41 protein-coding genes and 1 pseudogene (1 of these 42 cut by a window edge) are annotated in these 57671 nt (G+C 71.6%); 20 read left to right on the plus strand and 22 right to left on the minus strand.

What is annotated here, in order from left to right; translation table 11 throughout:
* The first annotated feature begins 410 nt into the window (after positions 1–410).
* A complete protein-coding gene (locus FRCN3DRAFT_RS0223610; protein ID WP_007513189.1) occupies positions 411–1406 on the plus strand; it encodes an aromatic ring-hydroxylating oxygenase subunit alpha in 996 nt (331 codons plus the stop codon).
* Here the strand turns inward: FRCN3DRAFT_RS0223610 and FRCN3DRAFT_RS0223615 are convergent.
* Positions 1382–2173 carry an SDR family oxidoreductase gene (locus FRCN3DRAFT_RS0223615; RefSeq protein WP_007513191.1) on the minus strand — a complete coding sequence of 264 codons (792 nt, stop codon included), beginning with the start codon at positions 2171–2173 and terminating at the stop codon, positions 1382–1384. The genes FRCN3DRAFT_RS0223610 and FRCN3DRAFT_RS0223615 overlap by 25 nt on opposite strands.
* 376 nt (positions 2174–2549) lie before the next feature.
* On the opposite strand from FRCN3DRAFT_RS0223615, the gene FRCN3DRAFT_RS0223620 reads away from it, so the two are divergent.
* Positions 2550–3788, plus strand: coding sequence for an amidohydrolase family protein (locus FRCN3DRAFT_RS0223620; protein ID WP_007513193.1), 1239 nt, complete (start codon positions 2550–2552; stop codon positions 3786–3788).
* A gap of 14 nt (positions 3789–3802) precedes the next feature.
* Here FRCN3DRAFT_RS0223620 and FRCN3DRAFT_RS0223625 read toward each other — a convergent pair whose 3' ends face one another.
* Both FRCN3DRAFT_RS0223625 and FRCN3DRAFT_RS0223630 read right to left on the minus strand, forming a co-directional pair.
* Positions 3803–5479 (minus strand): class I adenylate-forming enzyme family protein, encoded by a 1677-nt coding sequence (locus tag FRCN3DRAFT_RS0223625; RefSeq protein WP_007513195.1) that lies wholly within the window; start codon positions 5477–5479, stop codon positions 3803–3805.
* A gap of 147 nt (positions 5480–5626) precedes the next feature.
* The gene (locus FRCN3DRAFT_RS0223630; protein WP_157845248.1) at positions 5627–7024 is read right to left on the minus strand and encodes a hypothetical protein; all 1398 of its coding nucleotides are present in this window, start codon (positions 7022–7024) and stop codon (positions 5627–5629) included.
* Between the two features lie 267 nt (positions 7025–7291).
* Here FRCN3DRAFT_RS0223630 and FRCN3DRAFT_RS0223635 point away from each other — a divergent pair, with 267 nt between their 5' ends.
* The 3 genes from FRCN3DRAFT_RS0223635 to FRCN3DRAFT_RS51745 all read left to right on the plus strand — a co-directional run bounded on the left by FRCN3DRAFT_RS0223635 (position 7292) and on the right by FRCN3DRAFT_RS51745 (position 9704).
* Positions 7292–8047, plus strand: a complete 756-nt coding sequence (locus FRCN3DRAFT_RS0223635; protein WP_007513199.1) for a hypothetical protein — start codon at positions 7292–7294, stop codon at positions 8045–8047.
* Positions 8048–8142: 95 nt separating this feature from the next.
* Positions 8143–9072: a phosphotransferase family protein gene (locus tag FRCN3DRAFT_RS45870; protein ID WP_007513201.1), complete on the plus strand. Its 930-nt coding sequence runs from the start codon at positions 8143–8145 to the stop codon at positions 9070–9072.
* On the plus strand, positions 8964–9704 hold the full coding sequence (locus FRCN3DRAFT_RS51745) for a class I SAM-dependent methyltransferase (protein ID WP_083401745.1): 741 nt from the start codon (positions 8964–8966) through the stop codon (positions 9702–9704). Before FRCN3DRAFT_RS45870 ends, FRCN3DRAFT_RS51745 begins: the two co-directional genes overlap by 109 nt.
* Positions 9705–9797: 93 nt before the next feature.
* Here FRCN3DRAFT_RS51745 and FRCN3DRAFT_RS0223650 read toward each other — a convergent pair whose 3' ends face one another.
* Positions 9798–10688, minus strand: coding sequence for a hypothetical protein (locus tag FRCN3DRAFT_RS0223650; protein ID WP_007513205.1), 891 nt, complete (start codon positions 10686–10688; stop codon positions 9798–9800).
* A gap of 244 nt (positions 10689–10932) precedes the next feature.
* Here FRCN3DRAFT_RS0223650 and FRCN3DRAFT_RS0223655 point away from each other — a divergent pair, with 244 nt between their 5' ends.
* From FRCN3DRAFT_RS0223655 to FRCN3DRAFT_RS49770, 4 genes are all read left to right on the plus strand, one after another.
* Complete coding sequence (locus FRCN3DRAFT_RS0223655; protein ID WP_007513207.1) at positions 10933–12000, plus strand: type III polyketide synthase; 1068 nt, start codon at positions 10933–10935, stop codon at positions 11998–12000.
* On the plus strand, positions 11997–12515 hold the full coding sequence (locus FRCN3DRAFT_RS0223660) for an isoprenylcysteine carboxyl methyltransferase family protein (RefSeq protein ID WP_007513209.1): 519 nt from the start codon (positions 11997–11999) through the stop codon (positions 12513–12515). The genes FRCN3DRAFT_RS0223655 and FRCN3DRAFT_RS0223660 overlap by 4 nt, the downstream gene beginning before the upstream one ends.
* Positions 12508–13530, plus strand: a complete 1023-nt coding sequence (locus FRCN3DRAFT_RS0223665; protein ID WP_007513210.1) for an FAD-dependent oxidoreductase — start codon at positions 12508–12510, stop codon at positions 13528–13530. The genes FRCN3DRAFT_RS0223660 and FRCN3DRAFT_RS0223665 overlap by 8 nt, the downstream gene beginning before the upstream one ends.
* Positions 13531–13791: 261 nt before the next feature.
* Positions 13792–15504: an Ig-like domain-containing protein gene (locus tag FRCN3DRAFT_RS49770; protein WP_051466353.1), complete on the plus strand. Its 1713-nt coding sequence runs from the start codon at positions 13792–13794 to the stop codon at positions 15502–15504.
* A gap of 65 nt (positions 15505–15569) precedes the next feature.
* Here FRCN3DRAFT_RS49770 and FRCN3DRAFT_RS0223675 read toward each other — a convergent pair whose 3' ends face one another.
* Positions 15570–16673 (minus strand): RNA polymerase sigma factor, encoded by a 1104-nt coding sequence (locus FRCN3DRAFT_RS0223675; RefSeq protein WP_007513214.1) that lies wholly within the window; start codon positions 16671–16673, stop codon positions 15570–15572.
* Entirely contained in the window at positions 16655–17035 is a 381-nt protein-coding gene (locus FRCN3DRAFT_RS0223680) for a YciI family protein (RefSeq protein WP_007513216.1), read from the minus strand. The genes FRCN3DRAFT_RS0223675 and FRCN3DRAFT_RS0223680 overlap by 19 nt, the downstream gene beginning before the upstream one ends.
* Before the next feature lie 221 nt (positions 17036–17256).
* On the opposite strand from FRCN3DRAFT_RS0223680, the gene FRCN3DRAFT_RS45890 reads away from it, so the two are divergent.
* On the plus strand, positions 17257–18390 hold the full coding sequence (locus FRCN3DRAFT_RS45890) for a phosphotransferase (protein WP_007513217.1): 1134 nt from the start codon (positions 17257–17259) through the stop codon (positions 18388–18390).
* Positions 18391–18467: 77 nt separating this feature from the next.
* Here FRCN3DRAFT_RS45890 and FRCN3DRAFT_RS0223690 read toward each other — a convergent pair whose 3' ends face one another.
* From FRCN3DRAFT_RS0223690 to FRCN3DRAFT_RS0223710, 5 genes are all read right to left on the minus strand, one after another.
* Positions 18468–20030, minus strand: a complete 1563-nt coding sequence (locus FRCN3DRAFT_RS0223690; protein ID WP_007513219.1) for an alpha/beta hydrolase domain-containing protein — start codon at positions 20028–20030, stop codon at positions 18468–18470.
* A gap of 261 nt (positions 20031–20291) precedes the next feature.
* A complete protein-coding gene (locus FRCN3DRAFT_RS45895) occupies positions 20292–21929 on the minus strand; it encodes an MFS transporter (RefSeq protein ID WP_232794120.1) in 1638 nt (545 codons plus the stop codon).
* A complete protein-coding gene (locus FRCN3DRAFT_RS0223700; RefSeq protein WP_007513222.1) occupies positions 21854–23029 on the minus strand; it encodes an alpha/beta hydrolase in 1176 nt (391 codons plus the stop codon). Before FRCN3DRAFT_RS0223700 ends, FRCN3DRAFT_RS45895 begins: the two co-directional genes overlap by 76 nt.
* A gap of 117 nt (positions 23030–23146) precedes the next feature.
* Positions 23147–30142 (minus strand): type I polyketide synthase, encoded by a 6996-nt coding sequence (locus tag FRCN3DRAFT_RS0223705; protein WP_007513224.1) that lies wholly within the window; start codon positions 30140–30142, stop codon positions 23147–23149.
* Positions 30139–32001 carry a fatty acyl-AMP ligase gene (locus FRCN3DRAFT_RS0223710; RefSeq protein WP_035929275.1) on the minus strand — a complete coding sequence of 621 codons (1863 nt, stop codon included), beginning with the start codon at positions 31999–32001 and terminating at the stop codon, positions 30139–30141. The genes FRCN3DRAFT_RS0223705 and FRCN3DRAFT_RS0223710 overlap by 4 nt, the downstream gene beginning before the upstream one ends.
* 876 nt (positions 32002–32877) lie before the next feature.
* Between FRCN3DRAFT_RS0223710 and FRCN3DRAFT_RS45900 the strand changes: the two genes are divergently transcribed.
* Complete coding sequence (locus FRCN3DRAFT_RS45900) at positions 32878–33498, plus strand: TetR/AcrR family transcriptional regulator (RefSeq protein ID WP_007513228.1); 621 nt, start codon at positions 32878–32880, stop codon at positions 33496–33498.
* 104 nt (positions 33499–33602) lie between these two features.
* Positions 33603–33734 carry a hypothetical protein gene (locus tag FRCN3DRAFT_RS57180; protein WP_269799833.1) on the plus strand — a complete coding sequence of 44 codons (132 nt, stop codon included), beginning with the start codon at positions 33603–33605 and terminating at the stop codon, positions 33732–33734.
* 16 nt (positions 33735–33750) lie between these two features.
* Here the strand turns inward: FRCN3DRAFT_RS57180 and FRCN3DRAFT_RS0223725 are convergent, their stop codons facing one another.
* The 3 genes from FRCN3DRAFT_RS0223725 to FRCN3DRAFT_RS0223735 all read right to left on the minus strand — a co-directional run bounded on the left by FRCN3DRAFT_RS0223725 (position 33751) and on the right by FRCN3DRAFT_RS0223735 (position 35590).
* Positions 33751–34281: a hypothetical protein gene (locus tag FRCN3DRAFT_RS0223725; protein ID WP_007513232.1), complete on the minus strand. Its 531-nt coding sequence runs from the start codon at positions 34279–34281 to the stop codon at positions 33751–33753.
* A 14-nt stretch (positions 34282–34295) separates the two neighbouring features.
* Positions 34296–34715 (minus strand): hypothetical protein, encoded by a 420-nt coding sequence (locus FRCN3DRAFT_RS0223730; RefSeq protein WP_007513233.1) that lies wholly within the window; start codon positions 34713–34715, stop codon positions 34296–34298.
* 401 nt (positions 34716–35116) lie between these two features.
* Positions 35117–35590, minus strand: coding sequence for a hypothetical protein (locus tag FRCN3DRAFT_RS0223735; RefSeq protein ID WP_007513235.1), 474 nt, complete (start codon positions 35588–35590; stop codon positions 35117–35119).
* A gap of 763 nt (positions 35591–36353) precedes the next feature.
* On the opposite strand from FRCN3DRAFT_RS0223735, the gene FRCN3DRAFT_RS45905 reads away from it, so the two are divergent.
* The 8 genes and pseudogenes from FRCN3DRAFT_RS45905 to FRCN3DRAFT_RS0223775 all read left to right on the plus strand — a co-directional run bounded on the left by FRCN3DRAFT_RS45905 (position 36354) and on the right by FRCN3DRAFT_RS0223775 (position 45744).
* The gene (locus FRCN3DRAFT_RS45905; RefSeq protein ID WP_232794121.1) at positions 36354–37097 is read left to right on the plus strand and encodes a HEAT repeat domain-containing protein; all 744 of its coding nucleotides are present in this window, start codon (positions 36354–36356) and stop codon (positions 37095–37097) included.
* Between the two features lie 8 nt (positions 37098–37105).
* On the plus strand, positions 37106–38143 hold the full coding sequence (locus FRCN3DRAFT_RS45910; protein ID WP_269799834.1) for a HEAT repeat domain-containing protein: 1038 nt from the start codon (positions 37106–37108) through the stop codon (positions 38141–38143).
* Positions 38112–38357, plus strand: a pseudogene (locus FRCN3DRAFT_RS0223750) (hypothetical protein); the annotation flags it as partial. The gene FRCN3DRAFT_RS45910 and the pseudogene FRCN3DRAFT_RS0223750, both read left to right, overlap by 32 nt.
* 534 nt (positions 38358–38891) lie before the next feature.
* The gene (locus FRCN3DRAFT_RS0223755; protein WP_232794122.1) at positions 38892–39584 is read left to right on the plus strand and encodes an LmeA family phospholipid-binding protein; all 693 of its coding nucleotides are present in this window, start codon (positions 38892–38894) and stop codon (positions 39582–39584) included.
* A 58-nt stretch (positions 39585–39642) separates the two neighbouring features.
* Entirely contained in the window at positions 39643–41196 is a 1554-nt protein-coding gene (locus FRCN3DRAFT_RS0223760; RefSeq protein WP_007513243.1) for a protein kinase domain-containing protein, read from the plus strand.
* A gap of 234 nt (positions 41197–41430) precedes the next feature.
* Positions 41431–43668 (plus strand): MMPL family transporter, encoded by a 2238-nt coding sequence (locus FRCN3DRAFT_RS0223765; protein WP_007513245.1) that lies wholly within the window; start codon positions 41431–41433, stop codon positions 43666–43668.
* Between the two features lie 10 nt (positions 43669–43678).
* On the plus strand, positions 43679–45064 hold the full coding sequence (locus tag FRCN3DRAFT_RS0223770) for a sensor histidine kinase (RefSeq protein WP_007513247.1): 1386 nt from the start codon (positions 43679–43681) through the stop codon (positions 45062–45064).
* Complete coding sequence (locus tag FRCN3DRAFT_RS0223775; protein ID WP_007513249.1) at positions 45061–45744, plus strand: response regulator transcription factor; 684 nt, start codon at positions 45061–45063, stop codon at positions 45742–45744. Before FRCN3DRAFT_RS0223770 ends, FRCN3DRAFT_RS0223775 begins: the two co-directional genes overlap by 4 nt.
* 96 nt (positions 45745–45840) lie before the next feature.
* Here the strand turns inward: FRCN3DRAFT_RS0223775 and FRCN3DRAFT_RS0223780 are convergent, their stop codons facing one another.
* The 8 genes from FRCN3DRAFT_RS0223780 to FRCN3DRAFT_RS0223815 all read right to left on the minus strand — a co-directional run.
* A complete protein-coding gene (locus tag FRCN3DRAFT_RS0223780; RefSeq protein ID WP_007513252.1) occupies positions 45841–47058 on the minus strand; it encodes an ABC transporter substrate-binding protein in 1218 nt (405 codons plus the stop codon).
* A 53-nt stretch (positions 47059–47111) separates the two neighbouring features.
* Positions 47112–48341 (minus strand): glycoside hydrolase family 1 protein, encoded by a 1230-nt coding sequence (locus FRCN3DRAFT_RS0223785; protein ID WP_007513254.1) that lies wholly within the window; start codon positions 48339–48341, stop codon positions 47112–47114.
* A gap of 49 nt (positions 48342–48390) precedes the next feature.
* Positions 48391–49344 carry an alpha/beta hydrolase gene (locus FRCN3DRAFT_RS0223790; protein ID WP_007513256.1) on the minus strand — a complete coding sequence of 318 codons (954 nt, stop codon included), beginning with the start codon at positions 49342–49344 and terminating at the stop codon, positions 48391–48393.
* A 109-nt stretch (positions 49345–49453) separates the two neighbouring features.
* On the minus strand, positions 49454–51970 hold the full coding sequence (locus FRCN3DRAFT_RS0223795) for a glycoside hydrolase family 78 protein (protein ID WP_007513257.1): 2517 nt from the start codon (positions 51968–51970) through the stop codon (positions 49454–49456).
* Positions 51971–52106: 136 nt separating this feature from the next.
* Entirely contained in the window at positions 52107–54494 is a 2388-nt protein-coding gene (locus FRCN3DRAFT_RS0223800; RefSeq protein WP_007513259.1) for a glycoside hydrolase family 3 N-terminal domain-containing protein, read from the minus strand.
* A complete protein-coding gene (locus tag FRCN3DRAFT_RS0223805; protein ID WP_007513261.1) occupies positions 54491–55603 on the minus strand; it encodes a Gfo/Idh/MocA family protein in 1113 nt (370 codons plus the stop codon). The genes FRCN3DRAFT_RS0223800 and FRCN3DRAFT_RS0223805 overlap by 4 nt, the downstream gene beginning before the upstream one ends.
* Before the next feature lie 107 nt (positions 55604–55710).
* Entirely contained in the window at positions 55711–57033 is a 1323-nt protein-coding gene (locus FRCN3DRAFT_RS0223810) for an ABC transporter substrate-binding protein (protein WP_007513263.1), read from the minus strand.
* An 87-nt stretch (positions 57034–57120) separates the two neighbouring features.
* Positions 57121–57671, minus strand: partial view of an ABC transporter permease subunit gene (locus FRCN3DRAFT_RS0223815; protein WP_007513265.1) — the end only. The gene runs 2317 nt beyond the window's last position; the window shows 551 of its 2868 coding nt (coding positions 2318–2868); its start codon lies beyond the right edge, outside the window — the gene reads right to left on this strand; the stop codon is at positions 57121–57123.

A 57671-nucleotide genomic window follows, 5' to 3' on the forward strand; every position in this document is an offset into this window, starting at 1 on the left:
CCCGGCAGCCCGGCCGCGCACAGCTCGGCCCACAGCCCCCGGTCGTGCCCGAGCGGCTCGGCCGCCCGCGCGGCCGCCAGCCCGGGACGCCTGGCGAGCACCGCCAGGACCAGCTCCCGCGCCGCCCGGGACGCCTCGTCCATCGACAGGTCCATCCACGTCTCCCGAGGTCGGCTGCCATTCGACCGGGACGGCTGGGCCTTCTGGCCAGACACCGCCCGTCGATATGTATATATTATTCGGGTCGGCGTCCCGGCTACCGAGACCGACCCAGCGGCCCGCGCACTGGCCCCCGGCGCGGGGACCATCCGGACCGCACGCCCGGCCGCAGGCCGCGGCCACGCACCGCCCTTGCCGCCACATCGACCGGGCGCTGGATAAATCTAAAGCTTTTAGCGAGGGGACGTCACGTGAAGGTTCCGTTCACCTGGAAGCCCACCGGCTGGTTCATGATCGGCTGGTCGGCCGAGTTCCCCACCGGCCAGGCGCGCCCGTTGCGGTACCTCGGCGAGGACCTCGTCGCCTACCGGGACGACGACGGCGAGCTGCACGTCCTGGCGGCGCACTGCCGGCACCTGGGCGCGCACCTCGGCCACGGCGGCAAGGTCAACGGCGACTGCATCGAGTGCCCGTTCCACGGCTGGGGCTGGGGGCCGGACGGCCGGAACCGCTACATCCCCTACCAGGACCGGCCCAACCGCGCCGCCCAGCTGCGGGTGTGGCCCGTGCGCGAGCAGTACGACTGCGTCTTCATCTGGCATGACCCGAACGGGCAGCCGCCCCGCTGGGAGATGCCCGACATCTTCACGATCTTCCCGCAGTTCGAGACCGACCCCGCCGCCTACTACCCGCCCTACCCGGCGCTGTCCCGCAAGGCCGAACGCGAGCCGGTGCACCCGCAGATCCCGGGCGAGAACGCGGCCGACAGCATGCACTTCCAGTACGTCCACCACGCCACCGTCACCCCCGTCCTGCTCAACTGGGAGCACGACGACAGCGGATGGCTGTTCGAGACCGGCTGGCCCGACAGGCGCAAGAGCGACCCGGACGCGATGGCGCTGCGCATCCACAGCTACCTGTTCGGACTCGGCGGCGCGATCAGCGCCTTCGCCGGCGCGGACAACTACCGCCTGATCTTCGCGACCACGCCGGTCGAGGACGGCTGCTCGGACATGTTCTACTCGATCTGGTGGCCGCGCCTGGCCGGCGACGAGTCCGACACCCCGCCGCCCGACGTCCTCGAACGCCTGGAGAAGGAGTTCCTCTCCACCCTCGACGACGACCTCGAGATCTGGCGCTACCAGGCCTACATCGAACATCCGACGATGGCCATCCAGGACGCCAAGCCCTACATGGCCTACCGCCGCTGGGCCACCCAGTTCTACGAGATCCCGCCCGGCGAGTAACCACCGTGGACGCCAGGCGTCGCGGGGGCGCGCGGGACGAGGGTGAGGGACGGGATCGCGCTGCTCGCTCCGCAGTGCAGCGCGGCGATGGTGACCTCGACGAGGTGGTCGACGTCGATGAAGTGCCCGGTGAAGTAGCCGAGCCGCTGCCACTCGGTGACCGCCCGGCTGATGTGCTCGGGGTCGTTGCCGACCAGCGAGCCGGTCGCGGAATCGCCCTCGCCGCCCAGGCAGTCCCCGATCGTGAGGCGGGTGAAGCCGATGGAGGGGTGCTCGACGCGCCAGGCCTCGACGAGCTTGTCGAGCGCCGCCTTGCTCGCCGCGTAGCCGCCGACGAACGGCCAGGGCGGGCCCCCCGACGCGCTGATCGACGACAGGTAGACGGCGGAACCGCCCGCGTCGGCCAGATGCGGCAGCGCGGCCGCCGTCACCAGCGCCGCGCCGGTGACGTTGGTCGCGAACAGCTTCCCCCAGGCGGCCGCGTCCATCTGCTCGAGCGGCATGATCGTGATGACGCCGGTGGAGTACACGAGGGCGTCGATGCCGCCGAGCGCCGCGGCCGCCTCGGCGACCGCGTCCCGGCACGACGTCTCGTCGGTGACGTCGCAGGCGATCGCGACCGCCCCGTCGCCGGCTTCCCGCGCCGCAGCCTCGAGACGGTCGCGCCGGCGGGCCAGCATGGCCACCTGCTTTCCCTGCCTCGCGAGGCCGAGCGCGATGCAGCGCCCCAGGCCGCTAGAGGCCCCGACCACGACGACGCGCTTCACGCGACGGCCTTGACGATGACCTTGACGATGGCCTTCGCCGGCCGCGTCATCGCGAGCCACCGCCCCTCGTCGATAAGACGGCCACCGGCCCGGCAGGTTCGGCCCGTTCTCCACGCCAGCCACAGAAGGTCATCGCCATGCCTCCAACCAGGAGTTATCGGGCCGTACCCGGCCCCATCTGCTGTTCTACCGCATCCGACCAGAGACATCTATATGTATCGACGGTCGGTGACGTCGGAGCCCAGCGCGCCCTCCCGGGATGGCCGCTAGCGCGCCGCGAGCATGGCGCGAGCGCTATAAATCTAGATATATTGCAGGCCGAGGGCAGAGTCCGCGGGTGGCCCGCGGGACGTCGGCGGCGGAGGTGTTTCGGATCATGACGAGTGTTGTCGACTCCGCGGCGGCGGGACGGCCGGATCTCGGTTTCCCGGTGTTCGACGCGGACAACCACCTGTACGAGACCGAGGACGCGCTGACGCGGCACCTGCCGGCGGCGCACCGGGACCTGTTCCGGTTCGTGGAGCTGAGCGGGCGCAAGAAACTGGTCGTGCGCAGCCTGCTGACCGAGTACATCCCGAACCCGACGTTCGAGGTGGTGGCGCGGCCGGGCGCGCACATGGCGTTCTACGCCAGCGACAACCCGGAGGGCAAGTCGCTGCGGGAGCTCACCGGCAAGCCGATGCGTTCCATCCCGGCGTTCCGCGAGCCGGCGGCGCGCCTGGAGCTGATGGATGAGCAGGGCATTCACGCCTGCCTGATGTTTCCGACGCTGGCCAGCCTCATCGAGGAGCGGCTGCGCGACGACCCGGACCTCACCGACGTCGCCATCCACGCGTTCAACGAGTGGCTGTACGACGAGTGGAAGTACGACTACGCCGGCCGGATCTTCACCGCCCCGGTGATCACCCCGACGACCGCCCAGGTGGGCATCCGCGAGCTGGAGACCGTCCTGGGCCGCGGGGCACGCGTCGTGCTCATGCGCCCGGCCCCGGTGACCGGATCACGGGGCCCGCGGTCGCCGTTCCTGGCGGAGTTCGACCCGTTCTGGGCCCGCGTCCAGGAGGCCGGCGTGGTCGTCGCGCTGCACGCCTCCGACAGCGGCTACCAGGACTACCTGAACACCTGGGAGGGCCGCGGCGGCGAGTTCGTCGCCTTCAAGCCCAAGACGTTCGCCTACGTCGCCGACGGCGGGCGCTCCATCCAGGACACCCTCGCCTCGGCGATCTGCCACGGCATGCTCGACCGGTTTCCCGACGTGCGCCTGATCAGCGTCGAGAACGGCGGCAGTTGGGTCGACGTACTGACGAGGAACCTCGCACTGACCTACAAGAAGATGCCGAAGGAGTTCCCGACCCACCCGCTGGAGCTGCTGCGCCGCAACGTGTGGATCAACCCGTTCTGGGAGGACTCCCTCGACGGCCTGATCGACCTGATGGGCAGCGACCGGGTCTGTTTCGGCTCCGACTTCCCGCACGCGGAGGGCCTCGCCGAGCCGCTGTCCTTCGCCACCCGGATCGCCGGCCGCCCGGCCGCCGACATCGAACGGATCATGTCGACGAACCTGGCCGAACTACTCGGCGTCCCACGCCCCACCCCGGCGGCCAGCCACGGCTGACCTCCGGTGCCCGGTCATCCGGCGGCACGCAGCAGCTCCTTGAGCGCGGGCATGTCGATCTTCCCGCTGGACATCGTCGGCACCTCGTCGTCGGCGAGCAGAACGACCCGGCGCGGAACCTTGTAGGCGGACAGGCGCTCGGCGAGCCCCCGGCGCAGCTCGTCGGCGTCGACGTGCCGTCCGGGCGGCACCCGGACCGCGGCCGCGACGATCTGCCCCCGCGCGGCGTCCTCGAGGCCGACGACGTGCGCCGTCAGCCCGGCGACCTCCCGGATCGCGGCCTCGACCTCGCTCGGCGACACGTTCGCGCCCCCGGTCTTGATCAGATCACCGCGCCGGCCCTGGAAGTAGAAGAAGCCGTCCGCGTCGACGGCGAAGAGGTCGCCGGAGTGGTACCAGCCGTCCGCGTCGAACACCTCGTGACGCTCACGCCCGTAGTAGCCCTCCATCAGGAACGGACCCCGCAGCCACAGCTCCCCCACCAGGCTCGGCCCCAGAACGGTCCCGTCCTCACCGACCACCCGCGCCTCCAGGCCCGGCGCCGGGCGGCCGAACGAGCCGCGCCGGTGCTCGGGCTGGTCGCCCTCGTCCTCGCTGACCAGGCACACGCTGCCCGCCTCGGTCATCCCGAGCATCTGGTGGCGCAGCCCGGGGTCGGCGGGCCGGACCTCCGCCGGCATGATCGAGTACAGGTTGCCGCGCCGGATCGACGACAGGTCGCGCCCGGGGAACGTCGGGTCGGCGGGCAGGCCCGCCACTGACTGGGCGTAGCCGTTGACCATCGTCGGGCGCTCGCGTTCGAGCACGTCGAGCACACCGGCCGCCGCCTGCGCGTTCGAGCACACGAGCCGGCCGCCGGCCACCAGCGTCCCGAGCAGCGCGTAGGCGAAGCCGCCGACCCAGAAGAACGGCGAGTTGGAGAACAGCACCTCGTCCGGGGTGTAGCGGCGGATCTCGTTCAGGTTCGCCTGGTGCCGGATCAGCGCCCCGTGTGTGTGGATCACACCCTTCGGAGCGCTGGTCGACCCCGACGTGTGCACGATCACGAGACGGTCGCTCGGGTGGACGGACTCCTCGGCCGCCGCGAGCAGCTCGTCACCCACCTCGGCACCTCGCCGCTCGAGCGCCGCGACGGACCAGGCCGCCCCGACGCCGCCGTCGGGGGCCTCGGGGGTCTCGGGGGCCTCAGGCTCGGGCCGGCCGGTACCGCCCGCGGCGAAGAAGACGTGCCGCAGTCTCGGCACGGACCCCACCAGCAGCGGCGGCCCGGCGCCCAGGCCGGGCTCGCCGAGGGCCGACCGCAGCGTGGCCGCGTAGTCGTGGGAGCGAAACGAGCGCGCCGCGAGCAGGATCCCGACGTCCGCGCCCCGCAGCAGCGTGCGCAGCTCCGCGCTCGTCGAGAACGTGCTCAGCGGAACGGTCACGGCGCCGATCCGCGCGGCGGCCAGCCACGCCACGACGAACTCGCCGCCGTTCGGATGCAGCAGCCCGATGTGCGTCCCGTTGCCCGCCCCCAGCGCCAGCAGGCCGCGGGCGAGCGCGCGTGACCGCCGGTCGGCGTCCGCGTACGTCAGTGCCTCGTCGTCGCAGGAGAGCAGCACCCGCTCGCCGTGCTGGGAGCACCGCTCCCGCAGCAGCGCCGGGACGGTCAGCGGCAGGTCGTCACCAGCCTCGATCGTCGTGGCGATCATGACATCGACCTCCGCATTGCCGCGACGCCAGCCAGTAGGCCCCAATAACATCTAGATATATACGACGCGGCGGTGGTGGGGCATCCTTTGCCCACGTCGTCGACCGCCCACGCCGTCGACGAGGGCGAGTCAGTGACGGACGACCCTCTATCCGGCCTTCCTGAACGAGTGGATGGCGGCGACGGTGTCGCGGGCTGTGGTGGAGTGCTGGAAGCGTGCGTCAGCCAGCGCATGTGCGACCCGGGCAACGCTGGCTTGGATCTGATGTACGCGGCGTGTGGGCGGAACATCGAGGATCGGCGCGACGGCACTCGCCGCTGCGTCCAGGGAGTCGAGGCGTACGCACGCAAGTGCCAGGTCGGCGTGCGCGATTGCTTCGGAGTTGTACGAGCGCTCGTGGGGTGCGGCTGTCTGGAACGCGTGGATGGCTTGGCGGGCCGCGCGTTCGGCGTCGGGAGCGCTGGGGAGCCATGCTGCCGTTCCGGCGACGATGCCGAGCTGTTCGGGTAGCGGGAGAGCGAGGATTCCGCCGATGTCGTCAAGGTCGTCCAGGGTCACGCTGTCGCGGAGATCGGCGGCCCTGGTGATGGCGTCGGTCGCGAGGTCAGCTCGTCCGGCAGCGGCCCAGGCACGTGCCTCTTGGACGGCTGGTAGGACTGACAGGGAGCCTCGGACAGAACGCGCTTCGTCGGTCGCCATCCGGGCGAGGCGGGCCGACTCGGTGTGGTGCCCTGTCCAGTAGGCGGTAGCGGCCTGCTCAGTGCGGGCAAAGATGCGTAGTCCGCTGTGGCCGGATCTTTCGGCGCAGAGGAGCGCGCTGCGCTGGTAGGACAACGCGGTGTCGGGCTGGCCTCGGTCGCGGGCGGTGTGGGCGAGCATCGCGCAGACGATGCCTGCGAGGAAATAGAGGTCCCGGCTCTTGGTTGGAGTGGTGGCGCCGTCGAGGAGCCGGAACGCTGCCTTACGGGCGATGACCAGATCATCCACCAGGAAGGTGAGCTGATCACCGTAGGCATGAGCGAGACGGCGCACGCCCGACCACAGGAGATCGATGACTTCGGAGGGCGCAGCATCGTCAGCACGCGACAGAGCGTGAAGCGCGTTGTCTGCGTCGTCGGGCATCGAAACTGTAGACGGTGAGAGGTCGGTGGACGGGTGCTGCCCGGATACCAGTGCGGAAAGTGCGGGCAGGGCAACGAACTCGCGTCGGTCCGTCGTCTTCTCCTCATGCAAAGCGTCGCTGACCGGGTCGATAGGGACGAACGCGCGCCTGTCCGTTGACCCGGCCTCCTCCTGCTCGTCCGAGGTCTGGGTAGAGGCTGCCAGATTGATCCCAAGCCTACGCGCGTGCCTCTCGCGATCCGCCCGCCCGCGCAACGCGATGAGGCGGTGATCCGCGCTGAGGGCATCGTCCAGCGCTCGGGCGAGGCCTTCGGATGGCACCTCCTGGCCGTTGGCGGCGCGGGAAATCTGCTGACGACTGTAGGTGATGCGGCGGCTGAGGCCGGTGTAACTCGTGGCGTGGTCGGCGACGAGCTGTTGCATGAGCGCGGAGAACTCGGCGAGTGCCCCGTCAGGCGGCGGGTGAGAGGCCACGTATCGTCCCCGGCCTTCTGATGTCTGGGCGGCGCACGCACTGGCCGGTGCGTGCGGGCCGCACTTGGGAGTTGCGCTCTGTGTCCGCGAGCTGTGCGGATTGTGTCATGGCTGTGGCGATTCGCGACAGGGCGACTCACCATCGACACTCCGCACAGCTGAGTCCTCACATGCGAGGTTCGCGGGCTGGCGGCGCCAGAGACAGGAGGGACCGCCATGACGGACAGTCCGAGCCAGCGTCAGATCACAGTGGAGACGCGGGAGCCGTTCACACCGACGTGGAATCGGATTCCGGGAATCGAGGTGGACGGAACGCGAGTGACCATCGACTCGGATGCCTACTTCTACCGCCGCAGCAAGAACCCGGTGTGGCTGCTCGTGGACTGGGACGTGGTGATCGCTCGTCTGCTGGGCTCGGCGGAGTCGGCGACGCAGGCTGTGGAACAGCAGGCGCTCGGGCTGGTGCTGGGGTACGGGCGGCGGACGTCGGACCCGGCGGAGGTACTGCGAACCGCGGAGCAGGTATACGGCTACCTGTTCGACCGTGAGCGGCTGTCTGACCCGGATCTGTCGGAGGTGACGGAGGCGGACCTTCGGATTCTGCGGGAGTCGGCGACGCTGGCGGCGCTGAACCGGGTGGAGCTGTCGGGGGAGATCACGGACATCGGGCCGTGCTGGTTCTTCCCTGCAACGGCGCGCGTCGTCTTCGACCTGGATGAGGCGGAGGGCGAGCGGATCGACGACCTGTACCACGGCGGGTTCTTCAACGAGTACCGGCGCCGTGATGCGGTCCGGGCGCATGCGGCGCTCGGGGGCAGGCTGGTGCATGCCTGCCAGTCGTCGCCGAACATGTCCGGCGGTGCGGTGCTGCCGTACGGCGCGGACCTGGAGCGGTTCCGGTCGGATCTTGCGGCGTTCAAGGCGGAGTGGATCGGTTCGATTCTGGCGCTGCCGGCGGGCGCGGCGGACTGACGGTCTCTGGGTCCGACCGGCGATGGTGGCGCACGGGTCGCATCGCCGGTCGGACTGGCGTGACGGGTACAGAGGACGGAAGGACGGACCGGTCTATGGACGAGTCGGGGTCGCTGCTGGCTGCGGTGCTGGCGGAGTTCGGCGCGGAGGGTCGGACGGTTCGGTCGCCCATCCGGGTGTGGGTGTTGTCCGGGGTGGAGCGGGTGAGCCTGCCGGGCGGCGGTCATACGATCTTCAAGTACGCGCGGGAGCCCTTCGCGGGTGAGTCCGACGTACTGGACTACCTCAACGCCCTAGGCATGCCGGTGCCGTACCTGTTGGCGAGCGTTCGCCGGGATGGCGAACTCGGGATGCTGATGGAAGATCTCGGCGACTCGGTCAGGGCCGCCACCGATGCCGATGGAGCCGCAGCAGCCGTGGTGACCCATGCGGCGCCTGCGCCGAGCTGGCTACCGGTGCTGGATGGCGCTGCGCTCGCCGCGCTGCCAGACCGCGCTCTGGAGAGCCTGACCGCGCTGCGATCACGGGACCGGTGGGTCGACACGACGGATCTCGACGTAATTCTCGGCGAACTGGGCGCGGTCGCGCAGGAGCGGGCGCGGGGGGCGGAGGTTCCGCCGTTCGGGCTGTGTCACTCGGAGTTTCATCCGACCAGCCTGCACATCGGGCCGGACGGCTGGCGGCTGCTGGACTGGGCGCGGGCGTTCATCGGTCCGGGTCTGCTGGATCTCGTGTCCTGGCAGGGGACGACCGGCCCGGCGGACCTCGACGCGCTGCGCACGTTCATGGACGACTACGTACGCGCCGGAGGAGCGGCCGAGGCGGCGATGCCGCGCGGCGGGTTGCCGGCCGAGGCGTGGGCGATGGGCTGGCACCGCCTGTGGATCATCGCCTGGTATCTCGAACAGGCAACAACATGGATCAACGACCCTTCACAGGACGACTTCGTGGCCGGGGTGATCCGGCGGCATCTGGCGGAGGCAGCGACCTGTTTCGGGCTGCGGATGCCCTCGCGGTCAACGTAGCGGCCTGGGAAACCCACGCCCGGGTCCGGATCGGGACGCGCGGACTCGGCGACAGACCCTCCAAGCACGCATTCCGCTGGACCCGGGACAGCACCACGGACCCGGGCGCAAGCCTTCTGGGTGACGTCCAGGGTCGTCGGGTCCTCGAACTCGGCTGCGGCACCGGTGACAACCTGGCGTACCTCGTCGAACGTGGCGCAGGTGGCGTCGGTATCGACCTGGCCGCAGGCCAGATCCGGCGGGCACGGGCACGCTGGCCGAAACCAGCCTTCCACTGCGTGGATGCGGCACGATATCTGTCCGGCTGCGCAGGGTTCGACGTCTGCTATTCGTGCTTCGGCGCTTTCAGCTTCTACCCGGCGGAATCTCTGCTGGACCTGGTGGGCGCGAAGCTCGCGCCGGGCGGGCTGCTGGCGGTCTCGGGAACCGTCGGCGACGGGACGGGGCCGCGCCGGGAAACCTTGGCGCTCGACGGCGGTATCACCGTGCCCGTGATCCGCTATGAGCACACGGCGCGGGAATGGCGATGCCTGCTGGCGGCTGCCGAGTTCCACAAGATCGACGTCACGATCGTCGATGAACCGCGCGGACCGGACACAGTCATTGCGACGGCCCGGCGCCTCGACCCATAGAGCCGAGAAAACTCCGACTCTCGTGCCGGTATCGGCACGGGCCGGCGGTAGGCATCCGGCGCTGGCAATACTTAAAATGCTACTCTGCGCGACCTATGCGCCATGAGTTGCCCCGGTTCCAGCTGGCCAGTTCGCAGAGAGGGCTGGACCCGACGGACACTCCGGCTGGACTTCGCCATATTTGGCACTGCGGTAGCGGTCCCAACGCTTCGCTGCATCGACGACATCAACGGTCCACGCGTCTGGGTGGTCGGCGGCGATTTCCGACCATAGCCGATGGTTTGCCCTGACGAATGTCGTGATCGCGCACGCGGGCGCCCTCGCCCAGGATGGCGTGTGCGCGGCGTAATTTTCGGCTTGATCAGGGGTGTGGCCGGCGGCGATGAGCCAGAGCGCCCAGAGGGCGGGGTCGATCCAGCCTGCGCCGCGCGTGGGCCATGCCCAATCGACGAAATAGGCGCGGTCGGCGATGAGGATGTTGTCGGGGTTGAAGTCGGTGTGCAGGAGGTGGTTGCCGGCGAAGTGGTCGAGGTCGGCGGGATCGTCCACGTAGTTGCGCCAGCGGTGTTCGGCGCGTTTGAGCGGCAGGCCAGGTGCGGGGATGGCCTGGAGCAGCCGCAGGCATTCCAGGACGATCGGGAGATCGGGGGAACCGGGAGCGTAGTCGGCCAGCCTGCCGGTGACGCACTCGAAGCCGAGCAGATCCCATCCGGCGGCGCTCAGCGTCCACAACAGGCGAGGTGCGACGGCGTGCACGTATGGGTTGATCGTCGCCTCAATCCGCTGGGTCCGCGCACGCGCGTGGTCGGTGCGCAACCCTTTGATGAAGACGCGGCTGCCTCTCTCGGCGTGAACGACGATCGCGAGCTGGGAGTTGAAGCCTGGGCCGACGGGTGTGACGTGCTGGACCGGGCCGCACTGGGCGGCGATCGCGTCCTTGAGCGCCTCGTCGAGGTTCGGCCATGCGACACGTTCGATCACCACGGCGTGACCCTACTGTCGAGTGCTCCGGAGGGGTGCCGGCGACACTGGCGGCACCCCTCCGGCTACGCCACGGCCAGGTGGTCCATGCGTCGAGCACGCCTCCAGCGGCGACCACCGCCGTTACAGTGGTCACGGTAAGGCTCGACGTCGAGTGGCAGGCACCGGAACGACCACGGATCGGCGAGCGCCTCGGCGGTGCCGCGGGCAGGCCGGTCATCTGCCGAGCGTAGGCGGAGGCCATGCGGTGAACAGAGCGACGACCATTGCGTCGGTACGCGGGGCCCTTCCGCCACACCGATATCCGCAGGCACGGCTCACCGAGTTGTTCGCCCAGCTCTGCCTGCCCGACTCGGCATCGCGCGCCGTGCTGAGCCGGCTGCACAGCAGCGCCCGGGTCGCCACCCGCCATCTGGCCCTGCCGATCGAGCGGTACGCCGAACTGGACGGGTTCACCGCGGCCAACGACGCGTTCCTGTCGGTGGCGGTGGACCTCGGTTGCGAGGCCGTGCTCGGCGCGCTCGCCGACGCCGGCCTCGAACCAGCCGACGTGGACCTGGTGATGTCGACGACCGTCACCGGGATCGCGGTGCCTTCCCTCGACGCGCACGTCGCCGCCAGGATCGGGCTGCGGCCCGACGTCAAGCGGATGCCGATGTTCGGTCTGGGGTGCCTGGCGGGCGCCGCGGGAGTGGCGCGGCTGCATGACTTCCTGCGCGGCTGGCCCACCTCCGTCGCGGTGCTGGTGTCGGTCGAGCTGTGCTCGCTGACCGTGCAGCGCCAGGACCCGACCATGGCCAACATGATCGCGTCAGGGCTGTTCGGCGACGGCGCCGCCGCGGTGGTGGCCCTCGGCGCGGACCATCCACGCGCGTCCGGCGGTCCACGGGTGGTCGACACGGTCAGCCACCTGTACCCGGACTCCGATCGCGCCATGGGCTGGGACATCGGCAGCACCGGCCTGAAGATCGTCCTCGGCGCGGAGGTGCCAGACCTGGTCCAGACGTACCTGGCCGATGACGTCAAGCAGCTCCTGTCGCGGCACGGGCTCGTGGTCGGCGACATCGCGCGCTGGATCTGTCACCCCGGCGGCCCGAAGGTCATCGAGGCCATCCAGCTGGTGCTGGGCCTCGACGAGGACGACCTGGCGATGACGTGGCGTTCGCTGAACCGGATCGGCAACCTGTCCTCGGCCTCGGTGCTGCACGTGTTCGCGGACACCCTCGACGAACGGCCGGCCAGTCCCGGCGACTGGGGCGTGCTGATGGCGATGGGCCCCGGGTTCTGCGCCGAGCTGGTGCTGCTGCGGTGGTGAGCGAGGTCTGGTACACGGTCCTGGTCGGGCTCGTCGCGCTCGAGCGGGTGGCGGAGCTCATCGTCGCCAAGCGCAATCTGGCGTGGAGCCTGTCGCGCGGCGGCCGCGAGACCGGGTTCTCGCACTACCCGTTCATGGTCGTGCTCCACACCGGCCTGTTGGCCGGCTGCCTGGTGGAGGTGTGGCTGCGCGGGGGTGACTTCCTGCCCGCGCTCGGCTGGCCGATGCTGGCGCTGGTGCTCGCCGCGCAGGCACTGCGGTGGTGGTGCATTCACACGCTCGGGCATCAGTGGAACACCCGCATCGTGGTCGTGCCGGGACTGCCCCGGGTCACCCAGGGCCCGTACCGGCTGTTCGCCCACCCGAACTACGTCGCGGTCGTCGTCGAGGGATTCGCCCTGCCCCTGGTGCACAGCGCGTGGATCACCGCCGCGGTCTTCACGGTGCTCAACGCCTGGCTGCTGACCATCCGGATCCGGGCCGAGGACGACGCGCTGCGGTCGGCCCATGCATGACGTCGTGGTCGCCGGCGGCGGACCGGCGGGGCTCGCGGTGGCGTTGGGCTGCGCGCGGGCGGGCCTGGACGTCGTGGTGTGCGAGAGGCGCCGCGGGGTCATCGACAAGGCGTGCGGGGAGGGGCTGATGCCTGGCGCGGTGCGCGCACTCGCCGCGCTCGGCGTCGACCCCCCGGGGCATGTGATCGGCGGCATCACCTACCGACAGGGCTCCACGGTCGCCCACGCCGCGTTCCGCGGCGGGTTGGGCCGCGGGGTCCGGCGCACCGCCCTGCACGACGCGCTGCGCGCCGCCGTCGACCAGCACGGCATCCCGGTGCTGCCGACTCCCGTCACCGAGATCGACCAGCGCACCGACCACGTACGGGCCGGTGCGCTGCGCGCCCGGTACCTCGTCGCCGCCGACGGCCTGCACTCCCCCATCCGCACCATGGTGGGGCTGACCGCGAACGGCCGGACGGGGACACCGCGGTGGGGGCTGCGCCGCCACTTCGCCATGCGGCCGTTCAGCGACTCGGTCGAGGTGACCTGGGCCCGGCATTCGGAGGCCTACGTCACCCCCGTCTCGACGGACACCATCGGCGTCGCGGTGCTCTCCTCGGTCCGGGGCGGCTTCGCCGACCAGCTCACCGCCTTCCCGGAACTGTCCGCCCGGTTGGCCGACGCGCGACCCGTCTCCGACGTCCGGGGCGCCGGGCCGTTGCGGCAGCGGGCCTCCGGCCGGGTAGCGGGCCGAGTGCTGCTGGTCGGCGACGCCGCCGGCTACATCGACGCGCTGACCGGCGAGGGCCTGGCGCTGGCGCTGGCCGCGGCGGCCGAACTCGTGCGATGCCTGCGCGCCGACCGGCCCGGCGACTACGAACGCGCGTGGGCCGCCACGTCGCGGCGGTCGAGGTGGCTGACCTCGGGTCTGCTGTGGACCCGAAGCCGCCCGGCACTGGCGCGGTGCATAGTGCCGGCCGCCGCGCGCGCCCCGAGACTGTTCACCTTCGCCGTGGACCAGCTCGCCCGCTGACGTCACACCAGGGGAATGGGCAGGGCGCGCTGGCCTGCGGCTACGCTGAGGACCGGCTCCGAGCTGCCACCGGGGGGCGGCGCCGGCTGGCTTTCCCAGCCGTGGCGCTGGACCTCGAGGGCGCACCCCCGGTGTCCGGCGTACCCGCTCGTGTTTCCCGGGAGTACATCGCACATGGCGTTTTCCTCGCCCGACGATCGCGCATCCGGGAACCTCGGGTCAGATCCGCGCCGCGGGTCCGACCCGCCAACGACACCCATCGTGCGTCGGACCGCCGCGACCGCAGCGACCGGCCGGCAGCTGGCGCCCTCCGCGTCGGACACGATCCTGGCCACCCGCGCCGAGGTGACGGAGGCGGTGGCGACCGACCCCGCGACGGGCGACCACTCCGGCCCGGCGACCGACCCGGCCAGCGGGGGGCGCCGCCCGGGTGGCGCCGGTGGATGGCGCGGTCTCGGAGCCCGACTCGCCGGGCTGCTCGACAGCCGTCCCCGCAAGATCGGGGCGGCGGTCGCCGTGCTGCTGGTCGTCGTGCTCCTGGCCGTGGTGCTCGTCAGTGGCGGCGGGAACGACGACCCTGCTGTCACCACCGCCGGCTCGGTGCCCGGCGCGTCGACGCAGCCCGGCGCGACCACGATCCCGAAGCCGACCGGCAAGTGGACCCTGGTGGTGGGCGACCGGCCCCTGGACGGCATGGCCGTGGCCGCCGGCGTCGAGGTGTCCCTCGTTGCCGGCACGGCCTCGTTGGACGGGATCGACCGGGTGCGGTTCTCGCTCGACGGCGACACCGTGCAGAGCGACCGGGACGCGCCGTTCACCGTGCGCCTGGACCAGCTCTCGGATGGTGATCATGTGCTGTCCGCCCGGGTGCGGTTGGACGACGACGCGGCCTCCGCGAGCGCCGAGCCCACCGGTGGCGCGGGCGGCGCGGGCGGCTCCGACAGCTCCAGCGGCTCTGGCGACCCCGACGTGATCGAGGCGAACTTCAGGGTCGGCGCGGGCAGCGGCGGGACGGTTCCCAGCCGGGCACCGACCGTCGCGGCCCCGCCGGCCGCGGTGGCCTCGGTCCCACCCGCGCCAAAACCGCTTCGCACCGTCAACGTGTCCACCAGCGGCGAGCTGACCGCCGCGCTGGCGGCCGCCAAGCCCGGCGACCTGATCCAGCTCGCCGACGGCGTCTACAAGGGAAACTTCGTCGGCGACCGGCCCGGCTCCGCCGCGGCCCCGGTCACGGTGCGCGGCTCGCGGGGCGCGGTCCTCGACGGCGGAAACGTCAAGAACGGCTACGTGTTCCACCTGGACGGCGCGAACTACTGGCGGCTCGAAGGGTTCTCCATCCGCAACGGGCAAAAGGGTCTGATGGTCGACCAGACCAACCACGCCGTGATTCATCAGCTGGCGGTCTCACAGATCGGCAACGAGGCAGTTCACCTACGTAACTTCTCCAGTGACAACCTCGTGGCGGGAGTCACCGTCAACGGCACCGGACGCGCCAACGAGGGCTTCGGCGAAGCGATCTACGTCGGCACCGCCGAATCGAACTGGAAGCAGATCACCGGCGGCCGTCCCGACAACTCCGACCGCAACCAGGTCATCGGCAACACCCTGAGCGGCTTCACCGCCGAGGGCGTCGACATCAAGGAAGGGACCACGGGCGGCGTCGTCGCCGGTAACAGCTTCGACGGGTCGGCGATCACCGGGGCCAACTACGCGGACTCGTGGATCGATCTGAAGGGCAACGGCTGGCGGATCGAGAAGAACTCCGGCGTGAACAGCCCGCTGGACGGAATCCAGACGCACGTCGTGGTCGACGGCTGGGGAACCGGAAACCTGATCACCGGCAACACCCTGGACGTTCGCGGGCCCGGTTACGGCGTCAACATCAACAAGCCCAACGACACCCACAACACTGTCTCGTGTTCCAACGTCGTCACGAACGCCAGCAGCGGTCCGTACAACGTGGCCTGCACCTGACCTAGCGGAAACGGACCTGTCGCGCGGGTCGACCACGGCCGCTCACGCCGCCCCGCGGGGCCGCCCTACAAGGCGGCGTTGCCCTCGACGGCGGCGAGTGCGTCGCGGGCGCCCTGGGTCGGCGCGACGTTGACGAGCGCCCGGTAGAGCCGGAGCAGGGCCTCCCGGTCGGTCGCGCCGGTACGTCGGCGGTCGGCGTGTACAGACTGGATCGCGGCCTCGATCTGGAACCGACCGACGGGTGACCCGAGCGCGTGGGCACGGCGCAGGTACGCCTCGCCCTCGCGGATGAGGGCCGGGTCCCAGCGCTCGGGATCCTGCTGCGCGAAGGGCACGAACACGCCGCCCGACCAGCGCGCGGGGGCCCTGGACGACGAGAGCGCGATGAGCGCCGCGAGCCCCCACGCCTCGGGCTCAGCCTTGAGCAGCGCCGCGACGGTGACGGCGAGGTAGAGCGACTCCGCCGCGAGCGACTCGTGCGGCGAGACCCGGGCGTCGGGAGAGCCGAGCGACTCCCAGTCGATCGTGTAGGCGCCGTAGATCGCCTCGAGGACGAAGCCGAGCCGTTCGGGCAGGTCCGCGCGGGTCGGCACGGCGAACGGTATGCCGGCGGCCCGGATGCGGCGCTTCGCCCGGACCAGGCGCTGCGCCATCGTCGCCGACGGCACCCGGAACGCGGCGGCGATGCTGGCCGCGTCGAAGCCGAGCACGGTGTGCAGCATGAGCGGGGTCCGCACATCCGGCGCGATCGCGGGGTGGGCGCAGGCGAACAGGAGCTCCAGTCGCTTGTCGGGAATCGCGTCCGGATCGACGGCGGCGAACGGGTCGGCCGCGACGGGCGCGACGGCCGCGCCGCTGTCGGCGTCGTCGGCCGAGGGAAGGGGCGTCGACATGCGGTGGGCGGCCGACTTCAACACGTCGCGCTGACGGTTGCGGGCCACGGTGAGCAGCCACCCTCCGGGGTTGTCGGGGATGCCGGAGGCCGGCCAGGTGCGTAGTGCCTGCTCGAAGGCGTCGGCGAGGGCGTCCTCGGCGAGCGCGATGTCACGTGTCGGCGCCGCGAGCAGGGCGAGCAGCCGACCGTACGAGGCGCGCGCCGCGCCCTCGGCGGCGGCGCGCACCTCGTCGGGGATGCTGCCGGGCAGGTCGGTCACCGCATCGACGTCCACGCGCCGTCCTGCCAGTGGGTCATGCCCGGCCGTACCTCGACAGGCCCCCATGCGACCGAGGGCGCCCGCTTCGCCCACTCCAGGGCCGCGTCCAGGTCGGCGACGTCGATCACGAACGTGCCGGCGAGCTGTTCCTTGGTGTCGGCGAACGGGCCGTCCTGAATGCGGAGCTCACCGTCGACGCTGCGCACTGTCGTGGTCGCCGACGAGTCACCGAGCACCTCGGCGGAGATCAGAAAGCCCGCCGCGTCGAGGTCGGCGGCGTACTTCTGGAAGGCGGCCTGACCGTCCTGAACAGCGGCCTCGTCGAGCTCGCCCGTCGCCATCATCTCCGGGTAGTGCAGCAAAATCGTGTAGCGCATGAGACGTCCTCTCGGATCGGTTCGACGCTGACACTGCAGTGACGAGTGAGGCAGGACCAAATCGACAGGTCACGAACGGAAGATGACCCGGTCGCCTACGCCCGGCGCTGAGCCTGACCTTCTGCGACGGACACCTGGGGTGTGGGGTCGGTGCCACTCTTGTCGGGATCCTTACTCACGGTCGGATTCCCGTGCCTGCCAGGTTTCGGGATGATGCGCAGGTGCTGAGCGTGCCGCAGGGCTGGTCGGACGTGACTCCGCAGTGGATGACGGCGGCTCTCGCCGGCTCGTGCCCCGGCGCCGCGGTCGTGGCGGTCGAGCTCGACGACCTGGTCGACGGGACGAACAGTCGAGCCCGGGTGCGGCTGCGCTACGCGTCGGGCAGCGGCCCGCGGCGGGTGTTCGTCAAGCGGGAGGGCCGGATGCTCAACCGGCTCGCGCTGACCGCTCTGGGCGCCCGGGAGGCCGAGGCCCGCCTGGCCTCCTGCGGGCCGGACCTGCCGCTGGAGCATCCTGCCTTCTACGCCGCCGCCGTCGACCGGCGCAGGCTGGCGGCGGTGACCGTGATGGAGGACGTGACGCTGCGCGGAGCGCGCGCCAATGTCGCCACCGTCCCCCTGGACGTCGACCAGGTGCGCGACGGCCTGCTCGGCCTGGCCAGGCTGCACGCGGCCTACTGGGAGGACCCGCTGCCGCGGCCGCTGGATTTCGTGCGTCCATGGCGGCTCGGGCGGGTCTGGGCGCCGATCTCCTGGGCGAGCCTGGCACGGGCGCTGCGGCGGCTGCGGGCGGGCGGGCACGGCCGGCTCATCCCCGCCGGCGTCGACGCAGGTGTCGTCGAGCGGGGATTCCGCGACTGGGCGGCGCTGGCGGCGGCGCACCCGCGGACGTTGCTGCACGGCGACCCGCACCTGGCCAACACCTACACGCTGCCCGGAGGCGTCACCGGCTTCTACGACTGGCAGCTGGTGCGGGCCGGCAACTGGTCGCACGACGTCGGCTACTTCCTGGTCTCCTGCCTGAGCACCGCCGACCGGCGTGACCACGAGCGTGATCTCCTCGGCGACTACGTGAACGAGCTCGGCGCCCGGGGGGCGCCCGGCCCGGGTCTCGACGAAGCCTGGGAGCTGTACCGCCAGACACCGGTGTTCGGGCTCGGCACCTGGCTGCACACGCTGTCCGGTGGCGGCTTCCAGCCGACCGACGCGTGCCTGGCGGTCATCGAACGTTTCGCCACCGCACTCGCCGACCACAGCGGCGCGGTCACACCACCGCGACGCCGGCCGCGCGCGACGCTCCCCCGGCCACGCACCCCTGGATCCTGTCGGCCTGTCGCGACGAGCCCGCCGACGTAGCCGCTGCCAGCCCCGCCGGGCGGGGCTGGCAGCGTGAGTTACGGGTCAGGGCGGCGAGGCCCGGGTGCTGTCGGTGGTCAGCTGGGGATGCGGGCCGGTTGGGCGAAGGCGATCAGCGCGGGGCGGTCGTCGCCGAGCACGAATCCCGCGCTGACGGCGGCGTCGGCGTTGGCCGCGTAGCGGCGTTCGTAGTCGGCGCGGGAGGGGTAGAGCTGGGCCAGCCGGGCGGTGGACAACGGTTTCGTGGATCCGAGCAGCAGGCAGATGGCGGAGAGGTTGGGTCCTGGGTCGCCGGACAGGACGTCGACCGGGACGTCGACCGGTGGGGTACGGATGCCGCCGGTCGCGATGCCGTCCGCGTTGCGTTTGACGCTGCGGAATAGCAGGAACTGGCTTATGTCGATGCGTGGCGCGGTCACCGGCGCCTGACCGGTCGTGAGCCAGGTAGTGAGCCCGTGCCAGGCAGCCTTGGCAACCAGGTGCAGCGGGCCGTTGTTGATCGGGGCGCCGCAGTCGATGCCCGCCGCCGTGGAGCCGAGCAGATGGGCGTCGGCGTGCGAGGTGCCGGCGACCTCCCAGAGGCGGAACCGGTCGCTGTCGGGCTGGCGCGCCTGCACCGAGTTGAGGATCCCGGTCAGGTCGGACTCGGTCTGGATGTCGAGCACCGGCGCGTTCTGGTCGGTGCGGAAGGTGGTCGACGCGCTGAACAGCGCCCCGGTCAGGTCGGCGCTCTGGCCGGGGCCGACCAGTGGCAGTCCCGCGGCCCCGCGGCTGTGCACGAAGAAGCCGTCGAAGGCCTGGGTCAGCGGCTGGACGCCGTTGTAGTACGTGGTCATCGCGAAGGCCGACTGGGACTCCCCCGCCGCGACCAGTCGCTGTGGGTGGAGGCCGTCGAGAGCCCCGCCGCCGCGCAGGCCACGAGCGACCTGGGTGAAGATGTCGAAGGCGAACCCGTCGCCCGGGTGGGCGAGAGTGCCGTAGCGGGCCGGATCGATCTTCTTGAGGCCCTGGCCGGCCAGATCCGAGCCCGCGCCGGGCACCGTGACCAGTACCTGGCCGCCCTCGACACCGATCCGCTGGGCTGAGACGCCGACCCAGATGTCACCACGTCGGGTGATCTCCTCGTACAGGTTCGCCCATTCGGGGTCGGCGTCGACGCCGCCGCTGACGTTGAGCCATTCGACGAGGACGTTGCCGCTGAACTTCGCCGGGTCCGCGGGGCGGCGTACCAGTACCCGGGTGTCGTACGGGGCGGTCCCGTTGGGCGCGAACGTCCAGCGGCCGTTCCCTGCGAGCGCGCCGACGGCACGGTACGAGGTGGCCGTGCCGACCGCGGCATACTCCTGCTGCACATACCCGGCCTGGTTCAGATCCACCGGGATCGCCGTCCCGATGAACGGACCGTTCCCGCCCGTCAAGGGATGCGACAGGTCAGCCGCCGGGCCGGGAACAGGCGTGACGGAAGCGGCGGCGCCCCCTGTCCCGCCGGCCGCCAGTGCCATGTCCGAGGCCCAGAAGGCCAGCAACGGCGTCAGCACCGCGACGAGCACCGCGAGCAGCGCCCGCGACACCGACCGACGTGGCCGGCCGGGTAAGAGAGCTCTCAGAGAAGTACGGATCCGCGGATGCGTGAATGCCATGTTGTTCGTTTCTCCGATCGACAGTTGTGCGCGCGGCATACTTCGAGGGAGGAGTGCCGGCACGCCGGGAATAAGACCAGGCCCCGGACGGATCAATGCTGTTCCAGAAATGGTCGCGGGCCGGCTCCCAGGATGGCCGAGCGCGCAACAACGACGCCTCGAACGCGCATCCTGGAAGGGATTTACCGACCGGTAACCTGGATGACATCCACATCATGGAAGCCCGGAACATGAAGTGTCAAGCGAATGAAGAACCTGCTTTTAATGTGGGCTTCGGGAGCTTTCCTGGTCCCGGTTTACCCGCGGTTTGCGTGAGATCGAGCCGGCAGGGCGTGGTGGGGCTGGCCGCGGCCGGGACCGTCGCCGGGCTGGCGGGGGCCGAGTCCGGCGGTGCCGGCCCGGCCCGCGCCGGCCTCCCAGCGTGGCCAGGCTGATGAGCGCGCCCAGCGCGACGAGTCCGGCCGAGACCCTCAGCCCGCGGGAGTAGCCGGCGACGAAACCGTCGACCACGCTGCCGCCGCCGTCGACGACCGCCCGCTGACGGGCCAGCAGGATCGCCCCGGTCACCGACACTCCCAGCACCCCGGAGACCTCCCGGGCCGTGCTGAGGACGGCCGACGCCATCCCCGCTCCGGCCGGGTCGACGGCGCCGAGCATGACCGACGTCAGCGGGGTCGTCAGGGCCGAGCCGGAACCGATGACCAGCAGCCCCGGCAGCAGGTCGAGATAGGAGGCGCCCGGTTCCACGCGCGCGGTCAGGTAGAGGCCGGCGGCGACCATCCCCAGGCCGGCCGCGACGGTGATCCGCGCGCCCCACGAGGCGACCAGGCGTTCGGCCACCGGCACGCACACGACCAGCGCGACGGCCAGCGGCACGAACGCGAGCCCGGCGGTGACCGGGCTGAAACCGAGGATGTGCTGCAGGTACAGGGATGTGAACAGGAAGACGCCGTTCACCCCGAGGCCCCAGAGCATCTGCGACGCCGTGCCGCCGGAGAAGGCCGGTGAACGGAACAGGCCCACGTCGAGCATTGGGTCGGTCGCCGCGGTCTCGACCGCGACAAACGCCCAGCCGGCCAGCGCCGCCACGACGAAGGCGGTGACGATGGGCGGCGAGCTGAACCCTCGGCTGGTGCTCTCGACGAGCGCCCAGGTGAGCGCGAGCAGCGCGATCCCGGAGGTCGCGAGCCCGGCGAGGTCGAGGCCCGCCCGCCGCCCGGCACGCCGGCGACCAGGCGGCACCGCCCAGAGGGCGAGCCCCGTCGTCACCGCGCAGACCGGGATGTTGACGAAGAAGATCCAGCTCCAGTGGGCGTACTGGCTGATCGCGCCGCCGACCGCCGGCCCGAGCGCGAGGGCGGCCGCGATCGCCGCCGTCAGCACACCCGCGCCGACGTCGCGGTCACGACCGTCCAGGTCCACGGCCAGGATCGCCAGCGTCGCCGGGAGCGCGCATGCCCCGCCCGCGCCCTGCGCCGCCCGGGCGGCGATCAGTCCGGCGCCGGAGGAGGCCAGGCCGCACAGCACCGACCCGACGGCGAACACGACCAGGCCGAGCACCAGGACGCGGCGCCGTCCGAACAGGTCGGCCAGCCGGCCGCCGGCCAGCAGCAGGCTGGAGAAGGCCAGGATGTAGCTGGTCGCGACCCATTCCAGGCCGGTCGTCGACAGGGACAGGTCGCGCTCGATCGACGGCAGGGCCACGTTCACGACGGTGTTGTCGAGCGCCGTGACGAACGCGACCAGGGCGACCGTGAGCAGCAGCCCGGTCCGTCGAGCCGCCCGAGCCCTCCCCGGGCTGCCCGGGCGGCCCGGACCGCCGGTCAGGTCGCCGGAAGCCCCAGCCCGGCCGCCAGCACCGGCCACGACCGGGCGAGTTCGCGATTCCAGTACGGCCATGAATGGGTGCCCGCTCCATAGAAGTCGACGGTCGGCCTCAGCCCGCTCAGCCGGGCCAGGTTCACGAACGTGGTGCTGTTGGCCAGCGTGATCGCGTCCAGGAGATCGCTTTCCCGGCCCGGGGGGTCCAGCGGACCGGGGCTGCCGTTGCCCGCCGAGACGAACAGGCCGACGTTCGTGAGCCTCCAGAGCTGGGCAGCCGGGTTGGTGTAGAGCCACTGCAGCGCCAGCAGCGCCGGGTCACCCCACATCGCCAGCGGGTTGCGGCCCTCCCGGGCGAGGATCCCCAGGATCTCGGTGCTCACCACCGGCGTCTGGGTGTTCAGAAGTCCGCTGTAGGAGGCCGCCGCGGCGAACCGTCCGGGGTGCAGGGCGGCCAGCGCCAGCGCGGCGTAACCGCCGATCGACGCGCCGGCTATCGCGGCGCGCCCGGACGCCCGGTATCCGGCGCGCAGGATCTGCGGCAGCTCGGTGGCGATGAAGGTGTCGTAGTTCCATCCCTTGTGCGGCGCGCCGAAGTTCCACCAGTTGGTCCCGAACCCGGCAGATCCGTCGCTGGGCATGACGACAAGGACATTCTTGTCGGCGGTGAGGGTCTCGACGTCGGTGTAAAGAGACCAGGACTGGTAGTCGGCCTTCTCGCAGCAGCCGTGGATCAGGTACAGCGCCGGGAACTGGGCGCCCGGACTGGACGCCCAGGCCGCCGGAAGCATCAGCCGGACGGGGGCCGCGCCGCCGAGGGCCGGCGAGCTGACCATGAGGTCGATCGTGCGGGCGTCGACGCGAGTCTCGTAGAGAACCCGAGCGCCGTCGTCGGCCGTCGCCGTGGCGAGGCCGACGACGGGCACGGTCCCGGGGTTGGGTACGCCGAGCGTGGCGGTGTCCGGCACCGTCCCGATCTTGGGGTTGTCACCGCCGTTCGCGCTCTGGTTGACCTGGGTCACCGGGGCGACCGGCGTCCCGGGAGCCGGGGACGCGGCCGGGGCCGGGGACGACCCGGCGGCCGGCGGCGTGCCGGCGAAGCCGGCGGGCACCGCGACCACCGCGACCACCGCGGCTGCCGTGGCGAGCCGCCGCCGTGTCCGTAACCGTGCGGGCATTCCTGTCTCTCCGTCCATGCAGCCGTTCCGGGAGCCGCGGCGCCAGCCGCCGACGGACCGGCGCGGGGAGGTTTTCGGGCCCTGGCCGTCGTTCTCGCAGGCCAGCCGATCAACCGATCAACCGATCAGCGGGTCGGCGGGCGAGGCGGGACCGGCCAGGACGACGCCGAGGTGGTCGGCGATGAGGCCGACGGCAGGGGGGTCGATGACCGAGGTGTGGTCGCCCGGGACCACGACGACGTCGAGGTCCGAGCAGTAGGAGTCCCAGCCGAGCGCGGTCTCGGCCCGGTCGTAGCGCGGGTCCAGCGTGACCGTCACCCGGTGGGCCGACGCGGCCCGGAAGAGCACGACTCGGCCGGCGTACGGCCGCGGCCGGTAGCGCTCGGCGATCCGCGCGTCGGCGTAGGAGGTCCGCTGGTGCTCCAGCACTCCCGGGGTCATGGCGATCGCCGAGGACGCGAGCAGCCGGCCGAGGCGCTCGACCTGCGCGTCCTCGTCGAGGGCGGCCAGCTCGTCGTAGGGCAGGTCCAGGTCGACGTGATAGGTCTCGCTCACGTAGGCGGCGAACCGGCGGAACCGCTCGACCACCAGCCCGCGGACGTCCCCGGAGGCGACCGGCAGCGGGAGGATGGAGTCGATCATGGCGACGACCTCGACGGCCTCTCCCGCGGCGACCAGTCGCTGCGCGACCTCGTAGGCGAGGACCCCACCGAACGACCAGCCGCCCAGCCGGTAGGGGCCGCCCGGGGCGATCTCCCGGATGATCTCCAGGTATCGGTCGGCCTTGGACTCGACGTCCCGCAGGTCGTCGAGCCGTTCCAGGCCGTACACCGGCGGGCCGGCGGGCAGCCGCGAGACGAGCGCGTGGTAGACGCTGGTCGGGCCGCCTGCGGGATGGAACAGGAACAGCGGCCGCTGCCGGTCGCCAGCGGCGTGCTCCCGGCCCGGCTCGACCCCGGCGGCGCGCAGCACGCGCAGCGGGTTCCCGCCGTTGCCTTCCAGCTGTTCACGCAGCAGGTTCGCCATCCGCTCCACCGTGCCGGCCGCGAGCAGCGGTCCCGCGTCCGCCACCGCGTCGGCTCCCAGCCGGTCGGCCACGGCGGCCGCGACGGCGGCGCCGGCCCGACCGGGCGGCTCGCCGGCCCGGTCGGCGGCGGCGAGGTCGTCCGTCACGCCGACCGGGGAGCGGCCCAGCGCCTCCTCCCACAGGACCACCAGCCAGCGTTCGGTCGGGTCGCGGGGTGGGATGTAACCACGGGCCCGAGCCACGGCCGCCGGGTCCCACCGAGGGGCGGCGCCGGCACCGCCGGCGTGAGCCCGCCGGGTGCCGGCATCGGAGTCCGCGGCGGCGCCCTGGGCGGCTTCGGGCAGGCCAAGCTCGGCGGCGACGTGGCGTTCGACGTCGGCCAGGCTCGCTCCCCGCAGCAGGAGGCGCACCGGCAGCACGACGTCGACGTCGCTCTCGACGGCGCCCCGCGCGCGCACGGCCATCAGCGAGTCGAGGCCGAGCTCGGTCAGCGGGACGTCCGGGTCGACCAGCTCGGCCCGGTCCGGCGGAAAGCCCATGATCTGGGCGACGCGGGTGCGCAGCCTGGCCGCCAGCATGCCGCGGGCCACCGCCGGGTCGGCCGACCGCAGCGCGGCCACGCCGGGCCAGCGGTCGTCGCCGGCGCTGTCCCCCGCGCCGTTCCCGGGGCCGGCCTCGGCCAGCAGCGGGCCGAAGTACGCGGCACCCGCGATCTCCGGCAGCAGGTGGACCGCGCGCTCGGGGGACAGCCGGGTGACGCCGGTGACGTCACGGCCGGACGCGAGGACGGCCTCCAGAGCCTCCAGGCCGTTGGCCGGCGACAGCGGCTCGAGCAGCGGGTTCGTGTTCCCCGCTGCCCTGCCCACCTGGGACCAGGCGCCCCACTGGATGCTCGTCGCCGGCCGTCCGGTGGCGCGCCGCCAGCGCGTGAACGCGTCCATCCAGGCGTTCGCCGCCGCGTACGACGCCTGCCCCGGCGAGCCCAGCAGGCCGGCGGCGGACGAGAAGACCAGCCACCAGTCCGGGTCGAGGTGCTCGGTGGCCTGGTGCAGCAGCCAGGTGCCGGTGACCTTGGGAGCCCAGACCCGCTCGAGGCTGTCGCGGTCGAGGGTCAGCACGGTCTGGTCGACCAGCATCCCGGCCGCGTGGGCGACGCCGGCCAGCCGCGTCCCGCCGGCGGTGGCCGCGGCGACGAGACGCCCGGCCGTCCCCGGTCTGGCGATGTCGCCCCTGACCACCACGACGTCCGTGCGCCCACCGGCGCGCAGCTCGGCCAGCGCGGCCTCGACCTCGGGAGACGGCTGGCGCCGGCCGCCTAGGACGAGCCGGGCCGCTCCGCCCTCGGCGAGCCGGCCGGCCAGCGCGAGTCCGAGGCCGCCGAGGCCACCGGTCACGAGGTAGGCCTCGGGACGTACGAGCTTCCGCCCGGTGGGCCGGGCCGCCGCGGGGGGCGCGAGCGACGCGCGGGCGAGGCGGCCCACCATCCGCCGGCCGCCTCGCCACGCGACCTCGTCGTCGTCGGCGCCGGCGGCCAGCTCGGCCAGCAGGTCGGGCAGCGGGTCGCCGGCCGGGTCGAGGTCGACGAGCGTCGCCCGCAGCAGGGGATGTTCGAAGGCGAGCACCCGTACCAGACCGCGCAGCGACGCCGGGCCGGGCCGACCGGCCTCGCCGGCGCCGGCCACCGCGGCGCCCCGGCTGACGAACCACAGGCGCGGCGACCGCGCGAACCCGGCCTCCGTCACGGCCCGGGCCAGCGCGGCCGCTCCGGCCACCAGGGCGGACGCCCCCGCGACCGGGGCGGTCGCGTCGGTCACCAGGGCGGACGCGTCGCCCGCGGCCACGCCAGCCGGTGCCGCCTCGTCAGGAACGAGGAGCAGTATCCCGGCGGCGTCGCCGCGCGCGGCCCGCGCGGCCAGCGCCGCCGCGAGGGCCGGCGCGTCGTCCAGCGCGAGGGTGACGACCGTGCTGTGGGCTTCCCCCAGCCGGGCCACCAGCCGGGCGGCGAGGCCCGCGTCCGGTGGCACCGGAGTCACCACGACCCAGGCGACGTCCTCGGGACGCCCCACGCCATCGCCGGCCGCGGGCGGCGCGAGTTCCGCCGGCTCCCAGCGGGACTCGAACAGCATGGATTCCAGCGCCACCGGCACGTCGTCGCGGTGCAGGCGGCGCAGGTAGATCTCGTCGGCCGCCAGCAGGACCGCGCCGTCGTCGCCGACGAGGCGGACCGCGCCGACCAGACCGGCGTCGTCGGCGCCGGCCGGCGCGAGCGTCGCGTGACAGGTCCCCTCCCGCGGCTGGGCCGCGCCCACCCACAGCCGGCCGATCCCCACCGGCAGGTAGATCGCCCGGTCGTCCCGCGCCGGCCACAGCCCCGCGGCGGCCGCGGCGAGGGTCTGGAGGCACGCGTCCAGCAGGGCCGGGTGCGCGCGCAGCAGGGGATGCCCGGTCGCCGTGTCCGGCAGGCGGACCCGGCCGCGGGCCACGCCCCGCCCGCCGGACACGCCGCACCGTGCCTCGCTCACCCCGGCGAACGCGGGGCCGTAGCGCTGCCCGACCGCCTCGAACGCCCCGTAGAGGTCGACGGGCAGACCCTCCCCGTCACCCAGCATGTTCGATCCGATCACGGGCACGCCCGTGCCCGGATCGCGCGGAAGGTCGGCGCCGGGACCGGCCCGCGTGACCGTCGCCGTCGCGCAGCGGACCCAGCGGTCCGACCCGGCCGACCTGGTGTGCACGTCGACCGTGCCGCCGGAGTCGGTCACTCGGAACGAGACCGTGATCGTCGTCTGGTCGGCCAGCGGCACGATCCGGTGGATCTCCAGGTCGCCGACCACGACGTCGGGCGAGCCGAGCACGGCGGTGGCCGCGGCCAGGGCGATCTCGGCGTGCGCCGCGCCTGGCAGCACCGGGGCGCCGTGCACCGTGTGGTCGGCGAGCCACCCCACGGCGGCGGTCCCGACGTCGGCGCTCCACAGGTACCGGCCGCCTTCGGGCAGGTCCACCCTCGCCCCGAGAAGCGGATGTCCCGCGCCCGCGCCGGCGGCCGGTCGCCGTGCGTCGGTCGGCCGGAACCAGTAGGGCCGGCGGTCCCAGGCGGTCGTCGGCGGCTCGGGGGCCCGTCGCGCCGGCGCGCGGCCCGCGGTCTCGCGGGACAGGGCGGCCCGCGCCCCGGCGTCCCCGCCGGCCAGGGCGAGCCTGGCGAGGTTGGCCCGGAACGTCACCTGGTCGTCGGTGTGCCGCCGTAACGTTCCGGCGACCGTCACGCGCGCCGCCCCGAGGGTCTGGCGCACCGCCCGAGCGCCGATCGGGTGCGGGGAGACCTCCAGGAACGTGGCGTGGCCGTCGGTGCCGGCGGCCACGAGGGCGTGGGCGAAGCGGACCGGCCGCCGGGCGTTCGCCGCCCAGTAGGCCGCGTCGAAGGCGGGAAGCTGCCGCGGATCGTCCAGGGTGGTGCCGTAGAAGGCCACGGCCGGCGACCGACCGGTGATGTCGGACAGCTCGCCGGTCAGCTCGTCGAGCAGGACGTCGACCGCGCTCGAGTGGGCGCCCCCGGGAATGGGCATCGGGAACACGTCGCGGCCCATCGCCTCGAGCCGCGCGCACAGCGCCCGCAGCTGCGTCGGGTCGCCGCCGACCGCGCGCTGCGTGGGGCTGGTGTGGACGGCGACCGCGACGTCCGGGAAGTGGGGCGCGATCGCGTCCCACTCGGCGTCGGACAGCTCGACCATGGCCAGCTCGCCGTTGTCCTCGTGCTCCAGCGACGCCAGCAGCCGGGCTCGGGTGGCCATGACCCGGGCGCCGCTGTCGAGGTCGAGCGCGCCCGACACCACCGCCGCCGACACCTCGCCCATCGAGAACCCGAGGACGGCCGCGGGCTGCAACCCACACGCGCGCCACAGCCTGGCCAGGGCGACCTGCGTCCCGAACAGCACCAGCTGGGTGGCCTCGAGCCCCTCGAACGAGGTGTCACCGGTCAGGGCGGCCCGCAGCGAGCGGCCCGTGTGCCGGCTCAGGACGGGCTCGACCCAGTCGACGGCGGCGGCGAAGTCCGGCTCGGTCGCCAGCAGCCGCCGGCCCATGCCCGCCCACTGCGAGCCCTGGCCCGAGAACACCCAGACGGTGCCCGGCGCCCCGTCGCGGGCCGGGCGTCGCGCCGGCGCGACGGGGGCGACGACGGCCGGGGTGTCGACCTCGTCCGCGAGCGCGGTCAGGGCGTCGGCCAGCTCGCCGCGGGTCCGGCCGACGACGGCGGCGCTCACCGGGGCGTCGTAGGAGTGCCGGCGGGCCAGGACCGCGGCGACGTCCACCGGCCGCGCGATCCGTCCGGCCGGCTCGTCGAGCCAGGCGGCGAGCCGGTCCGCCTGCCGCCGGAGCCTGGCCGGGTTCGCGCCGGACAGCAGGAGGGTCCTCGCCGGGTCCGCCGCCTGGGTTTCTGGTATCAGAGCGTCCGGCGTCGGGGCGTCGACGAGGGTCCGCGCGTCGGCTGGCCATTCCTGGAGGACGACGTGGGCGTTGGTCCCGCCGAAGCCGAAGCCCGACACGCCGGCCTGGGCCGGACGCCCGGCGACGCGGGGCCATGGACGGCGCTCGGTGACGACCCGCAGCCCCGCCTCGTCGAAGCGGATGTGCGGGCTCGGAGCGTCGAAGTGCAGGGTGGCCGGAATCATCCCGTGCGTCAGGCCGAGCGCGACCTTGATGAGGCCGGTGATGCCGGCCGCCGCCTCCAGGTGGCCGATGTTGGTCTTGACCGACCCGATCAGCAGCGGACGGTCGGCCTTGCGGCCGGCGCCGGCGCCGGCGACGGCGCCGAGGGCGGCCGCCTCGATCGGGTCGCCCAGCGGCGTGCCCGTCCCGTGCGCCTCGACGTAGTCGACCTCGGCCGGGTCGACGCCGGCCGCCTGGTAGGCCGCGCGCAGGACCGCCTCCTGCGCCCGCGGGTTCGGGGCGGTGATGCCGTTCGAGCGCCCGTCGGAGTTCACCGCCGAGCCGCGGATGACGGCCCAGATCCGGTCGCCGTCGCGCCGGGCGTCGGACAGCCGCTTCAGGACGGTCACGCCGCAGCCCTCACCGCGTGCTATTCCGTCGGCCGACGCCGCGAAGGCCTTGCAGCGCCCGTCCGGGGCCAGCAGCCCCGCCGAGGCGAACGCGGCGGAGACGGCCGGGGCGAGCAGCAGGTTGACCCCGCCGGCGATCGCCACCGCGCTCTCGCCCGACCGCAGGCTCGCGCAGGCCGTGTGCACCGCGACCAGCGAGGACGAACAGGCGGTGTCGAGCGCGATCGACGGCCCGCGCAGGTCCAGCGTGTAGGAGATCCGGTTGGCCGCGAGCGACATCGCCGCCCCGGTGGACGTGTGGGCCTCGACCCGGCTCAGGTCCGACGCCGTGAGGTGGGCGTACTCGACGAGGCTCACGCCGACGAACACTCCGGTGGGCGTGCCGCGCAACGACGCCGGCGCGACGCCGGCGTTCTCCAGCGCCTCCCAGACGACCTCCAGGAGAAGGCGGTGCTGGGGGTCCATCAGCTCGGCCTCGCGCGGCGCGATGCCGAAGAATCCCGGGTCGAAACCGGCGACCTCGTCGAGGAAGCCGCCGTGACGGCCGAGCCCGACCAGAGCTGACGCCGACGCCGACGCCGGGGCGACGAAACGTTCCCACCGACCCGCTGGCACCTCGCGAATGCCGTCGCCGCCCCGGGTGAGGAAGTCCCAGAACCCCTCCGGGTCGGCCGAGCCGCCGGGCAGCCGGCAGCCGATGCCGACGATGGCCACCGGCTCGGCGCTCGGGACCGCCGCGACGCGCGGTCCACCGCCACCGACGCCGCCGCCGCTGTGGGAACCGAGCGCGGCCAGCCGCGCGGCGATGGCGGCGATGGTCGGGTTCTCCCAGACGAGCGTGGCCGGGAGGGCCATGTCGAGCAGGTCCTCCAGCTCGCCGGCCAGCGCGACCGCGTCGCGGGAGGCGAGCCCCAGCTCGCCAAGCGGCTGGAACTCACCGACCGCCTCGGCTGGAACGCCCACCAGGCGGGCGACCTCGCGCGTCAGCCAGGCCCGCAGCTCCGCCTCGGTCAGTCCGCGTCGTGCCGTCACGAGGCGCTCCCCACCCGCGAGAACCCGCCGGCCAGGTAGCGCTGCCGGCTGGCGCGGCGCGCGATCTTCCCGCTTGTGGTGCGCGGGACGGAACCGGGCCGCGTGAGCACGACATCGTGGACCGCCAGGCCGTGGCGATCGGAGACGGCGCCACGGACGGCCTGCTCGACAGTGGCGGAGTCCCACCCCCCGTCGAGCGCGTGCCGGGATATCTCCGCCACCACGACGACCCGTTCGCCGTCGTCACCCGGCACGGAGAAGGCGGCGGTGCGGTGGCGGCCCAACGCCTCGTGCCCGTCCTCGACGGCCGCCTCCACATCCTGCGGGTAGTGGTTGCGGCCGCCGATGACGATCATGTCTTTCAGCCGGCCGGTGACGAACAGCTCTCCGTCGTCGAGGAAGCCCAGGTCACCGGTGCGCAGCCACGGGCCGACAGGCCGGCCGTCGGCTCGCTCGCCGGCGCCCCGGCCAGCGGCGGCCGGGCCAGCCGCGGTCGGGCCGCCCAGTTCGCGGGCGAGCCGCTGCCCGAACGTCGTCCTGGACAGCTCGGGGTTACGCCAGTACCCGTGGGCGACGTTGGGCCCATGGACCCAGATCTCCCCGACCATCCCGTCCGGGAGCACCCGCGCCGCGGCGGGATCCACGACGGCGACCAGCTGCCCGACCGGGCGGCCGCACGAGACCAGGGTGTGGGGCCCGCCCGGCGGCGCGTCGGAGCCGCCGCCCTCGGGCGCGGGCATCACCTGGCCGGCTCCGAGCCATTCCTGGTCGACCTCGAGGACCCGGGCCGCGGCCGGTCCGGAGGACCCGCAGACGTACACCGTCGCCTCCGCGAGGCCATACGACGGCCGGATGACCTCCGGGCGCAGCCCCCGGGGCCCGAACCTGCGGACGAAGCGGTCGAGGGTGGCGGCCTGGACCGGCTCCGCGCCGTTGTTCATCGCGGCGACGTCGCCCAGCCACAGGCCGGCGGCGTCCTCGGCCGAGATCCGGTTGGCGCAGAAGTCGAAGGCGAAGTTCGGGGCGGACGTGACCGCGCCCGGGCTGGATGACAGGAGCCGCAGCCACCGGACGGGCTTGGCGAGGAAGGCGTCCGGGCTCATGAACACGGCGGGGTAGCCACCACCAACACAGCCACCGACGACGAGGACCAGGCCCATGTCGTGGAACAGCGGCAGCCAGCTGACCACGGTCAGCCCAGCGCGGCCGTCGAAGTAGGCCGCTTCCGCCTGAGCCGCGTTGACGGCGATGTTGCCATGTGAGATCCGCACTCCGGCCGGCGACCGGGTGGAACCGGAGGTGTACTGCAGGTACGCCAGGTCATCCCGGCGGAGCGCGACCGGCGGCGCCTGGTTGATCCACGCGGCGAGGCCGCCGGCGCCGGCGTCCCCCGCCTCGTCCAGAGCCGGCTCGTCGTCGACGACGATGACGCCGACGGCCCGCCCCTGCCTCTCGAGGAACGTGCGCACGGCCGGCAGCGCGGCCGAAGTGGTGGCGACACCCGCCGGCTCGCAGTCGGAGAAGACGGCGTCCAGCCGCCCGGAGTGCCCAGGCAGGTCGGGCGAGAACAGCGGGACGGCGACGATGCCGGCCCGCAGCGCGCCGAGGAACGCCACCACGTAGTCGAGTCCCTGCGGGGCGACGATCGCCAGCCGGGATCCCCGCTCCTGCCGGGCGGCGATCCGGGCCGAGAACGCGCAGACCCGGCTGAACAGCTGCCCGTAGGTCAGCGAGGTGGCGGTTCCGGACCGGTCGACGGCGTAGTCGACGAAGGTGAGGGCAACACGGTCAGGCTCGTCCCGAGCGCGTGCGGCCAGCTGCTCGGGCAGCGGGACGGGCACAACGTCGTCCACGGTCACCCGAGCGCCGTTCGGAGCCACGCGAATCCCAGACATATCCGTCCTCCAAAGCCTGTCCCACTCGCCGGCCAGCCGCGAGACGGGCCGGTTCGTCGTTTCTCCGCATTCATGGAATTCTCGGGAGCGGCGACCCGTAGCCCACGCTTCGTGCGCTCAAGAAAGGAGGGAAAGCTGCCGCCCGACGGCGGCGTAAAGCGTCGATGTAGCCATCGGCGGGGTTCTGGCCGCGGAGACCTCGGCCATCTGGTGACACTCCGGGGGCCGATGCGGAAGCCGTGTCGAATTCGTTGCGCCGACAACGGTGCTCGGAGCCGGGGCCATCCATCCCAATTCCAGGACCGATCATCGGGGTCGCCGCGGATCCCGCCCAGATCTGCCCGGTCAGCCGCCGGGTGGGCGTGGCGAGCGGCACGGCGCGGTAGTCCCACGCCGCGACAAGCCGGCCGTTCCCCACAAGGGAACGGCCACCATCGCGGCGATCAACGACGAGCTTCGCCGACAGACTTTCCGTCGAGCACAAAGGCTGGAATACGGAGATCGGTTCAAGCTGGTCGAGATGACACGGTCAGGCTACCTCGCAACGAAGGTCCGATTCCGACCATTGTCCTCCTGCCGCACTTCCGCGCCGACAGCCGAGGTCGGTAACACCTTTGCTGCCGTCGCCGAGGTCGTCGGCACCTAACAGCCGCCCCTGGCCCAGTAGGCCGCCTCGTCGGCTCCTGGGCGCAGTCGCTGAAGCGACTGGATTGTGCCGGCTACCACCGGGTAACCTCTCCTGCCACCGGACCATAGATGGATAAAACAGGACTTAGAAGAGGTGCGAGATCCCACCTTGCCGGGACACCCGAACACGGACGGTAGCAGGATTGGTACTCGATGCAGACCTCGCAGCGCTCCGACGCCCACCGCAACCGTGATGCCATCCTCCGCGTGGCGGTGGAGGCCTTCAGGGGCGAGGTCCCCCGCGTCGTGCAGCTTCAGGAGATCGCGAGTCGGGCTGGCTTAGGGCGCTCGACGGTCTATCGCCACTTCGCCGACCGACACGCGCTCGGCCAGGCCGTCATCGCCGAGCATCTCGACAGACTGAGGCAGGCGGTGGCGGACACAGAGGCGTGTCACTTCCGCGAGCTGCTGGGCGTCGTGCTGTCCGAGCAGGCTTCCATGCGGCCACTGGTCGCGCTTATCCGGGAGTTGTCGACCCCCGAGCAGAAGCGATACGTGATTCAGCTGGTCGAGGCACTCGCCCCCGCCTTCCGCGCCGCACAGGCCAGAGGCGAGATCCGCGTGGACGCGCATCCGATGGACCTCATACTCCTCATGGAGATCCTGGAGACCGCGGTCGAGACGCAGTTCCTGGAGAGCGATCGCGATGGCGCTGCTCGACGGCTCACGGCGTTTCTTCTCGACGGCCTGTTCACGGACGCGGGCCCGCGGCGCGAGGACCCGGACCACGAACCGTGTGTAGTACCTCGGGATGGACAGAGGGCGCCGAGCTGAGTGACGAACCGCCGAAGCACGGGCCGACCCGGCCCGCACGGGCTGGCCGCCACCAGCACCATGAACCCGGCGGGGCGCAGGATCGTCGCGGGAACGCCCAGGTAGTGGATGTGCTGCTCGATCTGCCATTTGTCAATGGATCCCCAGCCGTGTTCCAGGAGGAGATCGGCTACGCGTACCAGGCGACCTTCGAGGGCTTCCTGCGAGCCGAAGGCGCCGCCCCTCGGTCGCTGTGACGCTATCGGTCTGGTGTCAGGACCGGTGGGGAGCCTCGCCATGCCAGTAGGCGGCGGTGGTGCCGGTCTGGCGGAGCACCACGTCGGGAGCCTGCGCGGCCAGCCAGAACTGAAGGAGGTACCGGTCGATCGTGTGCGCACCGGTCGCGACGGTGTCGGCGGCATGGGCGGCGTCCATGGCGGTGGCGCTGTACCGGACACGGTAGGTGGCCCGCAGGTCGAGGTCGAGCGGCCAGGACTTCTCGCCGGCCCACTGAACGAGCAGGACCCGGGGCGACACGGGCCTGAACGAGACCTCGACGGCCTCCTCCCAGGCGGGCTCATCCAGCGGTGCTTCCTCACGCAACTCGACCTTCAGACCGACGTCGCCGGTATGCAGCCCGGTGATCAGGAACAGGAAGCCGTCGAAGGCGGCGCCGCACAGCCCGTTGCGCTGGCCCGCGAACGCCGCGGACAGGTCTCCTTCCCAGCCACTCTCGAAGCTCTCGACGTAGAACTGGCCGTAATGGACGAATATCTCGCCGTCGAACAGCGTCCGAGCAGCCATCGGGACGTCGCCTCTCAGCTGGTTTCGTAGTAGTCCGCCATCGCGCGAGACCAACGCTCGACGGTGAAGTCCTCGAAGTCCCCGGCCGCCTCGCACTCGAGGAGGTACTCGAGCGCCTTGGTGGCCTCCTCGGAGTACGCCCGTGCTGCCCACAGGTGGGTCTTTACTTCGTCGAGGCCAGCGCCGCAGAGCAGCTGGATATCGATCGAACAGTGCGCGTCGAAGTTGGCCCCCTTGGCCCCCCAGACCGTCAGGACGTCCGCCAGCGCACCGGCGTTGAACAGCTGCACGCAGCCCACCCGCATCAGTTCGACGTCGGCGTCCCAGCCAAGCGCCGTCTCGGCGCGCACCATGTCCCGCACCTCGCCGAGATCCGTCGCGGCAGGTCGCAGTCCGTACCGCCGGACCCACGCCTCCCACGACTCCTCGTCCATCGCGCGGCACCTCCCAGTCACGTCACGATCCCGGCCGAATGGTCGCATACGCGTGATTAGCGGCTAGCGGCTAGCGGCCAGCGGCCAGCGGCGAATCGATGCGCCGTCAGGGCAGGGCGCAGGCGGCGCGCTGGCGGGCAAGGACGGCGTCGCAGGCGGCCACACCGGTGGCGCCCCGGCGGTTGGCGCTGCCGCGTGTACGACCTGGCCTCGGCGCCAGACGCCGACAGCGTCCTTCGCGGCACCGAGCCGACCCGTCGACTTCACCGCACTGCGCTGGTGACCCGTGCACCTAGACATCCGAAGCCGGCCAGGTCCTGCTCCCGGCCGGCGAATCCCGGCCCACGAAATTGGGGTTCGGCGTCCGTTGCTCTGCTTCGGCGAGGTCGGTGCCCGGCTCCTCAACTGGCCGGCGTGCGCATCGCTTCGAATGTTGCGAGCTCGTCGACAGCCACCACGAACTCTCTGGCAGATTCGCCGTAATAAAGCATCCGGAGAGTATTCCATCGCCTCCTGTTCTCGCTTTTCGAAAGAAGAACATTGAGAAAGGTTCGCTCAACCTTCATCTTCTCGACCATCGCTCGAAAGTTCCTGTCGTAGGCGTGCCCATAGTAGCGATGCATGCCATCTATAACCATTCCAAGATAGGCAATGTTCTGCGCTTCCCTCTCAGGTATGGACCGATCGAGTCCATAGATGTCGTAAAGAAACCGAGGATCTTGAGAAAGTACCAGTCCGGTCGTCTCATACAACTCGTCCAGTCTTACCTTGTTGGCCTGATCGACGGCCCGGTCAGCCGCCTTCGCGCTTTTCCACGCGTAGAACACGGCGACCCCGGCGATCCCGACCGACGTCAAACTAGCCAGTAACTCCATCGCAAAGCACTGCCAATCATCCGAGAGCTGCTGGTCGACGGTCGGTAAAGGTGCCCACCTGCCTGGAACCCTGACGACATCGTGGGGGCGCGTGCTGGGCCGGTTCTTTCCTCACGGCCTCCGCCGAACCGGACTGACCGTAGAGAAGGCCGCTGACGAGGTGCCGGTTGGCCTGCGCATTCTCCGACCGCCGCGGAAGCGCGCGATGCGGTTTCGCCGGCCAGAGGGCGTGTCGACACTTGCGGAGAAGGTTTCCGAGGCGCTCGACGCCCCTGATCGGGCCGCTCGGCGCTGTCGCATGCAGCCGAGCCAGACGATTTTGCCCGTGAGCCTTCGTGCGATCAAGCCCTCCGATCGCCGGACCGACTACCTTCAGAGTCTCATCGGCTGTCTGTGAGGTCTCCGAGTCGGACGATTTATCGTGAAAATCATCTGGCCTCGCCGGACGCGACAGTGTCGGGCGGGGTCCTGTCCGCCGCGCCAGCCTGGGACTGGTGGCCTACGGTCCTCGCGATCAACACGGGCCCTGGTCGGCAGGGAGGACTGGTCTGGCGACCGGCCCCGCCGTCGTGCGCCCGCGCGCTGCCGCGCACGGTCGCTTTGACCGCGTGCGGCCCGGTGCTCGCGTTTGCCTGCCCTGCAAACCAGACGATCTCCTGATTCGCCGGTCACGGGCTTTACCTTGACACGATGTCAGGGTGTCCACTGGGCGCAGGAGGTGGTCCCGATCAACACGACAACCGGAACCCCGCAACACACCCGCGTGGCGGGCGCCCTGGGCGCCAAGGACTCGTCAGTCCGGCTTCAGGCGGCCCTGGCGGTCGGCTCGAACCCGGACCCCGGCCTGCTGGAGACGCTCGTCGAGCGGTGCGCGGTCGAGCCGGACTTCTTCGTGCGAGACATGCTGTCCTGGGCGCTTGCCCGGCTCTCGCCGGAGATCACCCTGCCCCGGATCCGCCAGGAGCTCGACTCCGAGCACGCTCAGGCCCGCGGCCAGGCGTTGCACACACTTTCCAAGATCGGTGACAGGAGGGCGTGGGACTGGATCACGCGCGACCTGCTGCGCGACACCGACGACGAGGTCGCGCGGACCGCGTGGCGCGTCGCGGTCGCCCTCGTACCCGAGGACGAGAAGAAGAACCTGGTCGACGACCTGGTCGCGCAGCTCGGCCGCGGCGGCCGCGACGTGCGGCTCAGCCTGAGCCGGGCCCTCGTCGACCTCGGCAGCGTGATCGAGCCCGCCCTGGAGAAGGCCGCGGCGAACCTCGACCCGACGGTGGCGGCGCACGCCCGTGCGACCGAGCTGCTCCTGCGGTACCCGGAGGCTGGTTTCGACGTGGCCATCGACGAGGCGAAACGAGTGGTCACGCTCGGCCCGGAACGAGCCGCCGCTGCCGCCACGGCGGCGGTGGCGGCGAGAGTCGCCGGGAGTCCCGAGACTGCCGCGACCATGGAGTCGACCGGGTCGACCGGGTCGACGGAGGCTGCGGAGATCGCGGATTGCTGATCGGTGACGTGGCCCGCCACTCTGGGGTGAGTGCCCGAATGCTTCGGCACTATGACGCCCTCGGGCTGGTGCGACCGTCTGGTCGCACGGTCAGCGGCTACCGCGAGTACTCCCCCGAGGACATCCGCAGGATCTTCCACGTGGAGAGCCTTCGATCCCTCGGGCTCTCGCTCAGGCAGGTCGGACGCGCGCTGCAGGACCCGGCCTTCGCTCCGTCCGCCCTGGTCGGCGACCTCATCCGGTGGACGGAAGACCGCCTGGAGCGGGAACAGGAGCTGCTCGAGCGGCTCCGCGCGATCGACGCGTCGGCACCCACCGGCTGGCAGGGCGTCCTGCGCATCGTCGAACTCATGCACGGGCTCGGCTCGACCAGCGCCGCGCGCAGACAGCAGACCGTCCTGGCCGGCCCGGTGGGCGAACCGGTTCCCGCCGAACTACTGGCCGGGGCGGTGCTGGCCGAGTCCGACCCCAACGTCGCGGGCGCCCTGCGCTGGGCGCTCGCCCGATCGGGCGGCGACGGCCTGGCGACGCTGGCGGCCGGCATGCACTCGCGGGACGTCGACATCCGGCGGCGCGCGGTCCTGGCGATCACCGGGATGTCCCAGGCTCCGGGTACGACCGTGGCGCTTGCGGACGCGCTCGGGGACCCGGACACGATGGTGCGCGGGTACGCCGCGCTGGCGTTGGGCGGGCGTGGCGTCGCCGCAGCCGTGCCGACACTCGTCGGCATGGTGGTCGAAGGCTTCCATGACGTCGACGCGGCGGAGGTCCTGGGAACGCTGTCCCAGGATCCCGGGTGCGCGGCCCGGATCATCACCGCGCTGGTCGACGAACTCGCCGCGCACACCGCCGACTCCGCGACGCGGATACGCCTGGCCCAGGCGCTGGTCGAGCTGCCGGGACCGGGCGCGCAGGAGGTCCTGCGCCAGCTGGCCCGCGACGACGACCCTGCTGTCGCCCTCGTCGCCTCCGCCTTCGTCGGAGTTCTCGAAGAGGGTTCTGTCGCGCCGGTCGATGCCGTGGTCCGCCCCGGCGACCCGGCATGATCGGATCACGGCTCGCCGTGGTCCTCGTCCGCACATCCCGGTCTCGGAGCTCACGGGGTTCCGGTTCCCGCCCGAGGCGATCGTCCTGGCAGTGCGCTGGTGTCTGCGGTACGCCCCGTCCTACCGGGACGTCGAGGAGCTGCTCGCTGAGCGCGGCATCGAGGTTGATCACGTGACTGTGTATCGGTGGATACAACGCTTCGCATCGCTGCTGATCGAGGGGTCCCGAGGACCTCGCCGCGGCCGACGGATAGCGAGTCACCATCGGGTGATCGCCAGGTTCGGACACTGATCGCGCCTGCCCACGATCGGCGCAGGTACCGCAGCCGCGGTACACGGATATGTCCGCATACGGATGACGACGGAAGAGGCCGTCCCAGCGAGCGTGGTGAAGACCTGAGCTCAGTCTGGAGGCACTTCCGTGGCTACTCCGATGCCTCATCCGCGACCTGGCGGATACGGGGCCCATGGTGCCGCCAGTGGCGAGATCGATGCGGACTCCGGTGCCGCACGCCCTGACGCACCCGAGCTCCCACGAGCGCCACAGCCCACCGAGCCACCACCTGGCAAGACGAGAGATCGCGAAGCGTCGTGGTTGCGGGGATCCACCCGAATGGAGGTGCCATCGGAGGGCCGGCCGTCACCGAGCGAGGAGGATTCGCCCAAGACGTCAGCAACCCCCCGGAGATCCACTCGCCGCCGCAGGTCGCGCAGGATCCTGGCGGTTGCTCTGGTTCTTCTGATCATCGTGCTCGGGGCGATGGACCGGCTGGCCGCTCACGTCGCAGCCTCCCAACTGGTCAGCCAGCTCCAGAAAAGTCAGCAGCTGCCGAACAAGCCGGCGGCCTCGGTAGGCGGCTTCCCGTTCCTGACCCAGGTGGTCACGGGTGACTACAAGGACATCGGTCTTCGCATTCGCCGGGTCGCCGTGTCCGACCTGTGCGTCAACGACATCAGCGTGCACGTCCGAGGAGTGCATCTTCCGCTGAGCACGCTGATCGGCAACAACGTCAAGACGATGCCGATCGATCATGTCATCGGCACGGTGGGACTCACCTACACCGACCTCAACGCCTACCTCGCCGACCAGCCCGGAGACATCCAGCTGAGCGCGTCTGGCGGCGGGATGCGCATCTCGGCACCGGTGGACGTACCGCTGGTCGGACAGATCAAGGCGTTCGGCGACGTGCGGGCCAGCGTCCAGAACGACCGGCTCACCCTCGCGCCCACCGCGCTCGGCGTCAACGGCCTGGGTGCCCTGAGCATCCCCGCGAGCACCGTGCGAGCCCTCAGCGTGACCATACCGCTCTCCAGCCTGCCGTTGGACCTGCGGTTGACGTCGGCCGCCGTGACGCCGTCCGGTGTCGAGATCACTGCCGAGGCCGACGACCTGAAGCTGGAGCCGACGCAGCCCTCGACGACCCGGCTCCAGGGCTGCTGAGCGCGCCACCAAACCGAGATGCGCAGAAAGCAGAAAAAACCGGGAGGTGAGCCGCGGGATGACCAGGAATAGTGGCATGACCTGGAGGCAGCTGGACGTGGACGGTCCGGCGACCCCACTGACGCGGGCGGTGAGTTCCTCAGGTGCGACGACCATTCCCGGCGAGCGGCTGTTGCCGCATGACTCGGATTCCGTCGGCCCTTATATTCTGGTCAGCCGGCTGGGTGAAGGAGGAATGGGTACCGTCTACCTCGGACGTGACCCCGGTGGCCGCGCGGTCGCGGTCAAGGTCATTCGACCAGACAGGGCGAACAGCCCAGAATATCGACACCGTTTCCGGCTGGAGGTCGAGGCGGCCCGGAGCGTCGCGCCGTTCTGCACAGCCGAGGTTCTCGACGCCGACCCGGACGCGTTCGCGCCATATCTGGTGACCGAATTCATCGAAGGCCTTCGCCTCGATCAGGCAGTAGCCGTCGGCCCGCTCAGCTCATCCACACTCACCGGGCTGGCGGTCGGCGTGGCGACCGCGTTGACCGCGATCCACCATGCCGGGCTGGTGCATCGGGACCTCAAGCCCAGCAACGTGATCCTCTCACTGACCGGTCCGAGGGTGATCGATTTCGGCATTGCCCAGGTGCTTGACGGCGCCGTCGCGAAACCAACCGACTGGGGATTCGGCTCGGCGGGCTGGATGGCACCCGAGCAGATCCACGGTCAACCCATCGGACCGGCTGCCGACGTGTTCACCTGGGGCATGCTCGTCGCCTACACGGCCACCGGCCGGCACCCGTTCGACGGCGACACCGATCTCGAGCTCGCGTACAGCATCACCAGTGCCGAACCTGATCTGACGGGTCTCCCCCGGCAGCTGGAGGATCTCGTCTCGAACGCTCTCTCGAAGGACCCGGCGGCCCGGCCCACCGCCCGCGACCTGCTCCTGCACCTGGTCCAGCTAGCCCCGGACGACCGGGCCACCGATCCCGCGATCCGGCTGCTCGGCCTCACCGGCACCATTCCACGGCTTCCGCGGAGGCGAACGCCTCGTCCGCGGCGACCGTGGCGTCCGCGGGTTCGTCCATCCGTTCTGCTCGGCGGCGGCGTGCTGCTGCTGGCCCTTGCGACTGCCTGGACGGTAGCTACGAAAAACCGCGGTCAGGCCCCAGCTCCGCCCGTCACCGCCGCCACGACCACCACCAGTCCGCGCTCCCCGGCCCCGTCGGCTCCCTCCCCGGGACCGGTCGGCTTCCGCGACGGAGGACTCCAGTTCACGGTCGAGGGCGTCGAATGCGGAGTCGAGCAGCTCGGCCCCGATTTCCTGGCTCGCCGTCCGAACGGCCAGTTCTGCCTGGTGACGATGACGGTCCGCAACGTCGGTGGATCGTCGCGCCAGCTGCAGAGCGCCAACCAGTACGCATACGACTCTTTCGGCGGCCAGCACTCGGCCGACTACCTGTCTCGTTTCTACCTTCTTGGCGAAACGGTATGGCAGCCCGTCGCCCCTGGCGCATCGGTACATGGCCGGATGGTCTTCGACATTCCTGCGGAAGCAAGACTGAAACTGCTACGACTGCACGGCAGCTCGACCGGTACGGGCGTGTCGATACCACTCTGAACAGCCATCCACGTTCACGGCAGGATCAGCCCGCGGGCGAGGCGTCCATTTCCGTGATCGCAGCGTGTCCTGCCGCGGCACGGGCACGGGCACGGGGTGCGGGGTGCGGGGTGCGGGGTGCGGGGCGGCATACCGCGGTCGTGGTACACGCGGATGACGACGGACGGCGGATGGCGCCGGGCGGCTTCGGCGGGACCGTGAGGTGCCACATTCGAGCTCGCGAAAGGCAGTCCCGTGTCCGTTCTTGCCCGGTGGTGCGCACGGCACCGCTTCGTCGTTCTCGGGGTCTGGGCCGGCGCCGCCGTCGTCCTGATCGGCCTCGTCGTAGGAATGGGGTCCAACTTCAAGACCGTCGCCGACCTGCCCAACAGCGAGTCGGCACACGCCTACACGCTGCTCGGCGCCTCCACCGACTCGCCCCAGACCGGTCGCATCGTCTGGCACACCACCGGGCAGGCCGTCGACTCGGCCGAGGTGCGCGGCGACGTCGCCCGCATGCTGACCACGATCGCGTCGCTGCCCGGAGTCGAGGCTGTCGTGAGCCCGTACGCCGCAGGCGACGCGTCGCGGCTCAACACCAGTCAGAACACGGCCTACGCCGACGTGACCGTCACCGACGACGTCGATGTCGCCCAGGTCCGGCAGACCGCCCAGTCGATCGAGAACGACCGCCTCCAGGTCGAGACCGGCGGCCAGGCGTTCGCACCCACGACGACGTCGGGCGGCATCGCCGAGGTCGTCGGCATCCTGGCGGCACTGCTGGTGCTGCTGGTGATGTTCCGCTCCGCCTGGGCCGCGGCACTTCCCATCATCACCGGCGTGGTCGGCGTCGTCACCTCACTGCTGTTCGTCATGGTCGGCTCCCACGCCGTCGACCTGTCGAGCGAGTCGATCACGATGGGGTCGCTGATCGGCCTGGGCGTCGGCATCGACTACGCGCTGTTCATCGTCGACCGGCACCGCAAGGCCCTGATGGCCGGAGCATCGGTGCACGACGCCATCGGGCAGGCCGGGAACACCTCCGGCCGAGCGGTGATCTTCGCCGGTCTGACGGTGATCGCCGCGCTGCTGGCGATGTTCGTGGTCGGCATGGGCGTCCTCACCGGCATGGGGCAGGCGGCCGCGGTGACCGTGCTGTTCACCGTGCTGGCGGCGATCACCCTGCTGCCCGCGCTGCTGTCGGTCCTCGGCCCGCGCGTGCTGTCCCGCCGGCAGCGCCGCCTCCTGTCCGACAGCAGCGACGTCACGGCGAGGAAGTCCGCGCCGGGACGCGCACGGTCTCGCCGTGGGCCCGCCCGGCGCTGGGCGGCGCTCGTCACCCGTGCTCCCGCGCCGATGGCGGTGCTCGCGCTGGTCGTGCTGGCGGCGCTCGCGGTCCCGGTGCTGTCGATGCGGGTCGGCGAGGCCGACGCCAGCAGCGACCCGGCCGGCTCGACGTCGCGTCAGTACTACGAGCTGATGAGTCCCGCGTTCGGCGGCGGCATCGACGCCACCCTGCTGCTGGTGGCCGAGACTCCCGACGGGAGTTCCGCCCAGGCGCTGGACACTCTGGTCACGCGGCTGCCGTCGGTGCCCGACGTCGCCTCGGTCGCCCTCGGCGCGACCGCCCGTGACGGCGTCCAGGTCGTCCAGGTGACGCCGTCGAGCAGCTCGGGCGCCAAGGCGACCGTCGATCTGGTGGATCACCTGCGGCGGGACGTCATCCCGGCCGCCGAGGCTGGCAGCCACCTGCAGGTGTACGTCGGCGGCCAGACGGCGACCAACATCGACATCGCGGACGCGCTGATGAGCAAGCTGCCGCTCTACCTGGCGCTGGTGGCCGGACTCGGGTTCCTGCTGCTGGTGCTCGCGTTCCGCAGCCTCCTGGTGCCGCTGGTCGGGGCTGTCAGCAACCTGGCGACGATCGTCGTCGGCCTGGGCGCGCTGACCGCGATCTTCCAGTGGGGCTGGGCCAGCAACCTGCTCGGCGTCGGGGACGGCGCGCCGATCTCCTACATCGTCCCCATCATGGTCGTCGGGGTGATGTTCGGCCTGTCGATGGACTACCAGGTGTTCCTGGTCAGCCGCATCCGCGAGGAATGGGCACACACACACGACAACACGCGCTCGATCCGCACGGGTGTCGCAGAAACCGCCAAGGTCATCGCCACCGCCGCCGTGATCATGCTGTGCGTGTTCTCCTCGTTCGGGTTCAGCGGCCAGCGGATCGTCTCCTGCATCGGCATCGGCCTTGCCCTCGCGGTCGTCGTGGACGCCTTCGTCGTGCGCATGATCCTCGTCCCGGCGCTGCTGCGGATGATCGGCGACCGGGTGTGGGCATACCCTCGGTGGGCCGACCGCCTCACGCCCCGCCTGGCGATCGAAGGCCCCGCGAACAAGATCGACATACCGTCCGACCAGATGGACGCGCCACCCGCGGACAACCTGGTCGGCGCCGCCGGCCACGCCTCGGCCGCGGCGGACCGGCGGTGACCGAGGAGCCGTGACGATCAACCGATCCGTCGCCGGAGGAACCGCCGGCGCCACCGGAGCCACCGGCTGGCGACGCCTGCTCAGCGAGAGCAGGCGTCCCACCCGGTGGGACATCGTCGTCACCGTCGCCATGCTGGTGACGATGACGATCGTGGTCGTCGTCCGCTCCGGTACCGCGACGTTCCCCAGCACGGAGCTTCTACTCCTCACCGTCGCCTCGTGGCTGCCGCTCCTGGTGCGGACCTACTGGCCCGAGCTCGTTCTCGCCGCCGTCGTGGTCGTCGAGGCCTGCCACCTCGCGGTCATGCACGACCTCGACGCCGGCCTGCCCGGAAGCACCGTCGGCGCCTACCAGCCTGTCCCGCTCGCCACGATGATCGCCGTCTACACCGTCGCGGCCCGCCGCCGCCAACGGGACGGGTGGATCGCCGGCGCCGCCGCCGCGTCCATACTCCTGGCCGCCGCGCTGCTCTTCCAGCCGCTCTCCCTGGCGGGCACGGACCTCGTCATGGTCCAGCTCGTCGTCATCGCCGCCGGCGTCGGTGTCGGGATACGCGCCCGGCACGACGCGCGGACCCGGCGGGCCCGCGAGGCCAGGGAACAGTCCCGGCAGGCGGTGCTCGACGAACGGCTGCGCATCGCCCGCGAGCTGCACGACACCCTCGCCCACAACCTGGCCCTCGTCGACGCGCAGGCCGCCGTCGCCGACTACCTGCTCGACACCGACCCCCTGACCGCGCGCCAGGCTCTGCGCGGGATCACCCAGCACACCTCGGCGGCCATCGACGACCTGCGGGCCGCCCTCGTCCTGTTGCGCCGCGACCCCGACGATGCCGAGCACACCGGGAAACGGCAACCGGCAGGCCACCCTCTGCCGGCCACCGACGACCAGTCGTTCGGCTCCCCCTCGCTGGCACCCGTGGCCGGCCTGAAGCAGCTCGGCGGCCTGCTGGGCCGGTTCCGCGACGCGGGCGCCCACGTCACGCTCGACGTCCACGGCCAGGCGGCCGCGCTCAGCCACCAGAGCGACCTGGCCGCCTACCGGATCGTCCAGGAGGCGCTGACCAACGCCACCAAGCACGCTCCCGGCGCGCCCGTCTCCGTCACCATGCGCTGGGCGCCTGGCCAGCTGAGGCTCGAGATCCACAACAGCCGCTCGGTCCGGCCAGGCCAGCAGCACCCGGTCGGCACCGGTCACGGGCTGATCGGCCTGCGTGAACGCGCCCGCGCCGCGGGCGGAACATTCGGCGCCGGCCCGACCGGCGACGGGGGCTACCTCGTCACCGCCACACTGAGCACCAGAGCACAGCGCACCACCGACCACCAGATCGTCCCCGCCGTGGGCGCCGACCGCGTGGGCACCGACCCGACCGAGACAGAGAGGCCCGCGCCGTGACAGCCCCCGTCAGGATCGTGCTCGCCGACGACCAGGAGCTGCTGCGCGCCACCTTCAGGCTGCTGCTCGACGCCGCGCCCGGAATGGAAGTGGTCGGCGAGGCCGGCACCGGCGTCGAGGCCGTCACGGTGGTGCGAGAGACGATGCCCGACGTCGTCCTCATGGACATCCGGATGCCCGAGCTCGACGGCGTCGCGGCCACCGCCCAGATCACGTCCGACGCGTCCCTCGCCGGCGTGCACATCCTGGTCCTGACCACCTTCGAGACCGACGAGCTCGTGCTGGCCGCCCTGCGCGCGGGCGCCAGCGGCTACCTCGGCAAGGGCGTCGCACCGGCCGCTCTCCTGGACGCCATCCGGACCGTCGCCACGGGCGAGTCCCTGCTGTCACCCACCGCCACCACGGCCCTGGTCAAACGGTTCCTGGCCAGCCCCACCGCCCACCTCGACGCCGCGCTCCCGGCCATGAACGAGCTCACGGCCCGCGAACGCGAGATCACCATCCTGGCGGCGCGTGGCCTGTCCAACGACGAGATCGCCGACCAGCTACACATCAGCCCCGCCACCGCCAAGACCCACGTCAACCGAGCCATGACCAAGGTGCACGCCCGCGACCGCGCCCAGCTCGTGGTGTTCGCCTACGAACACGGCCTCATGACCCCCGGTGCGTGGGCGCAGTAGTGAACCGGCCCCGGGCGACGCACGGCGGCTCTTCCACGTCAGCCGATCGTCGGCCGGCCTTGGCATGTCCCACGGCCCTTGCCCGGACGGACAGGGTCAGGAGGTGCTGCCGTCGGCGCAGACACGCTCTCGAGCCGTCGCGAACGCGGTGCCGCTGGGATTCACCTGGACGAAGGCGTAGCAGGACAACGGCTTACCCGAATAGTCGTGCAGGTCGGCTGGCGCGATGAGGCCGTCCGCGTCGTAGCTGGAGACGCCGCGCAGTGCCTTGATGAAGTCGTCACGGGTGGGGCAGGGTCCCGCCAGGTCGAGGCCACGTAGGAACAGATCGGTGTTGATGTAGGTGAACATGGCGAACTGCTGGTCGGTGTTCGTGGACTCCGGGGCGTAGCGGGTCATCGCGTCCTTGTAGCGTTGAATCGCCGGTCCGCCGGCTTCGAACGGCCGGAAGAAGACCGGCATCGACACGCCGGCGAGCGCCGGACCGATGGATGACAGCAGCCCGCGGTCGTAGCCGGTGAGCACCACGCTGACCACGGGGTTCACGCCCGCCGCGCGAGTCGCCTGCATGATCTTGGCGAAGTCGTCCGGGGCGGTGATGCCCAGCAGGGCGTCGGCACCGAAGTCCTCGATCTTGCTGGCCACCTGGTCGGGGCTGCCGCTGCCGGCCACGTAGGTGAACGCCTTGACTGTGCTGATCCCCGCGGTCTTCAGGCCCTGGAGGTACTCCCCCGTGATGCCGGAGGTCACCTCCGACTGGTCCCCGGTGACGATGGCGACCCGGGTGCCGCGAGCGGCCCGGATGTAACGGCCGACGACGACGGGGGAAGCCGAGTAGACAAAGGAGAACATGTTCTCGCGCCCAGCCCAGGACGGTTCGACGGCGACGCCGGTGACCGGCACGTCCTCCTGGGTCAGGCGGTCCATCGAGTCGCCGAGGGTGGCGCTGGCCGTCACGAGGCCGAAGACCTTCTCCTGGTCGACGAGTTCCTCGGTCGCGGTCTCGGCGACCGGCCCCGAGCCCTCGTCGTCTCGCCACTCATAGGCGATCCGCCGGCCGTGCACGCCGCCTTCCTCGTTCGCGAGACCGATCCTGGCGTCAAGACCGGCCCGAGCCGAGGACAGCGCCGAACTGGACACCCCCGAGCCTGGATAGACGAACCCAAGCGTCACCTGGCTTTTGGTGACTCCGGGCGAGTCGCAGGCCGCGGCCGCTCCGTTCCCCGCGCTCGACGAGGAGCAGCCGGTTACGGCGACGACAACGAGGACCGCGCTCGCCATTCCTAAAGGTGCCCGAGGCCTGCGTAAGCGCATGCAAATCCCGACGCTCTCCCGGCCGAAAGTAGCCACCCGGCTCCCCACTTCCGTCAGGGGAGCTTGTTGGCACGGGCGACCTCGCCGAGCCATCGCGCGGTCGGTTTGACGGTGCGGGCGAAGGTGGTCCGGTCGACGGCGATCAGTCCGAACGTCATCGCGAAGCCGGACGTCCATTCGAAGTTGTCGAGTAGCGACCAGTGGAGGTAGCCGCGCACCTCGACGCCGTCGGCGACGCAGCCGGCCAGTCCCTCGAGGGCGGCCGCGGTGTAGGCGGTGCGGGCGTCGTCGTCGGCGGTGGCCATGCCGTTCTCGGTGACCAGGATCGGCACCCGGGCGTGCTCGGCCGCGAGCCGGACCGTGTGCCCCAGTGCCTGGGGGTAGACCTCCCAGCCGGTCTGCGTCGTCGGGACGCCGTCGGGCACCGGCAGGACGCCGTCCGGTCCGACGCGTTCCCGGGTGTAGGTCTGGACGCCGACGAAGTCGTCGTCGCGGGAGACGTCGAGCCAGTCGAGCTCGGCCGCCTGGCGGGTGGCGGCCCAGCGCTGCTCGCCGCCTTCGGCGGGCTGCAGGTCGATGAGGGCGAGGGTCCAGCCGACGGCGGGGTTTCCGGGCCCGGACCTGATCGCCTCGACGGCCTTGCGGTGCGCGGCGGCCATCACCTCGACGGAGGGGACCGGCCAGCTCCCGCCCGATCCCGACTGACCCGACGGGGCTGGCTGGTCGTCGGCGGCAGCCGCCAAGCCGAGGCCGTCCTCGCGGGCGGCGGCCGGGGCCAGGCCGAGGTGGACCATCAACGAGATCACGTTCGGCTCGTTGAAGGTGCAGATCCAGGGCACCAGGTCGCCGATGTGTTCGGTGACCCGGGCGGCGTACCGGGCGAACCGGTCGACGGCGCCGGTGCCGTTCCAGCCGCCGGCCGCGGCGAACCAGCGGGGCGTCGTGAAGTGGTTGTAGGTGACGACGGGGGTGACGCCGTGTTCGAGGCAGGTGCCGACCATGCGGCGGTAGTGGTCGAGCGCGGCCCGGGAGAAGAAGCCCTCCTCGGGCTCGATCCGCGACCATTCGACCCCGAACCGGTAGGCGTTCAGCCCGAGCCCGGCGAGCAGGCCAATGTCCTCGGGATAGCGGTGGTAGTGGTCGCAGGCGTCGCCGGACGGCTCGGCGAAATGCGATCCGGGCGCCCATTCACTGGCCCACAGGTCGGCGTTGACGTTGCCGCCCTCGACCTGATGGGCGGCGGTCGCGGCACCCCAGAGAAAGCCGTCGGGGAACTGGCTCATGATCGGTGGACCTCCCGGAGTAGCGGGGAAAACGGTATTGATCTGTGTGTCAGGCCCGCGCGGCGGTGAGCCAGGCCGTCATCCGGTCCAGGCTGCGTTCGCCGGCCGCCGTGAACGGCTCGTTGAGATGCCCGTGGCGGGAGCCAGGCTCGAACTCGACCCGGACCGGGACGCTGGCCGTCGCGAGCTGCGCGGCGTAGGCCTCACCCGAGGAGCGCAGGGAGTCCGCGTCGGAGTTGAGCACATAGACCGGCGGTTGCCCGGCGACGTCGCCGCCCGCGGGAAACGCATAGGGGTCCGTCAGGGCCGCCTCGGTGCCGGTGAAGTTCAGGCTGATCTCGGGGGCCATGTCGGCGGTGAGGAACTCACCGGTCAGCGCTTCGGTCTTGGCGCGCAGATCGGCGCTCGGCTCCGGCAGCCGCGGGTGCAGAACGCTGTAGAGGAGCAGCAGGGAGGCCGGCAACGGTCCGGCACCGTCGCGAAGCCGCTTGGTCACCCCCGCGGCCAGGTTCCCGCCCGCGCTGGCCCCGCCCAGGTGGATCCCCGTCGGCTCCGCCTGAAGTTCACCGGCGTTCTTGACCGCCCACAGCCAGGCGTCGAGGAGGTCATCGGACGGCGTCGGGAAGTGAATGCCGCCGAGACACTTGCGGTACTCGACCGACAGCACCGGGATGCCCCGTGACGCCAGGGTCAGGCCGACCCAGTTCGCCTCCGGCATGGCCAGGTCCCCGGTGACGAAGCCGCCGCCGTGCGCCCAGACCAGCGCGGAGCCGGTCGCCCGGCCCGCCTCGCGGTAGAGCCGCGCCGGCATCCCTCCGGCACCGTCGACATTCACCTCCCGTACTTCGACCCGGGCCAGTTCGGGGTAGTGGGCCGTGAGGGCGGCGGTGTCCGGGCCCTGCGGCATCCGCGTCGCGATCAGCTCGGGGTCCGCCGTCTCCAGGAATCGGACGAAGTCGGCGAAGGACGCTCGGCGTCGCTCACCGCCTGCCTCAGTGGTCACGGTGCCTCCAGCGATGTGTCACGAGCCGACGGGTTCGGACGAAGTCGGCGAAGGACGCTCGGCGTCGCTCACCGCCTGCCTCAGTGGTCACGGTGCCTCCAGCGATGTGTCACGAGCCGACGGGTGTGGATGTGAGGGCCGCGAGGACGGCGGACAGGTCGCGTTCCATGGCCGGCGCCTGTTCGGGGAAATAGCCCAGCAGGGTGCGCAGGTCTGGCAGTGATGGCTCAGTGCCGGTGTCGGCGTCGCCGAACTGCGGCAGGTGCTGGCGGAGCACGGAGTGCAGCGCGGTCCAGGTCGCCTGGTCGTGGAAGAGGACCTTCAGCGGGGTGTCGAGGGTGTAGGCGGGCCGGACGGGCGTCGGGAGGTCGTACTCCCAGTGGTGCTCGCCCGCGTCGACGTGGACGGCCAGCCCGTCCGGATGGCGCGGGAGGACCACGTCGGCGGTGGTGCCGGTGGGGACGGTGACGTCCACGGTCATGCGGCCGGTGGGATCGTGCCGCCAGGCGGCGCGGACCCGTCCGTGCGGGGTGTCGTGAGTGACGGCCGCGTACGAGAGGTCGCCGCCTGGCTGTGGGGCGATCCGGATCCGGCGGTAGCCGGGCTCGGCGGGTTGCAGGCCACCGACGACGCGGTGCAGCCAGTCGGCGATGGCGCCGAGGGCGTAGTGGTTCAGCGAGGTCATGCCGGTGTCGTGCAGGGCGCCGTCCGGGGTGATCGCGTCCCACCGTTCCCAGATCGTCGTCGCGCCCTGGGTGACCGGGTAGAGGAACGAGGGACATTCGGTCTGGAGCAGCAGCTTGTAGGCCGTGTCGAGGTGGCCGGTGCGGCTCAGGGCGTGCGCGACGAGCGGCGTGCCGGCGAAGCCCGTACTGATGCGATGCTCGGCCTTGGCGACGAGCTCGGCGAGCCGGCGTCCGGCCCGCTCGACCTGGGCGGGGCGCAGGATGTCGAAGCAGATGGCCAGGGCGTAGGCGGTGACGGTGTCGTTCGCGACCAGGCCGGCGGGGGTGACCCATTCGTCGCGGAACGCCGCGCGGACGCGCTGGTGCAGCTTCGAGTAGCGGGCCGCGTCCTGCGCGCGGCCCAGAGCGTCGGCCGCGTGGGCGAGCTCGCTGGTCGTCCTGCACAGGTAGGCGCAGGCGACGAGGTAGGCGTCCGTCTTGCCGCCGGCCGGGTTGGTGGGCGGCGCGTCCGGGTCGAGCCAGTCGCCGAACTGGAAACCCGAGTTCCACAGGCCGCGCTCGTCGAGCTTGCTCTCGACGCTGTCGATGAAGGCGGTCATGGAGTCGTACTGGCGGGCGAGGATCTCCGGGTCGCCGTACTCCTGGTAGAGCGCCCAGGGCACGCTCACCGCGGCGTCGCCCCACAGCGCGGTGGGCGTGGTGATCGGCATGGACAGCGCGTCCGGAACGACGACCGGGACGTAGCCCTTCGCCCGCTGCTCGGCCGCGAGGTCGGCCAGCCATGAGCCCAGCAGGCCGCTGACGTCGTAGAGGAAGACGGCGGTGGAGCCGAAGGCGTTGAGGTCGCCGGTCCAGCCGAGGCGCTCGTCGCGCTGCGGGCAGTCCGTCGGCACCCCGACGACGTTGCCGCGCATGGACCAGACGACGTTGCGGTGCAGCTGGTTGACCAGCTCGTTCGACGTCTCGAACCAGCCGGTCCGGCGCAGGTCGCTGTGCACGACCACCGCCCGCAGCGCGTCGGCGTCCAGCTCCCCAGGCCAGCCGTCGACCTCGACGTAGCGGAAACCGTGGAACGTGAACCGCGGCTCCCACGTCTCCCCGCCGACGTCGCCGCGCGACGTGTACCGGTCGGTGGCGAGCGCGGTGCGGTTGGTGCGGAAGTCGATCTCGCCGTCGATCAGCGTCTCGGCGTGCCGCAGGGTGATCGTGGTGCCGGGCTCGCCCTGGACGGTGAGGCGGACCCAGCCGGAGAGGTTCTGGCCGAAGTCGACGACGGTCCGCCCCGCCGGGGTGGTCAGGATCGCGTCCGGCGGCAGTTCCTCGATCCGCCGGATCGGTGGCGCCTCCGGGGCGATCAGGGTGTCGAGGTCGTGCTCGACGACGTCGACCGCCGACCACGCGGAGTCGTCGAAGCCGGGTTCGCTCCAGCCGTCCGGGTGGCGCCGGGCGTCGTAGGTCTCGCCGTCGTAGATGCTGTCGGCGAGGATCGCGCCGGTGCCGGCCCGCCAGCCGTCGTCACCGCCGACGGTCTCGGCCCGGTCGCCGTAGTCGAGGTCGAGCCGCAGGAACCCGGCCGGGCGATCGGCCCACACGCCCCGTCGGCCTTCCTCCCATGTCAGCCGGCCCACCGCCCAGCCCTCGCCAAGGATGGCGCCGAGCGCGTTCGTGCCCTCCATCAGCAGGCTGGTGACGTCATGGCTGCTCACGACCAGCCGGTGCTGATATGAGGTCCACCCGGGCGCGAGCACCTCGTCGCCGACGCGGGCTCCGTTCAGGTGAGCCTCGATCAGCCCCAACGCCGTGACGTGCAGGGTGGCCGACCGCAGGCCCGGGCCGACCGTGAACTCCCGCCGCAGGTACGGCGCCGGGGCAGGGGCCGGCGCCTGCCCGGTTGGACGAGCCGGTGCGGCGATGAAGCTGCCATTCCATGGGCGGGACACGGGACCTCGATCCTTGGGACAGGAGGGCGATGGGACAGCGGGCGACGGCGGCGGTAGGCGACCCGGTTGCTCGTCAGGGCGCGGTGCCTGCCCGTCGGGGACCAGGGCAGGCGTACGTGGCGGTTCGCCGGCGAGGTCAGGCGGTGGACGCGGGGAGGGTGATCGTGCTGGCGCAGCGGATGTCGTCGCTGCTGAACCCGGCCAGCACGGTGACGTCGCCGGCCTCGATGCCGCGGGTGCCGTCGAGGCCGGTGTAGAAGAGCCGCTCGACCGGGGCTTCGAGAGTGACCGTCGTCGTTTCGCCCGCGGGCAGCGCGAGGCGCGCGAAACCGATCAGTTGGCGGACCGGGCGGACGACGGTGGCCGCCTCGTCGCGGGCGTAGAGCTGCACGACCGTCTCGCCGTCGACGGTGCCCGTGTTCGTCACGACGAGCCGGGCGTGAACGAGCCCGCCGGTCTCCTCGACCGCCGGCCCGGCGGAGTCGTCGAGGGTGACGTCGAAGGTGCTGTAGGACAGGCCGTGGCCGAAGGCGTAGAGCGGGCTGGGGTCGGTCAGGTCGTTGTAGCCGTGGCGGGTGCCGGTGGGGTGGTCGTAGCCGCTGCCGTAGTGGTGGCCGTGGTAGATCGGCAGCTGGCCCAGGTGGCGGGGGAACGTGCTGGGCAGCTTGCCGCTCGGGTTGAGCACGCCGAAGACCGCGTCCGCGATCGCGTGGCCGGCCTCCTCCCCGAGCAGCGGCGCCAGCAGCACCGCGTTCGACGCCCGCGCCACCGCGTCGAGCAGCAGCGGCCGCCCGGAGACGACGACGGTCACCAGCGGCTTCCCCGTCGCCGCCAGCAGGGTGACGAGTTCGGCCTGGTCGCCTGGCAGGGCGGGTTCGGCGGTCGACTGGCCCTCACCGGCGGTGTTGTCGCCGACCCAGCCGGTCCGCTCGCCTACCACCGCGACGACGACGTCGGCGGCGCTCACCGCTTGCTCGACGGTGGAGGCATCCAACGGACGCTCGGGGTCCGCCTCGAACCCGCCAAGCGGGACGTGTTCGACGGAAGGGTCGATCCGCCTGAGCGCGGCGAGCACTGTGGGCGCGTCCCGATGAATCCGCCGCGCCTCCCCTTCGAAAACCTTCTCCATACCCGGCATCCGGGTCTGGAAGATGTCGGTGAACACGAACGTCGCCGGATCGACCCCGGGGATCTGCCCGGTCATCACCGCACGCATTCCCAGCGGCATCTCGGCCTGGGAGACCGACGTGTAGGCGCCGAAGTGGATCCGCAGCTCGTCGGCCGCGGGACCGACCACGACGACCCGGCCGCCGCGGAGCGCGAGCGGCAGCGTCCCGTCGTTGTCGAGCAGCACCATGCCGCGCTCGGCGACGGCGCGGCGTACCGCCGCCGCCTCGCCGCGATCCGGCGCCGCGGGCACGTAGGCGGCGGCGGAACCTGGCGTCGTCATGCCGGGGATGAGCCCGGCGCGGGCCTTGGCGGCGAGAACGCGGGTGACGGCGGTGTCGATGACCTGTTCGTCGAGCCGGCCGCCGCGGACCTCCTCGACCAGGAAGGAGTAGTTCGCGTCGCCGGGAAGTTCGACGTCGAGGCCGGCGCTGACCGCCTGGACAGCCGCCCGGGCCGGCGAGTCCGCGGTGTGGAAGAACCGGGTCTGCAGGGTCACGGAGTCGTAGTCGCTGACGACGAGGCCGGTGAAGCCGAGCTGGTCGCGCAGCAGCTCGGTGAGCAGCCACCGGTCCGCGACGCATGGAACGCCGTCGATCTCGTTGTAGGAGTTCATGATGCCCGCGAGGCCGGCTTCGGCGATCGCGCGGCGGAACGGTTCCGCGTACTCGTCCACGATCGCGCGGCGCCCCAGCTGGGTGACGGCCTGGTTGAGCCCTCCTTCGGAGGCGCCATAACCCACGAAGTGCTTTCCGGTGGCAAGCACACCCGACTCGCCGTCGGCGCCCTGGACGCCGCGGACGAACGCGACCGAGAACCGCGCGACGAGTTCCGGGTCCTCGCCGTAGGTCTCGTGGACCCGGCCCCACCGAGGGTCGCGGGCGAGATCCATGACCGGGGAGAACAGCAGGTGGCCCCCGGTCGCGCGCATGTGCGCGGCGGTCACGGTGGCCGCCCGGGTCACCAGCGACGGCTCCCAGGTGGCCGCCTGCGCCCACGAGGTCGGAAACTGCGATCCGGACGCGTGCAGGAAGCCGTTGATGCCCTCGAAGTGCACGAGCGCGCCGATGCCGAACGGCGCGATCTCCCGGATGGCGGCCTGGACCTGTTCGAGGTCGGACCGCAGGCTTTCCAGGTCGTGGCCGAGGAACCAGGCCAGGGAGAGCTGCCCGACGCCGTGCGGCCGTAGCGCTGGCAACCGGCTGACGTCGAGCTCGGGGCTCAGCGCGCCCGGTTCAGGCCGTCGCGCGATGAGGTCGGTGACGGCGAACCCCGTGAGCTGGGCGACCTTCTGCTCCACCGTGAGCTGGGAAACGAGGTCCGGGACCTTGTCTGGCGTCAGCGTGCTGGTGGTCATCGCCGCGTTCCCTGTTCCTCTCGAAGGTCGCCCACCGCGGGTGGAGCCTCGCCGCCCGCTCGCGAGGCCGCGAGGTCGGCGCCCGGGTAGCGCAGGCCGATCTGGTGACGTACCGCGTCGAGCGTCCGCATCACCGACACGGACTCCGCCAGCGGCATGACGTCGCTGTCCAGGTGCCCCGCCTGAAGCCGCTCGTGGACGTGCCTGGCCTGGTGGTGCAGTCCGCCGCCGGCCCGGTTCGGCGCCGCGTCCGCGCCCGCGTCGCTGGTGTCCGGGGCGTCGAGGGCGGCGGGCAGGTGCAGGCGTTCGGCGCCGGCCGGGCCGCGGACGAGGATCTCGTCCGGGCAGTGCATGAAGGCGGGCAGCTCGATGCTGCCGGTGGTGCCGGAGATCCGGCCGGTACAGCCCAGACCCGCGCGCAGGGACGCCTTCGCGAGCGCCACCGCGCCGGTCCGGTAGCCCATCAGGATGGCGACGTGCTCGTCGACGCCGGTCTCGCCGAGCTGTCCGAACGCGCTCACCTGGTCCGGCTCGCCGAGCAGCATGCTGGCCAGGGCGACCGGGTAGACGCCGAGGTCGAGCAGCGCGCCGCCGCCCTGCGCGGGGTCGAAAAGCCGGTCACCCGGCGTCGCCGGCGGCCGGAAGCCGAAGTCTCCGTCGACCGCCAGCACGGTCCCGAGGGCGCCTGCCGCGACCAGCTCCCGGATCTTGACGTAGGCGGGCAGGAAACGGCTCCACATCGCCTCCATCAGGAACCGGCCCTCCGCGCGGGCCGTCGCGACCATCTCGGCCGCCTGCGCGGCGTCGAGGGCGAACGGCTTCTCGCACAGCACCGCCCGCCCCGCACGCAGGAACAGGAGCGTGTGGCGGTGGTGGTGCGAGGCCGGGGTCGCCACGTAGACGATGTCGACGCCGTCGTCGGCGGCCAGCTCCTCATACGAGCCGTAGCGGCGTGCGCGGGGCACGCCGAACCGTTCGCCGAAGTCGTCGGCCGTCTGCTGGCGACGGGAGCCGACGGCGACGAGCTCGGCGTCGGGCAGCCGGCCGAGCGCGTCGGCGAACCCGCGCGCGATGGCGCCGGTACCCGCGATTCCCCACCGGAACGACATGAGACCTCCCTCGATGCCGAGGCCGATGACCCCGGCGTGGTCTGGTGACCCGCTGCTGCCCGGCCGGTCCGGCCGGGCAGCAGCAGGGTGCGCGGACAGGTCAGCCGTCAGCCGGTGGTGACGAAGAAGCCCTTCTTCGCCGGGTCCCACGCGAAGATCCGCGGTGGGATGTCCCCGCTCGGCGTGTCGCGGCCGTAGGTCGCGCCATCGACCAGCGTCGGGACGTGGAAGGAGCCCAGGGCGAAGCCCGCGTCCTGGAAGGACTTGTAGGTGAGGTCCTTGCCCGCCTTCGTGGCGATGGCCTGGAACAGGGCCAGGTAGCGGCAGGCGACGCCTTCGGACGTGCCCCAGGCGGGCTGCTTGGGAGCCACGAGCGCCGGGTCGATGATCTTACCCTTGAGCTCCGGCATCGCGGCCTCGATCGTCGGCAGGCAGGTGTTGACCGCCGGGTCGGTGAAGTTCGCCGCCTGCCCGAGCGACAGCGCATTGGTGAGCACGCTCAGATCGCCACTCTTGGCGCCGAAGACGTAGGCGCCGGCGGTGTTGTTGCTCGCGAACAGCAGATGAGGTCGGTAACTGGTCTTCTGGAGCTCAGCCGGGAAGTTGGACTGCGAACCACCGACCAGCAGCACCGTGTCCACACCCGACGACTGGAACTTCTGAATGAACACGTTCAGCTGCGACGACACCGCCGCCGCGTCGGTGAGGTCGGCATCGAGGACACCGGTCTCGGTGACGGGGATGTTCTTGGCCTTGAGTGCGGGCAGGACGACCTTGTCCAGGGTCGGCTGGTCGTCCCGGTATGCGACCACCGCGAGCTTCTTGCCGGTCAGTTCACCCTTGTCGATGTACAGCTGCAGGCCCTGGCCGAGCTCGTCACCACCGCGCTGGTCGGAGAACCACGGTGCCTGGGCCTTGGCGTAGCGCTCGGCGGTGAGGTCCCCGCCGAGGACCAGCGTCTTGTGGGTCTGCACGTAGCAGTTCACGTCGTTCGCGTTGAGGCTGCCGATCACCGCGAAGACCTTCTCGTCCTCGGTCAGTTTCACGCAGGTCTCCTGCGCGCCCGTCTGCGAGATCACGTCGACCGCGCCATACACCGGAACGATCTTCCGGCCGTCGATGCCACCGTCCTTGTTGACCTTGTCGACCAGAGCCTGGAACACGGCCTCGTAGTCACCGTGGTCGACGTCGACGAACTGCTTCACCTTGGACAGGTCCGGATAGACGAAACCAATCTTGATGCTGTCCGCCGTGACACCTCGCGAGGTCGCCGGCGCCGGCGGGACGGGAAACGCGGCAGCCGAGCTGGACGCGTTACCGGCCGGCTTGCCATCGTCCTTCGACTTGACACTGCATGCCGTCACGGCAAGCGCCAGGGTTCCCGCAAGCAGTAATGCACTGTATCTACCCGCGCGTCGATGTGAATTCATGTGACAGATCTCCAGAACGTGACACGGTTAATGGACAGCTGTAGGTACGCCAGCGCCCGAGCGGGGCACCGGGTTACGTGCGTCGCGCTAGGCGGGTGCGGTGGTGCTGGTGGCGACGGCGGCGTCTTCCGCGGAGCTCGGCGTGCTGCCGCTGCGGCTGATCGCGCGTTCGTCGGTGCCGAGGTAGCTGGCGATGACCTTCGGGTCGTCGCGAACGGTCCCAGGGGTGCCCTCGGCGATGACGCGCCCGGTTTCGAGGCAGTAGACGCGGTCGCTGATGCCCATGATCAGTGGCATGTCGTGCTCGATGACGAGCATGGCCGCGTCGAGCTCGCGGCGGATCTCCTGGATGAGGGGGCCGAAGGCCTCCGTTTCTCGTTGGGCGACGCCGGCGGTCGGCTCGTCGAGGCAGAGCAGGCGGGCGTCGAGGGCGAGCAGCCCGGCGAGCTCGACGATGCGGCGGGTGCCGGTGGACAGGTCGGCGATGAACGCGTCGGCGTAGCGGCCGAGGCCGAGGAAACCGATCAGATCGTCAGCCGCCGAGCGCTGGGCGCGTTCGCGGGTGAACGTGTGCGGCAGGTGCAGGGCGGTGGACAGCAGCCCGGTGCGGCCACGCGCTTCCAGGGCGATCTGCACGG

Origin of the sequence: Pseudofrankia saprophytica (genome assembly GCF_000235425.2) — a bacterium.
Lineage (GTDB): Bacteria > Actinomycetota > Actinomycetes > Frankiales > Frankiaceae > Pseudofrankia > Pseudofrankia saprophytica.

Bases quoted from the DNA above. Each gene is read 5' to 3' on its own strand.
- FRCN3DRAFT_RS0223620 (WP_007513193.1), top strand. From the start codon at position 2,550: ATGACGAGTGTTGTCGACTCCGCGGCGGCGGGACGGCCGGATCTCGGT.
- FRCN3DRAFT_RS0223625 (WP_007513195.1), bottom strand. From the start codon at position 5,479: ATGATCGCCACGACGATCGAGGCTGGTGACGACCTGCCGCTGACCGTC.
- FRCN3DRAFT_RS0223630 (WP_157845248.1), bottom strand. From the start codon at position 7,024: ATGCAACAGCTCGTCGCCGACCACGCCACGAGTTACACCGGCCTCAGC.
- FRCN3DRAFT_RS0223635 (WP_007513199.1), top strand. From the start codon at position 7,292: ATGACGGACAGTCCGAGCCAGCGTCAGATCACAGTGGAGACGCGGGAG.
- FRCN3DRAFT_RS45870 (WP_007513201.1), top strand. From the start codon at position 8,143: ATGGACGAGTCGGGGTCGCTGCTGGCTGCGGTGCTGGCGGAGTTCGGC.
- FRCN3DRAFT_RS51745 (WP_083401745.1), top strand. From the start codon at position 8,964: ATGGATCAACGACCCTTCACAGGACGACTTCGTGGCCGGGGTGATCCG.
- FRCN3DRAFT_RS0223665 (WP_007513210.1), top strand. From the start codon at position 12,508: ATGCATGACGTCGTGGTCGCCGGCGGCGGACCGGCGGGGCTCGCGGTG.
- FRCN3DRAFT_RS0223680 (WP_007513216.1), bottom strand. From the start codon at position 17,035: ATGCGCTACACGATTTTGCTGCACTACCCGGAGATGATGGCGACGGGC.
- FRCN3DRAFT_RS0223690 (WP_007513219.1), bottom strand. From the start codon at position 20,030: ATGGCATTCACGCATCCGCGGATCCGTACTTCTCTGAGAGCTCTCTTA.
- FRCN3DRAFT_RS45895 (WP_232794120.1), bottom strand. From the start codon at position 21,929: ATGGCCGTACTGGAATCGCGAACTCGCCCGGTCGTGGCCGGTGCTGGC.
- FRCN3DRAFT_RS0223700 (WP_007513222.1), bottom strand. From the start codon at position 23,029: ATGCCCGCACGGTTACGGACACGGCGGCGGCTCGCCACGGCAGCCGCG.
- FRCN3DRAFT_RS45900 (WP_007513228.1), top strand. From the start codon at position 32,878: ATGCAGACCTCGCAGCGCTCCGACGCCCACCGCAACCGTGATGCCATC.
- FRCN3DRAFT_RS0223725 (WP_007513232.1), bottom strand. From the start codon at position 34,281: ATGGCTGCTCGGACGCTGTTCGACGGCGAGATATTCGTCCATTACGGC.
- FRCN3DRAFT_RS0223730 (WP_007513233.1), bottom strand. From the start codon at position 34,715: ATGGACGAGGAGTCGTGGGAGGCGTGGGTCCGGCGGTACGGACTGCGA.
- FRCN3DRAFT_RS0223735 (WP_007513235.1), bottom strand. From the start codon at position 35,590: ATGGAGTTACTGGCTAGTTTGACGTCGGTCGGGATCGCCGGGGTCGCC.
- FRCN3DRAFT_RS0223760 (WP_007513243.1), top strand. From the start codon at position 39,643: ATGACCAGGAATAGTGGCATGACCTGGAGGCAGCTGGACGTGGACGGT.
- FRCN3DRAFT_RS0223780 (WP_007513252.1), bottom strand. From the start codon at position 47,058: ATGCGCTTACGCAGGCCTCGGGCACCTTTAGGAATGGCGAGCGCGGTC.
- FRCN3DRAFT_RS0223785 (WP_007513254.1), bottom strand. From the start codon at position 48,341: ATGAGCCAGTTCCCCGACGGCTTTCTCTGGGGTGCCGCGACCGCCGCC.
- FRCN3DRAFT_RS0223800 (WP_007513259.1), bottom strand. From the start codon at position 54,494: ATGACCACCAGCACGCTGACGCCAGACAAGGTCCCGGACCTCGTTTCC.
- FRCN3DRAFT_RS0223805 (WP_007513261.1), bottom strand. From the start codon at position 55,603: ATGTCGTTCCGGTGGGGAATCGCGGGTACCGGCGCCATCGCGCGCGGG.
- FRCN3DRAFT_RS0223810 (WP_007513263.1), bottom strand. From the start codon at position 57,033: ATGAATTCACATCGACGCGCGGGTAGATACAGTGCATTACTGCTTGCG.